Origin of the sequence: Pseudomonas sp. 21615526, assembly GCF_013386245.1 — a bacterium.
GTDB lineage: Bacteria > Pseudomonadota > Gammaproteobacteria > Pseudomonadales > Pseudomonadaceae > Aquipseudomonas.
Map to the genome: position 1 here is coordinate 1 of NZ_JACAOM010000011.1, position 57,386 is coordinate 57,386.

General features: G+C 61.7%; 52 protein-coding genes and 1 pseudogene (1 of these 53 running past the window's edge). 20 read left to right on the plus strand and 33 right to left on the minus strand.

Annotated elements, in window-relative coordinates:
- Positions 1-39: 39 nt before the first annotated feature.
- The gene (locus tag HX786_RS04600; protein ID WP_178911772.1) at positions 40-1,035 is read right to left on the minus strand and encodes a succinylglutamate desuccinylase/aspartoacylase family protein; all 996 of its coding nucleotides are present in this window, start codon (positions 1,033-1,035) and stop codon (positions 40-42) included.
- Between the two features lie 158 nt (positions 1,036-1,193).
- Between HX786_RS04600 and HX786_RS04605 the strand changes: the two are divergent.
- Positions 1,194-1,622 (plus strand): annotated as a pseudogene (locus HX786_RS04605) (TetR family transcriptional regulator C-terminal domain-containing protein); the annotation flags it as partial.
- On the opposite strand, the gene HX786_RS31820 reads toward HX786_RS04605, so the two are convergent.
- The 7 genes from HX786_RS31820 to HX786_RS04635 form a co-directional block, all read right to left on the minus strand.
- Positions 1,578-2,576 (minus strand): DMT family transporter, encoded by a 999-nt coding sequence (locus HX786_RS31820; protein WP_008433732.1) that lies wholly within the window; start codon positions 2,574-2,576, stop codon positions 1,578-1,580. The pseudogene HX786_RS04605 and the gene HX786_RS31820 overlap by 45 nt on opposite strands.
- Positions 2,573-3,271 (minus strand): ABC transporter permease, encoded by a 699-nt coding sequence (locus tag HX786_RS04610; protein WP_003217050.1) that lies wholly within the window; start codon positions 3,269-3,271, stop codon positions 2,573-2,575. Before HX786_RS04610 ends, HX786_RS31820 begins: the two co-directional genes overlap by 4 nt.
- Before the next feature lie 7 nt (positions 3,272-3,278).
- The gene (locus HX786_RS04615; RefSeq protein WP_134326647.1) at positions 3,279-3,983 is read right to left on the minus strand and encodes an ABC transporter permease; all 705 of its coding nucleotides are present in this window, start codon (positions 3,981-3,983) and stop codon (positions 3,279-3,281) included.
- Between the two features lie 165 nt (positions 3,984-4,148).
- Positions 4,149-4,985, minus strand: coding sequence for a transporter substrate-binding domain-containing protein (locus HX786_RS04620; RefSeq protein ID WP_087692319.1), 837 nt, complete (start codon positions 4,983-4,985; stop codon positions 4,149-4,151).
- Between the two features lie 25 nt (positions 4,986-5,010).
- On the minus strand, positions 5,011-7,005 hold the full coding sequence (locus HX786_RS32165; RefSeq protein ID WP_177047942.1) for an aminotransferase class I/II-fold pyridoxal phosphate-dependent enzyme: 1,995 nt from the start codon (positions 7,003-7,005) through the stop codon (positions 5,011-5,013).
- Positions 7,006-7,108: 103 nt separating this feature from the next.
- The gene (locus HX786_RS04630; protein WP_178911773.1) at positions 7,109-7,900 is read right to left on the minus strand and encodes a CDP-diacylglycerol diphosphatase; all 792 of its coding nucleotides are present in this window, start codon (positions 7,898-7,900) and stop codon (positions 7,109-7,111) included.
- 69 nt (positions 7,901-7,969) lie between these two features.
- Positions 7,970-8,953: an aldo/keto reductase gene (locus HX786_RS04635; RefSeq protein WP_003217060.1), complete on the minus strand. Its 984-nt coding sequence runs from the start codon at positions 8,951-8,953 to the stop codon at positions 7,970-7,972.
- A 111-nt stretch (positions 8,954-9,064) separates the two neighbouring features.
- Here HX786_RS04635 and HX786_RS04640 point away from each other — a divergent pair, with 111 nt between their 5' ends.
- The 3 genes from HX786_RS04640 (at position 9,065) to HX786_RS04650 (ending at position 15,315) form a co-directional block, all read left to right on the plus strand.
- Positions 9,065-9,976 (plus strand): LysR family transcriptional regulator, encoded by a 912-nt coding sequence (locus HX786_RS04640; RefSeq protein WP_102604648.1) that lies wholly within the window; start codon positions 9,065-9,067, stop codon positions 9,974-9,976.
- Between the two features lie 102 nt (positions 9,977-10,078).
- Entirely contained in the window at positions 10,079-13,870 is a 3,792-nt protein-coding gene (locus tag HX786_RS04645; protein WP_256734958.1) for a hypothetical protein, read from the plus strand.
- A 98-nt stretch (positions 13,871-13,968) separates the two neighbouring features.
- A complete protein-coding gene (locus HX786_RS04650; RefSeq protein WP_178911774.1) occupies positions 13,969-15,315 on the plus strand; it encodes a sodium:proton antiporter in 1,347 nt (448 codons plus the stop codon).
- A gap of 3 nt (positions 15,316-15,318) precedes the next feature.
- Here the strand turns inward: HX786_RS04650 and HX786_RS04655 are convergent, their stop codons facing one another.
- The 3 genes from HX786_RS04655 to HX786_RS04665 form a co-directional block, all read right to left on the minus strand.
- Positions 15,319-15,459: a hypothetical protein gene (locus HX786_RS04655; RefSeq protein WP_003217070.1), complete on the minus strand. Its 141-nt coding sequence runs from the start codon at positions 15,457-15,459 to the stop codon at positions 15,319-15,321.
- Positions 15,460-15,470: 11 nt separating this feature from the next.
- Positions 15,471-15,683 (minus strand): hypothetical protein, encoded by a 213-nt coding sequence (locus HX786_RS04660; RefSeq protein ID WP_003217072.1) that lies wholly within the window; start codon positions 15,681-15,683, stop codon positions 15,471-15,473.
- A 72-nt stretch (positions 15,684-15,755) separates the two neighbouring features.
- Positions 15,756-16,301, minus strand: coding sequence for a hypothetical protein (locus tag HX786_RS04665; protein ID WP_003217074.1), 546 nt, complete (start codon positions 16,299-16,301; stop codon positions 15,756-15,758).
- 413 nt (positions 16,302-16,714) lie between these two features.
- Here HX786_RS04665 and HX786_RS04670 point away from each other — a divergent pair, with 413 nt between their 5' ends.
- Complete coding sequence (locus HX786_RS04670; protein ID WP_178911775.1) at positions 16,715-18,124, plus strand: circularly permuted type 2 ATP-grasp protein; 1,410 nt, start codon at positions 16,715-16,717, stop codon at positions 18,122-18,124.
- A gap of 2 nt (positions 18,125-18,126) precedes the next feature.
- Positions 18,127-19,077: an alpha-E domain-containing protein gene (locus tag HX786_RS04675; protein ID WP_003217078.1), complete on the plus strand. Its 951-nt coding sequence runs from the start codon at positions 18,127-18,129 to the stop codon at positions 19,075-19,077.
- Positions 19,078-19,287: 210 nt separating this feature from the next.
- Here HX786_RS04675 and msrA read toward each other — a convergent pair whose 3' ends face one another.
- From msrA to HX786_RS04725, 10 genes are all read right to left on the minus strand, one after another.
- Entirely contained in the window at positions 19,288-19,983 is a 696-nt protein-coding gene (gene msrA, locus HX786_RS04680) for a peptide-methionine (S)-S-oxide reductase MsrA (RefSeq protein ID WP_008433754.1), read from the minus strand.
- A gap of 120 nt (positions 19,984-20,103) precedes the next feature.
- The gene (gene proX, locus HX786_RS04685) at positions 20,104-21,129 is read right to left on the minus strand and encodes a glycine betaine/L-proline ABC transporter substrate-binding protein ProX (protein ID WP_023842851.1); all 1,026 of its coding nucleotides are present in this window, start codon (positions 21,127-21,129) and stop codon (positions 20,104-20,106) included.
- A 71-nt stretch (positions 21,130-21,200) separates the two neighbouring features.
- Positions 21,201-22,097 (minus strand): proline/glycine betaine ABC transporter permease, encoded by an 897-nt coding sequence (locus HX786_RS04690; RefSeq protein ID WP_023658964.1) that lies wholly within the window; start codon positions 22,095-22,097, stop codon positions 21,201-21,203.
- A complete protein-coding gene (locus tag HX786_RS04695; RefSeq protein WP_218647709.1) occupies positions 22,090-23,223 on the minus strand; it encodes a glycine betaine/L-proline ABC transporter ATP-binding protein in 1,134 nt (377 codons plus the stop codon). The genes HX786_RS04690 and HX786_RS04695 overlap by 8 nt, the downstream gene beginning before the upstream one ends.
- Positions 23,224-23,465: 242 nt before the next feature.
- The gene (locus HX786_RS04700) at positions 23,466-23,861 is read right to left on the minus strand and encodes a carboxymuconolactone decarboxylase family protein (protein ID WP_003219479.1); all 396 of its coding nucleotides are present in this window, start codon (positions 23,859-23,861) and stop codon (positions 23,466-23,468) included.
- On the minus strand, positions 23,854-24,666 hold the full coding sequence (locus HX786_RS04705) for an alpha/beta fold hydrolase (RefSeq protein WP_178911777.1): 813 nt from the start codon (positions 24,664-24,666) through the stop codon (positions 23,854-23,856). Before HX786_RS04705 ends, HX786_RS04700 begins: the two co-directional genes overlap by 8 nt.
- Positions 24,666-25,742, minus strand: a complete 1,077-nt coding sequence (locus HX786_RS04710) for an LLM class flavin-dependent oxidoreductase (protein ID WP_003219483.1) — start codon at positions 25,740-25,742, stop codon at positions 24,666-24,668. Before HX786_RS04710 ends, HX786_RS04705 begins: the two co-directional genes overlap by 1 nt.
- A gap of 18 nt (positions 25,743-25,760) precedes the next feature.
- Positions 25,761-27,272 carry an aldehyde dehydrogenase gene (locus tag HX786_RS04715; RefSeq protein ID WP_087693080.1) on the minus strand — a complete coding sequence of 504 codons (1,512 nt, stop codon included), beginning with the start codon at positions 27,270-27,272 and terminating at the stop codon, positions 25,761-25,763.
- A 22-nt stretch (positions 27,273-27,294) separates the two neighbouring features.
- Positions 27,295-28,242, minus strand: coding sequence for a flavin reductase family protein (locus tag HX786_RS04720; protein WP_003219486.1), 948 nt, complete (start codon positions 28,240-28,242; stop codon positions 27,295-27,297).
- 298 nt (positions 28,243-28,540) lie between these two features.
- Positions 28,541-29,140: an amino acid synthesis family protein gene (locus HX786_RS04725; RefSeq protein ID WP_003219487.1), complete on the minus strand. Its 600-nt coding sequence runs from the start codon at positions 29,138-29,140 to the stop codon at positions 28,541-28,543.
- A 189-nt stretch (positions 29,141-29,329) separates the two neighbouring features.
- Here HX786_RS04725 and HX786_RS04730 point away from each other — a divergent pair, with 189 nt between their 5' ends.
- The 7 genes from HX786_RS04730 (at position 29,330) to HX786_RS04760 (ending at position 37,890) form a co-directional block, all read left to right on the plus strand.
- Positions 29,330-31,078, plus strand: a complete 1,749-nt coding sequence (locus HX786_RS04730) for a helix-turn-helix domain-containing protein (protein WP_003219488.1) — start codon at positions 29,330-29,332, stop codon at positions 31,076-31,078.
- 67 nt (positions 31,079-31,145) lie between these two features.
- Complete coding sequence (locus tag HX786_RS04735; RefSeq protein WP_087693078.1) at positions 31,146-31,646, plus strand: sigma-70 family RNA polymerase sigma factor; 501 nt, start codon at positions 31,146-31,148, stop codon at positions 31,644-31,646.
- Positions 31,647-31,678: 32 nt separating this feature from the next.
- Positions 31,679-32,653, plus strand: coding sequence for a FecR family protein (locus HX786_RS04740; protein WP_087693093.1), 975 nt, complete (start codon positions 31,679-31,681; stop codon positions 32,651-32,653).
- A gap of 96 nt (positions 32,654-32,749) precedes the next feature.
- Positions 32,750-35,155, plus strand: coding sequence for a TonB-dependent receptor (locus tag HX786_RS04745; RefSeq protein ID WP_178911778.1), 2,406 nt, complete (start codon positions 32,750-32,752; stop codon positions 35,153-35,155).
- Between the two features lie 222 nt (positions 35,156-35,377).
- Positions 35,378-36,349 carry a type III secretion protein gene (locus HX786_RS04750; protein ID WP_177036033.1) on the plus strand — a complete coding sequence of 324 codons (972 nt, stop codon included), beginning with the start codon at positions 35,378-35,380 and terminating at the stop codon, positions 36,347-36,349.
- A gap of 222 nt (positions 36,350-36,571) precedes the next feature.
- A complete protein-coding gene (locus tag HX786_RS04755; RefSeq protein ID WP_003219497.1) occupies positions 36,572-36,778 on the plus strand; it encodes a hypothetical protein in 207 nt (68 codons plus the stop codon).
- 497 nt (positions 36,779-37,275) lie between these two features.
- Entirely contained in the window at positions 37,276-37,890 is a 615-nt protein-coding gene (locus HX786_RS04760; protein WP_008432744.1) for a hypothetical protein, read from the plus strand.
- A 46-nt stretch (positions 37,891-37,936) separates the two neighbouring features.
- On the opposite strand, the gene HX786_RS04765 is transcribed toward HX786_RS04760, so the two are convergent.
- Both HX786_RS04765 and HX786_RS04770 read right to left on the minus strand, forming a co-directional pair.
- Positions 37,937-39,088, minus strand: coding sequence for an MFS transporter (locus HX786_RS04765; protein WP_087693074.1), 1,152 nt, complete (start codon positions 39,086-39,088; stop codon positions 37,937-37,939).
- A gap of 278 nt (positions 39,089-39,366) precedes the next feature.
- Complete coding sequence (locus HX786_RS04770; RefSeq protein ID WP_102369456.1) at positions 39,367-39,612, minus strand: hypothetical protein; 246 nt, start codon at positions 39,610-39,612, stop codon at positions 39,367-39,369.
- 92 nt (positions 39,613-39,704) lie between these two features.
- On the opposite strand from HX786_RS04770, the gene HX786_RS04775 reads away from it, so the two are divergent.
- Positions 39,705-40,526: a helix-turn-helix domain-containing protein gene (locus HX786_RS04775; RefSeq protein WP_177048443.1), complete on the plus strand. Its 822-nt coding sequence runs from the start codon at positions 39,705-39,707 to the stop codon at positions 40,524-40,526.
- Here HX786_RS04775 and HX786_RS04780 read toward each other — a convergent pair.
- Genes HX786_RS04780 through HX786_RS04810 form a run of 7 tightly spaced genes read right to left on the minus strand, consistent with a single transcriptional unit; the run spans position 40,468 to position 46,664 of the window.
- Positions 40,468-41,688: a sugar MFS transporter gene (locus tag HX786_RS04780; RefSeq protein ID WP_177067148.1), complete on the minus strand. Its 1,221-nt coding sequence runs from the start codon at positions 41,686-41,688 to the stop codon at positions 40,468-40,470. The genes HX786_RS04775 and HX786_RS04780 overlap by 59 nt on opposite strands.
- A 51-nt stretch (positions 41,689-41,739) precedes the next feature.
- The gene (locus HX786_RS04785; RefSeq protein WP_003219515.1) at positions 41,740-42,087 is read right to left on the minus strand and encodes an L-rhamnose mutarotase; all 348 of its coding nucleotides are present in this window, start codon (positions 42,085-42,087) and stop codon (positions 41,740-41,742) included.
- Positions 42,084-42,857, minus strand: coding sequence for an SDR family oxidoreductase (locus HX786_RS04790; protein WP_003219518.1), 774 nt, complete (start codon positions 42,855-42,857; stop codon positions 42,084-42,086). The genes HX786_RS04785 and HX786_RS04790 overlap by 4 nt, the downstream gene beginning before the upstream one ends.
- Positions 42,854-43,714, minus strand: coding sequence for an amidohydrolase (locus tag HX786_RS04795; RefSeq protein ID WP_023658957.1), 861 nt, complete (start codon positions 43,712-43,714; stop codon positions 42,854-42,856). The genes HX786_RS04790 and HX786_RS04795 overlap by 4 nt, the downstream gene beginning before the upstream one ends.
- Positions 43,715-43,751: 37 nt before the next feature.
- Entirely contained in the window at positions 43,752-45,029 is a 1,278-nt protein-coding gene (locus tag HX786_RS04800; RefSeq protein ID WP_008432761.1) for an L-fuconate dehydratase, read from the minus strand.
- Between the two features lie 20 nt (positions 45,030-45,049).
- Positions 45,050-45,895: an ureidoglycolate lyase gene (locus HX786_RS04805; protein WP_178911779.1), complete on the minus strand. Its 846-nt coding sequence runs from the start codon at positions 45,893-45,895 to the stop codon at positions 45,050-45,052.
- Between the two features lie 28 nt (positions 45,896-45,923).
- Complete coding sequence (locus tag HX786_RS04810) at positions 45,924-46,664, minus strand: SDR family oxidoreductase (protein ID WP_177055349.1); 741 nt, start codon at positions 46,662-46,664, stop codon at positions 45,924-45,926.
- Positions 46,665-46,898: 234 nt separating this feature from the next.
- On the opposite strand from HX786_RS04810, the gene HX786_RS04815 reads away from it, so the two are divergent.
- The 6 genes from HX786_RS04815 (at position 46,899) to HX786_RS04840 (ending at position 54,791) form a co-directional block, all read left to right on the plus strand.
- Positions 46,899-47,660 (plus strand): FadR/GntR family transcriptional regulator, encoded by a 762-nt coding sequence (locus HX786_RS04815; RefSeq protein ID WP_087693068.1) that lies wholly within the window; start codon positions 46,899-46,901, stop codon positions 47,658-47,660.
- The gene (locus HX786_RS04820) at positions 47,657-48,646 is read left to right on the plus strand and encodes a diaminopimelate epimerase (protein WP_003219528.1); all 990 of its coding nucleotides are present in this window, start codon (positions 47,657-47,659) and stop codon (positions 48,644-48,646) included. Before HX786_RS04815 ends, HX786_RS04820 begins: the two co-directional genes overlap by 4 nt.
- Before the next feature lie 311 nt (positions 48,647-48,957).
- Positions 48,958-51,000: a type VI secretion system tip protein TssI/VgrG gene (gene tssI / locus HX786_RS04825; RefSeq protein WP_178911780.1), complete on the plus strand. Its 2,043-nt coding sequence runs from the start codon at positions 48,958-48,960 to the stop codon at positions 50,998-51,000.
- A complete protein-coding gene (locus tag HX786_RS04830; RefSeq protein ID WP_178911781.1) occupies positions 51,000-51,842 on the plus strand; it encodes a DUF4123 domain-containing protein in 843 nt (280 codons plus the stop codon). Before tssI ends, HX786_RS04830 begins: the two co-directional genes overlap by 1 nt.
- Positions 51,835-52,629, plus strand: coding sequence for a hypothetical protein (locus tag HX786_RS04835; RefSeq protein WP_178911782.1), 795 nt, complete (start codon positions 51,835-51,837; stop codon positions 52,627-52,629). The genes HX786_RS04830 and HX786_RS04835 overlap by 8 nt, the downstream gene beginning before the upstream one ends.
- A gap of 11 nt (positions 52,630-52,640) precedes the next feature.
- Positions 52,641-54,791 carry a lipase family protein gene (locus HX786_RS04840; RefSeq protein ID WP_178911783.1) on the plus strand — a complete coding sequence of 717 codons (2,151 nt, stop codon included), beginning with the start codon at positions 52,641-52,643 and terminating at the stop codon, positions 54,789-54,791.
- 2 nt (positions 54,792-54,793) lie between these two features.
- Here HX786_RS04840 and codA read toward each other — a convergent pair whose 3' ends face one another.
- The 3 genes in view from codA to codB are tightly spaced (at most 27 nt apart) and all read right to left on the minus strand, a layout consistent with a single transcriptional unit that may run on beyond the window.
- On the minus strand, positions 54,794-56,029 hold the full coding sequence (codA, locus tag HX786_RS04845; protein WP_177023241.1) for a cytosine deaminase: 1,236 nt from the start codon (positions 56,027-56,029) through the stop codon (positions 54,794-54,796).
- Positions 56,030-56,056: 27 nt separating this feature from the next.
- Positions 56,057-57,274 carry a PucR family transcriptional regulator gene (locus tag HX786_RS04850; protein WP_177067154.1) on the minus strand — a complete coding sequence of 406 codons (1,218 nt, stop codon included), beginning with the start codon at positions 57,272-57,274 and terminating at the stop codon, positions 56,057-56,059.
- Positions 57,271-57,386: the 3' end of a cytosine permease gene (gene codB / locus HX786_RS04855; protein WP_177055333.1), read on the minus strand. It continues 1,153 nt past the right edge of the window; 116 of the gene's 1,269 nt are visible here — the last part of the coding sequence; the start codon falls outside the window, past its right edge; it ends in the stop codon at positions 57,271-57,273. The genes HX786_RS04850 and codB overlap by 4 nt, the downstream gene beginning before the upstream one ends.

A 57,386-nucleotide genomic window follows, 5' to 3' on the forward strand; every position in this document is an offset into this window, starting at 1 on the left:
ATACCAGCCATGACCGAAGAAACGGATATGTACTCCCGCCTAAGGATCCAACACCCCCCCGCTGTACCCCTCAGACAACCGCGTCCCGGTAAACTTGGCCACCACCGAACCCTGTGAAACCAGCCGCTCCCGATGCCCCGTCACCATCCGCCCGGTTTGCGCCGCATGCAGCACAACCTCAGAAGCCGGATCCCCAGGCCGCCGAATAATCCGCGCAAACCGCTCACCCTCTTCCACCTGTTCACCCAACCCTTTTTCAAACACCAACACCCCGGCACACGGCGCCAGGATGGTCTCCATGCAGCCCATATCCACCACCTGCCCGTGCCATTGCGCAATCACCGGCGCCTCATCAATCACCCCACTGGCACAAAGCCAACCCCAGATCCCATCACCATCCTGCCCGGCCAGGGCATCACTCACATCCGCCTGCCCACGCAATTCAATCGTCGCCGCCAACCGCGGCTGCCCATGATCAATGATGGTCTCCTCAAACGACCCATCACCGCCCTCGTCCCAGACAATCACCACATCCACCTGCAACGCCGCCGCCAATACCTGGCCCTCTGGCCAAAAGCTGCGGTGGATGTAGAGATATGGCAGGGCTTCATCATCGGTGTGCAGGTCCAGCACCAGGTCAGCATCGGCGGCCAGTTGCACCAGGCTTTTCTGCCATTGCGCCAGGTTGCTGGCCGGCCGCTCCATGGCCAATGAATGATCAAACGCCCGGTTGAAATTCTGCCCGGTGGCTTCGTGAAACCGCCCCAACAACCGCCCCTGGCGAAACTGGCCAATGCCAAACGGGTTGGCCTGGGGCACCACCGTCACCGTGCCCTTGAGCCGGCCCTGATCCTGGCAGGCCTGCAAACGCGGCAGCAGTTGATGCAACACCAGCATTCCGGCGATTTCATCGGCATGCACACCGGCCTGCAGGTGCACCCGAGGGCCGTCGCCGTCACCCTCGAAGCGCCAGGCGCCAATGTGCAGGGTGTTCCCGGAATCCCCGGGGACTTGCCACGAAAGGTCTTTTGCCATGCCGTTGCCCTCCTCTTGTTGGTTCTGCAGGTATATATTGAACACACGTTCAACCATGTATCTTCACCGAGGGTGTGCCTGTGGCCGAAGACCGTCGCGACCTGTTGATTGCCGCCACCCTCACCAGCCTCGCCCGTGACGGGCATGCCGGCATTTCCGTGCGGCGCATCGCCGCTGAAGCCGGGGTTTCGGTGGGGTTGCTCAATCACCATTTCGGCAGCATCGATGCACTGATCGCCGAGACCTACCACAAACTCGCCAGCGAACTGACCACCGCCCTGTGGCAGGAAGTCGACCAGGCCGTGGGCCCTGCCGCGCGGCTCGATGCATTCCTCGCCGGCTCGTTTTCCTCGCGGGTCATGGACCCGAAACTGTTGGGCGTCTGGGTGGTGTTCTGGAGCCTGATCCGCCACTCGAACCACGTGAATGACTCCCATGAAAAAAGCTACCGCGCCTACCTCGAACTGATCCGCCAGTTGCTCGACGACCTGGCCGAGAGCGAAGGCTTCGTGATCCACGACACGCGCCTGGCCGCCATCGGCTTATCGGCGATGCTCGACGGACTCTGGCTCGAGTGGTGCCTCAACCCCGGCACCTTCAGCCCCGCCAACGGGCTGCACATCTGCCGTTGCTGGATACAGGGGCTGCGTCACGGAGCATTCGGCGCCGACCACATCCTGTGACACCGGGTGCCGGGCGCTGAGCATGGCCAGGGTGCCGCTGATGGCGATCAGCACGGCGCCGAAAATCAGCGACACGTCCATCACCGTGCCCCAGACCAGGCTCGACAGCAGGAACGCCCAGATCAAACCGGTGTATTCAAACGGCGCCAGCAGCGTCGCCGTGGCCCGGCGGAAGCTCGCAAACAGCAGGAACTGGCCAATCCCGCCCACCAGCCCCGCGCCGAGCATGCCCAGCCATGCCGGGGTCGGCGATGGCGTGTGGGTCCAGGGCAGCGTCAGCGCCATGCAGATTACAAACACCACATTGGTGATCAGCATCTGCTCCAGCACCGAGGTGTTGTCGTCCACCTGGCGCAACTGGATATAGGTAAACGCCCAGCACAGTGCTGCCGCCAATGTCAGGGCGATTGGCAACGGATCGAGCATGTTGCTGGGGCGACAAGCGATCACCACGCCGACAAAGCCGATGATCAGCGAAATCCACTGGCCGCGACTGGCGCGCTCCTTGAGGATCAATGCCGCGAGCAACGTGACCATGATCGGTGCGGAAAAATACAGCGTGGTCATTTCCGCCAGGGTCAGGTCTCTGGCGGCGGTGTAGTACAGCAGCCAGGCCAGCAGCGACAGCAGGCCGCGGATGATCAACAGCTTGCGGCTGACCGAGTGCCAGGCACGCTTGAGCAAACCCATTCGCCCGGCGATCACGCACGCGGCGACCACCACCAGGCTGCGCCAGAACAGGATGGTGAACACTGAGTAGTCGGCCACCAGCCATTTGATCCCGGCGTCCTGCAGCGCCAGGAACGCATAGGCCAGCGAGCACAGGGCAATCCCTTGCAACGAGCGATCGGTTTTCATCCGGCAGACCTGCGCAACGGTGTGCCGCGTCGCTCGGCAATCGCGTACAGGGCTTCAATCAAAAAGGTCAGGCACAGGTAGACCCCGGCCACCAGCAGCAGCGGCTGGTAGATCTGCAAGGTCTGGGCGCGTACCACGTTGGCGGCGCCAAGCAGGTCGACTACCGCAATGGTCGAGGCCAGCGCCGTGGACTTGAGCAGCATCACCGTCTCCCCCGCCAGGGTCGGCAGCAGCAGGCGCATGGCCCGTGGCAGGCGCACCCGCAACAGTGCCTGGCGTGGCGTCATGCCGAACGCCGAGGCGGCTTCCATTTCACCCTTGGGCACGGCCAGCAGCCCGCCGCGAATCACTTCACCGACGTACGCGCCCACCGACAACACCAGGGCGAACACGATGTACCAGTAACCGTCCCGCAGGAACGGCCAGAGGAAACTCCCGCGAATCATTGGGAACTGGGCAAACAGGCTGCCCAGGCCGTAATAGAAGATGTAGATCTGGATCAGCAACGGCGTGCCCCGCAGCACACTGGTGTAGCCCAGTGCGCAACGGGCCAGCCACTTGCGCCGGGACAGCCGCGCCAGCGCTACCAGCACCGCCAGGGCGAAGCCGAGCACTGCCGAGATCACCAGCAGCGACAGCGTCGTCTGCAAGCCCTTGGCGATCAGTCCTGCGTAATAACTTATCCACTCAGGCATGTGCGGCTCACTCGACAACCGGCATCCAGCGACGAATACGTCGCTCCAGGCGCCCGGACAGGTAGTTGGAGGCCAATGTCACCAGGTAATACAAGGCGGCGGCCGTGAGGTAGAACAACAGGTAATGCCGGGTCGAGCCCGCCGCCTGTTTGGCGGTGTACAGCAGTTCGTTGGTGCCCACTACGCTGATCAGCGCGCTGTCCTTGATCAGATTGATCCACAGGTTGGACATCCCCGCCAGGGCGTATGGCGCCATGATCGGCAGGGTCACCCGACGGAACAGGCCAAAGCCGCTCAAGCCAAACGCCCGCGCCGCTTCGATCTGGCCATGGGGAATCGCGAGGATCGCCGCGCGGAAAATCTCCGAGGCGTACGCGCCTTGCACCAGCCCCAGTACCAGGACCGCTACCAGCGGGCCGCTGATGTTGAACTGCGCAAACCCCAGCCACAGCATCAATGCGTTGAGGCCCATCGAGCCTGCGTAATACAGCAGCAGGATCAGCAGCAACTCGGGCACCGCGCGAAACACCGTGGTGTAGCCGCGCATCAGCATGGCTATCGGGCGCGGTGCACTGAGCTTGGCGCAGGCCACCACCAGGCCGATCAGCAGCCCCACCGCAAACGAGCCGGCGGAGATCTGCAGGGTCATCCAAAGCCCTTTGAGCAGTGCATTGCCCCAGCCTTGTTCGCTGAAGTTGAGTAGATCGAACATCGCGGCTCCCTATTTCGATGACACGCGGTGACCCTGTGACGAGGGCGCTTGCTGTGGCGAGGGAGCTTGCTCCCGCTGGACTGCGTAGCAGGCCCATTGTTTGGGGGCGCTTCGCACCCCAGCGGGAGCAAGCTCCCTCGCCACAAGCACTCTCTTTCTACCGGATTAGTTTGTGTAGGGGCTGTCACATACCTTGCTGACGTACGCCGGGGTGTCGGCGCGTTTGCACGGGCTGACCGATACCCCAAACACGCTCTGCGAGAGGTCGGCGTAGTCCTTGCTCACCAGCAACTCACCGATGGCCTTGTCGAGCCGGGCCTTGAGTTCGGTGTCTTCCTTGCGCAGGCCGGCCCCCACGCCGCGGCCGATGATCGGGTCGTAAGGCACTTCGGCGATTTCGGCCAGGCCCTGGGCCTCAGGGGTCTTGACCATCATGGCGATGGCGACGCCGTCGGCCATCATCAGGTCGGTGCGCCCGGCAATCAGGTCGGCGTTGGCCGATTCCTGGGTGTCGTAGTACTTCAGGTCAGCAATGTTCTCGTAGTACTTCTTCAGGTAGTTGGCGCTGACCGTGGAGATCTGCACGCCGATGATCTTGCCCTTCAGCCCTGCCGGCGAGACTTCGACCGTGGTGCCCTTGGGGCCGGCAATGCCCAGCAGCGAATCGTAGTAGGCGCGGCTGAAAGCGATCTGTTTTTCGCGCTCTTCGGTGACCGACATCGAGGAGAAAATCACGTCGATTTTCTTCGCCAGCAGTGACGGAATAATCCCGTCCCAGGCCACTTCCTTGATCTGGCACTCAGCCTTCATCAAGCCGCAGAGCTTATGGATCAGGTCGACTTCAAAGCCCGTCCACTCACCATTGCCGCCCTTCACCGTGAACGGTGGGTAGGGTTCTGCCGCCACCGCGAACACAATGGGTTTCTCCGCCGCCAACGCAGTACCTGCCGCCAGCATCAACACAGCACTGCTCAACCACTTTGCCAATCGTTTGGATTTCATGATCTTGCCCCGTCTTTTTTTGGAGTTAGCGAGTTTGATGCGCGTTGACGAACTGCCGGCAACGTTCACTCCGTGGGTCGATAAACACCGAGTCCGGCGAGCCGGTTTCCTCGATCAGGCCTTGATGCAAAAACGCGACTTTGGATGACACATCCCGGGCGAACGCCATTTCATGGGTCACCAGGATCATGGTGCGGCCTTCTTCGGCCAGGGAGCGAATCACCCGCAGGACTTCGCCCACCAGCTCCGGGTCGAGGGCCGAGGTGGGTTCGTCGAACAGCATGACTTTGGGGCGCATGGCCAGGGCTCGGGCGATGGCCACCCGCTGCTGCTGGCCGCCGGAGAGGAACGCCGGGTATTCATTGCGCTTGGCGGCCAGGCCAACCCGGTCGAGCAAGGCTTCGGCGCGCTCGATGGCTTCGGCCCGGCTTTCGCGCAGCACCTGGATCGGCGCTTCGATCAGGTTCTCCAGCACAGTGCGATGGGGCCACAGGTTGAAGTTCTGGAACACCATGCCGAGTGTCGAGCGAATCCGCACCAGTTGCCTGGCGTCGGCCACCAGCGGTGCGCCGGGCCGGCCGTAGTTGAGCTTGATGCTTTCACCGTCGACGTGGATGCTGCCCTGGTCCGGCACTTCGAGCATGTTGATGCAGCGCAGCAAGGTACTTTTGCCCGAGCCGCTGGCGCCGATCAGCGAGATCACCTCGCCTTCGTGGGCGGTCAGGGAGATGCCCTTGAGCACCTCGATATTGCCAAAGCGTTTATGCAGGTCGAGCACCTCAATCATCTTCTTCGCAGCCACCGGCTGTACGCTGATGATTTTCGCCGCAGGCTCGATTCGCGGTTCTCCGGCGAGCTTGGCGACGAAGCGGCTGATACGTTCACAGGCTTCGGCCAGTCGCGCTTCACCCAGGGTAAACGACAGCCGCACAAAACCCTGGGCCGGTTCGCCGAAGGCCGCGGCATCCAGCACGGAAACCCCTGCTTCGCGGAACAGCCGCCAGGCGAAATCCAGGGAGCCGAGGCCGGTGTCCCGCACATCCACCAACACGAACATGCCTGCCTGCGGGGCCCGCACGTGAATGCCCGGGCAACCGCCGAGGCCTGCTACCACCAGGTCGCGGCGGCGGCGGTAGGTTTCGCGCATGCCCTGGGTGACTTCATCGTGGGCCAGCACGGCGGCGGTCGCGGCCTCCATCACGAACCCCGGCAAGCCGTAGAGCATGCTCAATACCAGGGTTTCCGCGTGGGCCACCATCGCAGGCGCGGCGACGATCCAGCCGATGCGCCAGCCGGTCATGGCATGGGACTTGGACAGGCTGCCGATCACGATGCAGCGATCGGCCATGCCCGGCAACGCGGCCAGGCTATGGTATTCGCCATCGAACACCAGGCTTTCGTAGACCTCGTCCACCACTACCCACAGTTCATGCTCGATCGCCAGGTCAGCGATCACCTGCAATTCCTGAGGGTTGAGGACAACGCCGGTGGGATTGTTGGGGTTGGAGAAGAAGATCGCCCGGGTGCGAGGCGTAATGGCGGCAGCCAGCAGTGCCGGGTCGAGGCGAAAGCCCGAGTCGGCGGAACACGGCACCCGCACCAGCGTTGCGCCGCTGGCCTTGAGGGTCGCTTCGTAGGTGACGTACATCGGGTCGAGCACGATCACTTCATCACCGGCCTGCAACAGGCACAGCGAGGTGACGAACAAAGCGTTCTGCGCACCGGCCACGGTGATGACGTTTTCAGCGTCGAGCGGGCGAGCCAGGGACTGGCTGTAGCGCGCGGCGATGGCATCGCGCAGTGCCGGGCGGCCGGGGATTTCGGTGTAGTGGGTGTCGCCCTGGCGCAGGGCCTCGACGGCGGCGTCCGTGATGAACGAGGGTGTGGCGAAATCCGGATCGCCCACACTCAGGATGATGATGTCTTCGCCTTTGCTGCTGGCCTGGAAGGCAGCGTGGTGGATGTCCCAGGCGGCTACGCCCTGCCCTGCAATTCGCTCGACAAAAGGTGAAAACCGCATGCCAGTGCCTCTCGTTCAATCAGAAAAAGCGCAAGCCCGCCTGTTACCAGGCAGGGGGTGCAGCCAACATAATTGAAACTGAACACTCGTTCAACGGCAAACTTCACCGGATGTCGTTAACAGCTAAAACAGGTCGTTGTGGTGGTTTGCCCATCAGGTTGCACTGGCGGTCCTGCAGTTCTTCGGCGGAGGCCAGGTTCCATTCCTTGAGCGTCAACCGCGTGGTCAACAGTACGAAGTTGCCGTTCGCCGCCGGTGCCAACAGCAAGCTGTAACTGGCCATGGCGTCGCCCTGGGCCTGCACGTAGTCATTCAGGATGGCCAATGGGTCGCGCAGGTCGAATTCCACCGCCGACAACGTACGGGCACTGTAGGTATGCCCCTGCAGTTTTACCGGCAGGGTTTGCCAGTGCTCGTCGAGGGTTGCCGCGCGTTCATTGAGGGTGTTGAAAATGTCGGGGCGCAGGCAGGCGATATGAATGTGCAACTGGTTTTGCGTGCGGCCATACCGCGAGTTGATCGCCAGGGATACATAACGGTCGGCAATCGGCGTTTGCAGGCCGGCCGAGAGTACATCGTGGTGTTTCCACGCCTGGGCAAAGTAATGCGGCAACAAGTCCCGGGCCAGCGCGACGTCTTCGATTCCGGTGACTTTATCGGTGGGGATCAGTAAGTCCTGGTACGGGCCGTTGAGGTCCTTGAGCAGCGCGAACCCCTTGTCCGGATCAACCTCGAGGCAGGGGCGCGGATTCTGGTGCTGGTGCTGGTCGGGCACGCATTGACGGCTGACGATCTGCCACAGCACATCGGGATTGCCGCGCCATTTCCAGGCGGCTGCCATCGCCACCACACACAGCAAATCACCCATGATCTTGAACAAGGGACCGCGCTTCATGCCAAAAACCTCAACGCCAAAGGAATGTCTTTTGTGTTTTGCAGCTGCAAGACATCCCTGTCGCAAAGGTTAACGCTGGGCCGGGGCCATGAACTCCGGCCCTACCGGGTCTTTTATCGTGCTGGCCAGAATACGGTCGATATGTTGCAGGTCGTCGGCCGTGAGCTGCCAGCCGAACGCATCTTCAACGCCTTTGAGCTGCTCCGGCCGGCGGGCGCCCCACAGTGCAACCGTGGGGCCCTGGTCCAGCACCCAGCGCAACGCCAGGGCCAGCACAGACTTGCCGTGGCATTCGCGAGCGTACACGTCCAATGCCGCGACCGCCGCCAGGTACTGCTCAAAGCGTGGCGCCTTGAATTTCGGGTCGAGCTTGCGCACGTCATCCCCGGTAAAACCCGTGGCCGCGTGCATGCTGCCGCTCAACAAACCCCGGCACAGCGAACCGTAAGCCAAAACCACCAGTGAATTTTGCTTGGCGTACGGCAGGATATCGCTGTCGATCGCCCGCTCAAACAGGTTGTAGGGCGGCTGCACGGTGTCCAGGTGCGTGTACTGGCGGAAATCGTCCATTTGCGCAGGCGAATAATTGCTCACCCCCACGGCAAGGATCTTGCCTTCACGGCGCAGTTTTTCCAGCTCGCCGGCGGTTTCCTCCTGGGCTACCAACGGGTCGGGCCAGTGAATCTGGTAGAGGTCGATGTAGTCGGTTTCGAGGCGCAGCAGTGAGTCTTCGATTTCCTTGCGGATACGTCGGGCCGTGGCATTGCGGCGCACCGTGCCGTCGTCCCATTGCAACCCGGCCTTGGTGGCGATCACCGCCGTGTGGCGTACGCCGCGCAGGGCCCGGCCGATCAGTTCTTCCGACAGCCCAAGGCCGTAGACCGGCGCACTGTCGATAAAGTTGATGCCGCTGGCCAGCGCATGGCGAATGGTCTTGACCGAGACCTCATTATCGGCGCCGCCCCACATCGAGCCACCCATGGACCAGGTGCCCAGGGCAATCCGCGAGACGGCCTTGTCGATGCCCGGGATCTTGATGGTTTCGATACTCATGAAAAAGCCTCCGCCAGAAACAATCAGTAAAAAAACGATTACTCTAGATCATCCGTGGTTGAATCGGGCTCAACGCCGCGTGCAACCCAAACCCCATAAAAGGTGCTTGATATGGCTGCGTTCAACCGCTCCGAGTTGGCCGACCTGAATGTTTTCATGGCGATCATCCGTCGCCGCAGTTTCCGGCATGCTGCCAATGAACTTGGCGTCACCACCTCGGCCCTGAGCCACACCATGCGCAACCTGGAAACGCGCCTGGGGGTCAAATTGCTGTATCGCACCAGCCGCGCCGTAGAGCCTACCGATGCCGGCGTGGTACTGGCGGAAAAACTCAGTGCCGGCTTTGCGACGATCCAGGACGGCCTCGACACCCTCGAACTGTACCGCGAGGCGCCGATTGGCCGCCTGCGCCTGAACGTACCCCGGGATGCCGCGGTGCTGCTGATTTCGCCGGTGCTCGGCGAGTTCACCCGCACCTACCCGCAACTGCGCCTGGACGTGATGATCGAGGACCGCATGCTCGACATCGTCGCAGAGGGCTACGACGCAGGAATCCGCTATGGCGCCACGGTGCCCCAGGACATGGTGGCCGTGCCGCTGACCGGCGAGCTGCGCTGGATCATGGTCGCCTCCCCGGCCTACCTCGCACAGGCAGGGACACCTGCAGTGCCCAGGGACTTGCTCACGCACTCCTGTGTACGCATGTACCTGGGCGACAAGACCACCTACAAATGGGAACTGGGCAATGGCGCACGCCAACAGCGGCTCGATGTGCCCGGCCACTTCAGCGCGGCCGACACCCAGACCATCGTTGATGCGGCCCTGCAAGGCGTGGGTATCGCCTACTGCCTGGAGAATCGCGTGCTGGCGGAACTGGCCGACGGGCGCCTGGTGGAAGTGCTGCCCGACTGGGCCTGCATCGGCGCGCCGCTGTGCATGTACTACCCCAGCCGGCGTCAGTCGCAGCCGGGATTGCGCCAGCTGATCGACATGATTCGGCTGAGGACCGCGGCGCACCCTTAGCATGGGCGCGTAAAACGCCGTATCAAACTGCATGCCAGTGGGATGGAATCGCTGAGGGGGCATCGGGTACGAAGAGTTACACCCGCTGGAGCGAAGCGCTGCTTGGGTGTACTCGATAAATTACCGGATCCCCCTCCTATGACAATTGCTCCTACTCAGGCTACGGCTTCTTTCATTCCTTTGAACGCACCTGACAAGCCGCTTCCCCCGGCGCGGCTCCAGGCCGCAGCGCCGGAAAATGCCGCGCCAGGCTCCCCCGGGACCAGGATCCCCAGCCCGCGTGCCGATGCCGACGGTGAACTGGCAGGCCAGGTAGCCAGCGCGCTGCGTCAGGTCAAGGGCGACGGCCATGACGACGCGATCATGGTCGAGAACATTCCGCCGAACTCAACGTTCGGGCAGTGGTGGTCGCAGTTGGGGCGTGCCATGGAGTCCCCGCAAGTCCGTGACTGGATGAGGGAAAACGGGATAAACCCCAATTCAGTGATGATTGACCCCAATACCGGGAAGATCACCTACCAGCGCAGGCCCTCCGCCGCCGCGCAACCCAACGGCCCCGATGACAAAGGCTGGGCGCAGGTGGGCGCACAGGTCAGGGACGCCGCACGCGTTATCGGCGACGGTAACCCGATCCCCTTCAAACCGCCGCTCTCCCAAAACAGCAACAGTGCCCCCCTGTGGTTGGTGAGCCAATTCTACAAAGAGCAAGAACATATCCTGCCGGATCATGCCCACGAGCGTGCAGATGAGTTGGCGCGCGACAAAGCTTTTACCGGCGTGAGCGGCCCGCGTTTTGCGGACCTGCACGAAACCCGTGGTGAGGATGAGGTTGAGCGCCAGAAAGCCCTGGTGGGCAATACCCAGACGCTGAACACCGTGGGGCGTGAACTCAATTACCTGCTTGAGCGGATTCGATCGGGCAGCATTGGGAGCGGTGACGTTCTCGACTACCTGCAAAAGAATAAAGTCGAGCTTCACCCCGACAGCGCTTACCGCCAGGTCGGGAGCACCGACTCAGGGAGCACCATTAGCCTCAAGGAATTCCTTGAGATCAATGGCTGGGACGTGCCAACCACGCCCGAGGAGGTGGAGAACCTGACGAATTATCTGCTCAGGCCTGAACTCCAGACGCCGCTCCATGGCAATTATGGCGGTGCGCTGGAATGGCAGCCCCCGCTTGCGCCCGAGGCGGCGAATCAGCTGCGGTCCGACCTGCGCCGCGGCAAGATCGGCGACGTTGATTTGAACGGCGCCAGGAACGTAGTGGAATACCTCATGCAGGGCAAGTCGTTCACGCCTTCCGAGCTGGCTGACCCGCAGCGGGTGCTCGACTCGCTGATCCGCTCCCCCAAGGGCAAGGCGTTGGGCGAGGCCCTCCAGGCAAAATTTGACGCGCAGTCCATCAAAGGCAGTGCCACTGATTGGCTGTTGGCAGCCATGAGTGTGGACAAAGACAACTCGTTCCGCGCGACAGACCCCAGGTCCAGGCATCACATCGCCGGTTTTGCCGTGACCGGGAACAGTACCTGGGGCAAACCCGCCTCCGGTATCGTCAGCCGGTTGGCCGAACATCTTGTCAGCACCGGCAAGGCATCGTCACCCGAGGCAGCGGCGCTACAAGCGCATCTGCTGCTCTCCACCCGCGCTCCGGAGTTCCTGGTTAAAGACATCCCGGACCAGGTCACCCCGGGTTCACATAGTTGGGTCAGTTTTGTCACCGCGGTAGAACGCATCGAAGCGCAGTCTCCGGGTTCAACCGCAGGGATGTCCTATGGGCAGGTCATGCTCCACGCTGAGGTGGCGCCGGTCTCCGCCCAGGAGCGTTATGTCGAATATGCCGCCCAGCAAGAGGCGCTCAAGGATTGGGGAAGCGCGAACGGTATGCCGTATCCGGTGACCGAAGGCCAAATGAATGATGTACGCGATGCATTCGATGCGCAGATCACCGAGCTGAGCGCGGCCAGTCAAACACAGAGCATGCCGATGCCATTACGCAAGGAAATGGCCCTGGAGCAGTTGCGCAAAGCCCTGCCAGGCATGGATACGGCAACCCTGGAAGACAAGAGCATCACGCTGGAACCCGCCCATAGCGATTTCCCGGGGCCTTATTCGATCCTCGACTTGTATATGAAGGACGCGCTTCACCATCGACCTGGCGTCGAAGAACCACCGGCCGTAGGGGTACTTGGAATTGGGCCCCCGCCCCCCGCTGACAATCATTGGGTGACCTCATCCAGTACGTTGAACCTCAGCGAGGTGCTGGAAAAAACCAAAGACCTGCCAAGTATGCCGAACGTGTTCCAGGACGCGTTCGGGGAATACGCCGACGGCATCGAAAAAAGCGTCGCGGCCCAGGTCAAGTGGATGGTTTCGCGGCTCCCTGAAGAAGACCGTAAAAACCTGGAATACGGCGAAATCACAGTGGTCAGGGAAGTCGACGTCGATAAGGACAACTTTGGCAAGGAAACCCGCAAGCGGGTGCCCGAAGACAATTGCCTGCTGGTGAAAACCAGGCGCAAAAACCAGGTGCACACCTACGAAATCAATCTCAGGACCGCGAAGATTACCGAGCGTACGGACCTGGGTGACTTCACGGCAGGCAAACAGCCTTCCAACCACACCCATTACCATAAAGACCTGGAAGAAGTCATACCTTCGGGCGAGTACGCACCCGGGTTGACGGATGAAAAAATCCAGGACGCCAACCCCAAGAGCTTTGGCAGTGCCCGAACGTCTTATATTGCCGATGCCATGGTGACGGATGTTGATATCCGGTCATTCAAAAAAGAGGCCGAGGGGGTCACCACGCTTGATACCGAGGTTCCCTTTTACAAGAAAGTCAATGAATTCCTCCTCAACCTGATCCCCTTGAGGTCGGCAATCGTCAACTTTCAAAACGGCAACATCGGCGAAGGTGTCGGCGACCTGGCCCTGGATATATTTGGGTTTGCCGTGGGCCTCGGTGCGGCAGCCAGGGGGGCCAAGGCCGTGGCCGCCGGCGCATCGGCTTTCAGCAAGTTCGCCCAGGGCGCGAAGATTGTCGGGCGCGCGGCGCTGGGGAGTTTCAATCCGTTGAGCGGGGCTGATGATCTGGCCCGGAGTGCATTGAAGCTGGGGCGCACCACGCTGACCGCTGGACGTAACGGCGTCAATCATCTGCGTGGCGCCTTGCGCAGTGTCGACCTGACGTCACTGGCGAAAAAGCCCGGCATTGCCGAAGGCACTTACAAGGCGGCCAATGCGACCGAAGAAGCCAAGGTGTTTGCGAAGTTTGATGACGCCACCGGTAATTGGCACGCCTTGAATGTGAAAACCAGACAGCCCTTTGGCGAGCCGCTGGAAAATTTCAAAGCTGACGCCGTGCCGGTAGAAGCGCTTCGCGACAAACTGGAGAAGCTCCATGCCAAAACGGGATACACCGGAACAATCTGCTACGAAAAAACCATGTTCGTCGGGATGGCAGACAATGCACTCCCGTTGAAAACTCGCGAGGCCGTGCTGGGCAGTGTGGTCAGGAGCGGGGATTCCAATTACACGCAACGCTACAAGGATCTGATGGGTATTACTGTCGAGAATACCAGCGCCGTATTCAGGCCCGCGGACATTACCGAATCAGGCGTTATCAACTTCATGAGCAATAAAGCAGACGGCAATATCGTACACACCGCCTATATTCAAAAGAGCAGTGATGGAAAGCTCTATATCTACAACACCAACCAAGCCGGCCTGGACAAAGCCATGTTCGATGCCACTGGCACTCTTGATCAATCGGTCGGTGCAACGGTATTCAGTCTTGATAATGACGGGCTGCAAAAGTTTCTCGACTCGGGGTTCACCTTTTCCTTCACCCCAAACAGCACCCTCAATGCCAACGTAACACGCCTGGCGACCTGACAAACCGCGCATTGCCCGAGCAGGCAATGCGCGTTTTTTGAACCTCTCTCTCCCGGCAAACCTCAAACGTTCACACAGACCATGCCCGGGACTATTCAATGACCTTCATCCTATGGATGGCCGTACTGGGCGCGGTGTTGCTCACCCTCGCCCTCACCTCCTCCTACCTGCGCTGGATGCCGGTCACCACCTCGGCGGTGTGCCTGTTGCTCGGCGTGGGTATCGGCCCGCTGGGCATGGACCTGCTGCATCTGGACATCAAGGCCTCGGCCAGTTGGATGGAACACCTGACGGAAGTCGCGGTGCTGTTTTCGCTGTTCGTCAGCGGGCTGAAACTGCGCCTGCCCCTCAAGCACCGAACCTGGCGCATTGCGTTTGGCATGGCCGGGCCGGTGATGCTCTTGACCATCCTCGGGACGTGCCTGGTGCTGCATTGGCTGCTGGGGTTGTCGTGGGGGGTTTCACTGCTGGTGGGGGCGATCCTTGCGCCCACCGACCCGGTGCTCGCGGGCCTGGTGCAGGTCAATAACGCGCAGGATTATGACGCGCTGCGCTTCGGTCTTTCCGGTGAGGCAGGCTTGAACGACGGCACGGCCTTCCCGTTCGTGATCTTTGCGCTGATTTTCATGCAGCACGGCGGGTTCGACGGTGACTGGCTGGGCGGCTGGGTGCTGAAAAACCTGCTCTGGGCCGTACCTGCCGGGCTGCTCGTGGGCTACTGGATGGGGCGTGGCATCGGTCGCGTCACCCTGAAGATGCGTATCACCAATGCCGACAGCACCCTGTCACCGAATGACTACCTGACGCTGGCGCTGATCGCCCTCGCCTATGTGGTGGCCGAAGCCATCGGCGGCTACGGCTTCCTGTCGGTATTTGCTGCCGGCCTGGGGCTGCGCCAGGCCGAGTTCAAGTCCACCGGCAACTCACAAACCCCGGCGGAACATCTGGCACAGCCGGTGGTTGGCCACATGGAAGTTGAGCCGGAGCATGCGTTGCATGGCGATGTCGGGCAACTGCAGGACACGCAAATCGCCGCCGGGGTGATGATGGGCGACATGCTCGCCTTTGGTGCGCTGGTAGAGCGTTCGATGGAAGTGTTCCTGGTGACCTTGCTGGGCGTGGTGCTGATCAGCCATTGGGACTGGCGGGCGCTGGCGGTGGGGGCGGCGCTGTTTTGCGTGATTCGCCCCCTCAGCGTGCTGTCGATACCCTGGGGCGGCTTGCTGAATCGCCATCAGCGCGGGCTGGTGGGCTGGTTCGGGATTCGCGGGATCGGCAGCATCTACTACCTGTTCTATGCCATCAACCACGGGCTGGTGGGCACCAGCAGCGCGGTCGCGGTGAACCTGACGCTGTCAGTCATTGCCCTGAGCATCGTCGTTCATGGTCTCAGCACGCAGCCGATGCTGGCGTGGTATGAACGACGTGCCCAGGCACAACAATGACGTCTACTCCTGGTTTTCAGTGTTGCCGACGTCAGCGGCATCATCCAGGTCGTTAAGCGGTACTTCGGCATCATCCATCAATGAACCCGGGTCTTCATTGCCCGGGTCATTGAGTTCATCGTCTTCGTCTATTTCAACTGACATCACCGTCTCCTCTAACCGCCTTGGGTATCGATATCGGCATCGGTTTCAGGCTTGGGCTCGCGCTCGGGCTTGAAGTCTGGACTGTAGTCGTTTTCCTTGGCCTTGGGGTCGCTGGCAGGCTTGGGGTCCTTCGGCGCGTCGGCCGCGGTGCCGGGGGCCGGTTCGCCGCGGTCGATGGCGGGATCGTTACGGTTGCTGGTTTGCGGGTCGTTGTCTGTGCTCATGGCTCACCTCTGTTGGAAAACGCAGACTGCGTAAAGGTAAGGTCCCGTGCGGGTCGGTGAAGTTCCAATTGCTTATGAGCCGGGGTTGTCCACCTGGATGTAAAACGCGTAGGCCCCCAGCATCACCCAGAACACCATGAACAGCCAGGGCGCGCGCATCGAGAACAACAGCGACTTGCGATAGCCCTTGTGGGACGACTCCATCTCACTGAACAGTGGCGACTCATCGTAGGCCAGGCCCATCACCGGCTCGCTGCGCAGCAGTTCGCTCTGCTTGTAATGCCAGTGGTCGATGATTTCGTAGGCCGCCCGAATCCCCGGCCAGGCGTTGAGGGAACTGAGAATGCCCAGGGTCGCCAGGAACACGGGCACCACCAGGGTGAACAGCTTGCCCCATTCGGGGTTCAGGTTGCCCATGCCGGACACGAAGGCGATCACCAGGAATGACTGGGCCGTGAGGTAGGCGTCGGTGCGGTTGGCCAAAATGCTGGTTTCGTACTGGATTTCACGCCGGTAAAAGTCGAGACGGTCCTTGGGCGAACCGAAAATCTTAGCGTTGTGTTCGCTGTGGTCGGTCAGGCTCGATTCCGGGGTGTCGGGTGAGATGATTCTGGGCACATCCGTGCTCCGTGCTGGCATTTGAAGCAGTTTAGAAGAACCGGGCTGGTGCAAAGTTCAAGTAATCAGTGCACCGTTTTGAGGCGATAGGGCCGCATCGGTGGCGCGGGAGCTTGGGCCCGCTGGACCGGGACAGCGCTCCAGTGCGCAGCGGTCTGATTCCTTTTTGGGGCCGCTGCGCAGCCCAGCGGGAGCAAGCTCCCTCGCCACCAGGTGGATGGCACAGGCATTGCTTTAGTCCTTTATCTGCCCGGATACAGGAGCAATCGTTACCCCCCGACCCAGAGCCCACCCCAAAAGAAAGTAAGGACCAGGCCTGCTGGCACCATCAGCCACGGGCTCATAAAAAAATGCGTTTTCTAAAGCGGCAGTGCCAAAGCGCAGTTAGTCCCGGCACTGACAAGGTAATTGGAATGGCTCGATCTTTCTTTGATGAAATGAATGACGCACAAGGCGTTTGCCGTGCGCATTATCAGGAATTCTCCCGCTGGCTGGCCAACACGCCGCCAGAACTGCTGGCCCAGCGCCGCCGTGAAGCCGACCTGCTGTTTCACCGCGCGGGGATCACCTTCACCCTGTATGGCGACGAGCAAGACACCGAGCGCCTGATCCCCTTCGATATCATCCCCCGCAGCATCCCCGCCAGTGAGTGGAGTGTCATCGAGCGCGGCTGTATCCAGCGGGTGAATGCGCTGAACATGTTTCTTGCCGACATCTACCACGACCAACGCATCATCAAGGCCGGGATCATTCCCGCCGATCAGGTGCTGGGCAACGAGGGTTACCAGAAGGCCATGGTCGGCCTGGACCTGCACCGCGATATCTATTCGCACATCTCCGGGGTCGACCTGGTGCGCGATGGCGACGGCACCTACTACGTGCTCGAAGACAACCTGCGTACCCCCAGCGGCGTGAGCTACATGCTCGAAGACCGCAAGATGATGATGCGCCTGTTCCCCGAGGTGTTCGCCAAGCAACGCATCGCCCCGGTGGACCACTATCCCAACCTGCTGCTCAAGACCCTGAAAAGCTCCAGCCGCCTGGACAACCCGAATGTGGTGGTGCTGACGCCGGGCCGGTTTAACAGCGCGTTCTTCGAGCATGCATTCCTGGCCCGGGAAATGGGCGTGGAGCTGGTGGAAGGCGCCGACCTGTTCGTGCACGACCTCAAGGTGTTCATGCGTACCACCGACGGCCCCAAGGCCGTGGATGTGATCTACCGCCGCATCGACGATGCCTTCCTCGATCCGCAGGCTTTCAACCCCGATTCGATGCTCGGCGTGCCCGGCCTGGTCGCGGCGTACTGCGCGGGCAACGTAGTGCTGGCGAATGCGATCGGCACCGGCGTGGCGGACGACAAGTCGATCTACCCGTACGTGCCGGAAATGATCCGGTTCTACCTGGATGAAGAGCCGGTCCTGCAAAACGTGCCGACGTTCCAGTGCCGCAAGCCGGATGAGCTGTCCCACGTACTGGCGCACCTGCCGGAACTGGTGGTCAAGGAAACCCAGGGTTCCGGCGGCTACGGCATGCTGGTGGGCCCGGCGTCCAGCGTGGCCGAGATCGAGGACTTCCGCCAGCGTATCAAGGCCCGCCCTCACGCCTACATCGCCCAACCGACCTTGAGCCTGTCCACTTGCCCGACATTTGTCGAAAACGGCATCGCGCCGCGGCATATCGACCTGCGACCGTTCGTGCTCTCGGGCAAGGAAACCCGCCTGGTGCCCGGTGGCTTGACCCGCGTGGCGCTGCGCGAAGGCTCATTGATCGTCAACTCGTCGCAAGGCGGCGGAACCAAGGACACCTGGGTGGTGGAGGGCTGAGTATGCTGAGTAGAACCGCCGCAGATCTGTATTGGATGTCCCGTTACCTGGAGCGTGCCGAGAACCTGGCGCGCATGCTGGAAGTCAGTTATTCGCTGTCGTTGATGCCCCAGGCCGGGCGCAGTGACGGGCTGGACGAGTTGGCCATGTCGCTGCTCAGCAGCGGCACCCTGGACAGTTACCTTGAGCGCCATCAGCAACTGGACGCCGAGCGCATGCTGCACTTCTTCGCCCTCGACGAGGAAAACCCCGCCAGTATCTACAACTGCCTGCGGGCTGCACGGGGTAATGCCCATGCGGTGCGGGGACGGATCACGGCTGATATGTGGGAAAACCTCAACGCCACCTGGCTGGAGATGCGCAGTATTGCGGCCGGCGGGTTGGCGCGGCATGGCATCAGCCACTTTTGTGACTGGGTGAAGCAGCGCTCGCACCTGTTTCGTGGGGCGACGTCCGGGACGATCATGCGTAACGATGCGTATCGGTTTATTCGGCTGGGGACGTTTGTCGAGCGGGCGGATAACACGTTGCGGTTGCTGGACGCGCGGTATGAAATGTTTGGGGAAGAGTCCGAGGAAGTCAGCGACCTTTCGGCACGCGGGTATTACCAGTGGAGCGCGTTGTTGCGGGCGCTGTCGTCGTTTGAGGCGTATACCGAGCTGTACCCGAATGCGCTGAATGCGCGGTCGGTGTCGGAGTTGTTGCTGTTGCGCAGTGATGTGCCGCGCTCGTTGCATGCGTGTATCGAGGAGTTGAGCCATATCCTGGCGGACCTGCCGGGGAGTTATGGGCGTACGGCCCAGCGTTTGGCGGCGGAGTTTGAGGCGCGGCTGAGGTATACGGGGATTGATGAGATTCTGGAGGATGGGCTGCATAGCCGGTTGACGGATTTTATCGACACCGTGCGGGAGTTGGCGCGGGCGATTCATAGCTCCTACCTTGAAGTCGTCTGATAATCGTTCCCACGCTGATCGTTCCCACGCTCCGCGTGGGAATGAATCCGGTGACGCTCCGCGTCACGACTTCAAGAGCGGACGCAGAGCGCCCTGGCGGCGTTCCCACGCAGAGCGTGGGAACGATCGTCCTGCGTGGGAACGATCGTCCTGCGTGGGAACGATCGTCGAAAGTGGGAACGATCGTCGAAAGTGGGAACGATCATAGGTCTACTGGTTTTTCACCAGTACCGGTTCTGCGCGGTACTGCTCAGGGAACAATTTTTTCAGCTGGGCCACCTTTGGCAGGTCGTTGATCACGATGTAGGGGTACGACGGGTTTTCGGTCAGGAAGTCCTGGTGATAGGACTCCGCCGGGTAGAAGGCTTTGCCCATCTCGATCTTGGTCACGATCGGCTTGTCGAAGGCTTTCGCGGCGTCGAGCTGGGCGATGTAGGCCTGGGCGACTTTTTGCTGTTCGGCGTTCTGGGCAAAGATCGCCGAGCGGTACTGGGTGCCACTGTCCGGGCCCTGGCGGTTGAGTTCCGTGGGGTTGTGGGCGACCGAGAAGTAGATCTGCAGCAGCTTGCCGTAGCTGACCTTGCTCGGGTCGTAGGTCACGGCGACGGACTCGGCGTGGCCGGTGTCGCCGCCGCTGACGCTTTCGTACTGCGCGGTGCTCGCCGCGCCGCCGTCATAGCCGGAGACGGCGTTTTTCACCCCTTGCACATGCTGGAACACACCCTGCACGCCCCAGAAGCAGCCGCCGGCGAAGACCGCGGTTTGCAGGTTGTTCGCGTCTGCCGGCAGGTCCATGGCCGGCGGCGCGATGGCCACGGCGTCGTCGGACGGGCCGAAGGAGAACGCCGAGCTGTGGCCGACAAAGGCGGCGAACGCCAGGGCCGGTAAGTACTTAAGCAGTTTCATCTCAGTCACTCCGAAACATCAGGATAAATGCGGTCAACTGTGGGAGCTGGCTTGCCTGCGATTGAGGTGGTGAATTCAACATCGCTATCGCAGGCAAGCCCGCTCCTACATTGATCGGTGCTACTTGGCGGTTTTTGCGGTGGCCACCCAGCCGTCAAACGTCGCTTTGTTTTCCTTCATCCAGTCCTCCGCCAGCTTGCGAATGTTGCGTTCGCTGGAGCCGTCGGCGCTGATGGTTTTTTCCCAATAACTCCAGGTTGCCTGGGAAAACGTCATCTGCTCCACCAACTTCTTGATCGCCGGATTCGCCGCGATGAATTGCTTGTTGCCAATCGCATACCAGTTCCACGCCGCCATCGCCATGCGGCATGGATCAGCCCCGCCGGCGCACCCGGCAACCCCGGGCGTCAGTGCCGAAGTGGTGCTCGGCACATTGCCCGGCAACGCATCAAACGGCGTCGGCAGCCACACCACGTCCTTGCCCGGCACCATGGTGTTGGTCATCCACGACGGTGCCCACGCATAGAAAAACACCGGCTCGCCACGTTTCAGCCGGGCGACGTTTTCGAACATCAGTGCTTCGTATTTGCCGCGTACCGGGTTAACCGTGTCCTTGAGACCGAACTTGTCGAGCTGGTAATCCACCACATCGCCACAGCCCCAGCCCGGATCACAACTGATCAGGTTGGCCTTGCCGTCCTTGCCGAACAGCCCGGCGATTTTCGGGTCCTTCATTTGTTCCAGGCTGGTGATGCCGTACGCGTCGGCGGTTTTCTTGTCGATCATGTAGCCGTTATAGCCCGCGCCCGTAATGAAGCCCGAGCCCACCACTTCGGTACGGTCCTTCACCTTGTCAAAGCTCGGTTGCAGCATCGGCAAGGTCACGTCCATCGACAGGTCCAGGTCGCCCTGGGCCGCGGCGGGGAAGAACAGGGTGGTGTTGACGGTGCTCAACTTGCTCGCGTAGCCCAGGCGCTTGGTGGCCTCGATCGCGATTTTGGTCAGTACGTAGTTGCCGCCGGTGCTTTCCGATTGCACGAAGCGGATGGTCTTGCCGGTGCCCGGCAAATCCTCGGCCCACACCTGCGTACTTGCCAGGTACAACACTGCTGCAAATCCAAGCAAGGCTTTGAATGGATGCATCATGATTTCCTCTTTTTTTTCTCGTTATGGTTAGGGTTGGCAGTCAACAACGGGCATTCATGAGGTTCTTTTTGTTATGCGTTTACCGGGTTCGGATTGAGCAGTCGCTTGAACAGCGACTTGCGCTTGCGCATGGTCGGTTGCGCCAGGTTCTGGGTGATCCGGTCGAGCATCATCGCCAGCAGCACAATGGCAATCCCGCCCACCGCCGCGCGGCCCACGTCCATCCGGCCCAGGCCTTGCAGCACCACCAGGCCGAGGCCTTCGGCGCCGATCATCGCCACCACCACCGACATCACCATGGCCGTGAGCACGGTCTGGTTGAGGCCGCCGAGGATCGTCGGGATCGCCAGGGGCAGCTGGATTTCCCAGAGCAATTGGCGCTTGTCCGCACCAAAGGCGTGGCCGGCTTCCACCAGTTCGGTGTCGACCATGCGGATGCCCAGGTAGGTAAAGCGAATCAGCGGCGGGCAGGCGGAGATCACCACCGCCACTTCACCCGACACCGTGCCGACGCCAAACAGCATCACCACCGGCACCAGGTACACGAAGGTCGGGGTGGTTTGCATGATGTCGAGGATCGGCCGCATCACGCCCCACACCCGCTCGCTGCGGGCGCACCAGATGCCCACCGGAATGCCCACCACCATGCAGATCACAATCGCCGTGGTGATCAGCGACAAGGTGGTCATGGCCTCGTCCCACACCCCCAACGCGGCGATCACCACCAGGGCTACGGCGCTGAACACCGCCACCCCCAGGCTCGCCGCACGGTAGGCGATCAGGAACATCAGCAACACCATGACCGGGAAAGGGATCGCGTGGATCACCGTGTCACTCAGCCCCAGCAAATGCTCCACCGGCCAGCGAATCGCCTGGAACATTGGCCGCAGGTGAATCCCCAGCCACTCCACACCCTGGCTGATCCACTGGTCTACGGGTAAAACCGCGAGGTCTTCTGAACTAAGCATGCTGTGCAACCTCCGCAGCGGCAGGGCGCGGGGCCGGGACGCTGGCTATGCAATCAAGAATGTGCGCGCTGTTGAGGGTGCCGACGAACTGCCCGTCGCCATCCACCACCGCCACCGGCAAACCCGGTTTGAGCAGGCGCGCGGCTTCCACCAGCTTGGCGCTGGCCGGCACGCAAACGAACTGGCTCGACAGTCGTTGCAGTGCGTCGGCGCTGCCGCCCACGGCCAGCAGCGCTGCCGAGTCCAGCACGCCGACCGCCTTGCCGCTGGTGTTCAGTACGAATGCAGCCGTGCCGTCATTGCCCACCACCCGGGTGTCACCCTGCACCAGCAGCGTGTGGGCTTTTTCCATGATCGAGCGCGCATCGAACAGCCGCGAACGGTCCACCTCCCGGGTGAACGCCGCGACGTAATCGCTGCCCGGGTCCATCACGATTTCCTGGGGCGTGCCCTCGCGCACCACTTGGCCGTCGGCCATGATCGCGATGCGTGTGCCCAGCTTCAGGGCTTCCTGGAAGTCGTGGGTGATGAACAGGATGGTTTTTTTCAGGGTGCGTTGCAGGCGCAGCAACTCGTCCTGCATCTCGGTGCGGATCAATGGGTCGAGGGCACTGAAGGCCTCGTCCATGATCAGCACGTCGGCGTCGGTGGCCAGTGCGCGGGCCAGGCCGACGCGCTGGCGCATGCCGCCGGACAGCTCGTGGGGATGGTGGTCGGCCCACTTGGCCAGGCCGACAATCGCCAGTACTTCCAGGGCCCGCTTGCGCCGCTCGGCCGCCGACACACCGCGCAGCTTGAGGCCGAACTCGGTGTTCTCGATCACGGTTTTATTCGGCAGCAGCGCGAAGTGCTGGAACACCATGGAGATACGCGTGCGGCGCACTTCCCGCAGTTGGTTTTCGTCGAGGCTCACCAGGTCTTCGCCGTCCAGCAGGATCTTGCCCGCGGTCGGTTCATTCAGGCGGTTGATACAGCGCGCCAGGGTGGATTTGCCCGAGCCCGAGAGGCCCATGATCATGTAGATCGCCCCGCTGGGGATCGACAGCGATACGTTGTTGAGGCCGACCACGGTGGCGGTCTCGGCCAGGATCCGGTCTTTGCTGGCCCCGGCGGTCAAGAGCTGCATGGCCCTGTCCGGGGTTGAGGAAAAGACCTTGTAGAGGTTCTCAATCTTTAGTCGTTCGCTCACCAATTGCCTCCAATTGTTGTTTTGCAATCTGCGGAAAACTTCATCAATAGAAATTTTTGGGCTACTGGCAGTTAAAAATCTTCGAGCTAAGGCGACGCAAGGCGCAGTCGCAAAAATTTCTTGTTGTGGTGCCAAGGCACTTACAGCATGAGCGGTGTGGCGAGTGCAAGGGTTGGGCGTCAACCGGTCGTTGAATCCGATGGAGCCATGCTTTCCCGGGCTTTGCGGGCCACACGAAACGCCTCGACACCCGCCGGCACGCCGCAGTACACCGCGATCTGCACGAGGGCGGCGCGCAGTTCGTCGTCGCTCAGTCCGTTGCGCAGGGCGCCGCAGAAATGTGTACCGAATTCGTCCATGCGCCCCAGCGCCGCGAGCATTCCCAGGTTGAGCAGACTGCGTTGCTTGAGGTCCAGGCTGTCGTCGGTCCAGACCATGCCCCAGCAGTACTCGTTGAGCACCGCCTGGAAGGGCCGGGAAAAGTCGTCGGCGCGGCCCAGGGCCTGGTCGACGTAGCTATCCCCGAGGACTTGGCGGCGAACGCTTTCGCCTTGGGCCTGCAATGATTTATCCATGGTGAGTCTCCGAAGGGGTTAGAAAATCGCGTATCAGGGCGGCCACCTGTTGCGGCGCCTCGATCAGGATGCAATGGCGCAGCCCAGGCAGAATCCGCAGTTGCGAACCCTCGATGCGATCGTGCATGAACGCCGCCATCCGTGGGTTGGAGCCGGCGTCTTCGGCACCGGTGACAATCAGCGTGGGGCAGCGGATCCGTGACAGCTGTTCGCCGAAATCCGACTCGGCCAGGATGCGATACGCCGCGGCATAACAGCCCGGGTCGTTGTCGGCATTCAGTTGGCGCAGACGGGTAACAGCCTCGGGATTGCGCGCCTGAAAGTCCTCGGTCAGCCAACGCGACAGCGATGCCTCGTAGTGAGCTACCGGCTCCCCGGCCTGCAAGGCGGCGAGGCGCGCGCGTACCCGCTCGCGCTCCTCGGCGTTACGCCCGGCGACGGTCGACAGCAGCACCAACCGGTGAACCCGCGACGGATGAGTCAGGGCCATGCGTTGGGCGATCAGCCCGCCCAACGAGAACCCGGCCAGGTCGAACTGCTTGAAGCCCACGTGATCCGCCAGGGCCAGCGCCTCACCCACCAAATGATCAATCTCATAACGCCCGGGCGTGCGGGACGACTGGCCGTGGCCGCGCAGGTCGAAGGTCAGCACGGTGAATTGCTCCTGCAGACCCGCCACCGTTTCAGCCCACGCCTCAAGGCTGGAACCCACGCCATGGATGCACACCAGCGGGCGCGGTCCATGCCCGTCCAGGCGATAATTGAGCGTGACGTTGGCCACGCTGAAACGTTGTGCCTGGCCCATCACGCGCTGACCTGGTTGCGTTGTCTGGCGCGTTCGCGCTCGGCGAAGAATGGCATCACTTCATCGATGAACAGGCGCAGGGTCTGCTTCTGCAGTTCGAACGGCAAGTTGAAGGTCAGGCCCAGGCAATACTGGTCGACACCGGCGGCTTCGTAGTCGAGCAGCTTTTCGATGATTTCTTCCGGGGTGCCGAACATCAAGTTGCGCCGCAGGTTTTCCGGGTTGTAGTTGTCTTTGCCGCGCACGCTTTCAAACGGCACCGGCTCGGGGAAGCCGTTGTGCACGGTGCCGATGTTCTGCATCAGGTTCTCGAAGGCGCGGCCAAAATCCATGCTGTGCTTGACCGGCAGTTCCCAGTCGTTGGCGTTGGCGTACACGCAGGTGCGGCGCTGCATCATGAAGCGCGGGCGCGGCACGTGGGGGTTGTCGGCCACGGCCTTGTTGAATTTTTCGCCGAGCACCGCGATTTCGGCCGCCGGCAGCGAGAGCGGGGTGGACAGGATGTTGGCGCCAATGCTCACTGCCCAGTCGAAGGTGCCCGGGTCCCGTGCGGCGACCCAGATCGGCGGGTGGCCTTTTTGCAGCGGCTTCGGTACGGCGGCGGTCTGCGGGAATTTCCAGTAGTGGCCGTCGTGGGCGTAGTCGCCGGTCCAGAGCTTTTGCACCGCCGGCACCAGTTCCTTCATGTAGCCCACACCTTCCTGCTGTTGCAGGCCGGGGGTCATGCGGTCGAACTCGTACTGGTAGGAACCGCGGGCGATGCCGAATTCCAGGCGGCCGTGGGTCAGGTGATCACACAGCGCGGCTTCACCGGCAAGGCGGATCGGATGCCAATAGGCGGCAGCGAGGGTTGCGGTGCCCAGGCGGATACGCTCGGTGTGCTGGCCGAGCCAGGTCAGGGTCTGGAACGGGTTGGGCGCGATGGTGCATTCCAGGGTGTGGTGTTCGGAGGTCCACAGGGTTTCAAAGCCGCCGGCATCGGCGATCTTTGCCAGCTCCAGCAGGTTGGCCATGACGGTCTGCATCGGCACGTCTGGCGAGAAGCGTTCCATGCTCAGGGATACGGCGAATTTCATAAGATGCTCCTTGAATAATCAGCGCAGGCGAATGACGAAGGGGTCCTGCATTTCGCCGGAGTAATCGATGACCACGTTCTTGGCCCGGGAAAATTCGCGCATCACGTCAAAGCCGCCGCGACGGCCATATCCGCTGTGCTTGAAGCCGCCGTTGGCGGACATGTAGGCCGAGCTGCGGTAGGTGTTGATCCACACCGTGCCGGCGTCGATGCGGTTGGCAAAGCGCATCGCGCGGTCGATGTTCTGGGTCCAGATTCCGGACGCCAGGCCGTAGTGGGTATCGTTGGCCAGGCTGAGCATTTGCTCTTCGGTGGTGAAGGGCATCACACCCACTACCGGACCGAACAATTCGTCGCGCATGAACGGCATGTCGTTGGTGGCGTTGGCCATCACCGTGGGCTCGAAGTACCAGCCTTCGGACAGGTGCGCGGCGCTGGGGCGTTTGCCGCCGACGGCGATCTGCGCGCCTTGTTGGGCGCCGCTGGCGATGTAGCCTTCGAGCTTTTGCAGTTGGGCTTGCAGGGCCAGCGGGCCGATGTCGGTGTGTTCTTCCATCGGGTGGCCGACGCTGATCTGTTGGGTGCGGGCCACCAGGGCCTCGACGAACTTGTCGTAGATCGGCGCTTCGACAAAGCAGCGCGAACCGGCCACGCAACTTTGCCCGGCGGCGGCGAAGATCCCGGAGACCACGCCGTTCACGGCCTTCTCGATATCCACATCGGCAAACACCACGTGGGGCGATTTGCCGCCCAGTTCCATCTGGCACGGCACCAGGTTATTGGCGGCGTTGCCAGCGATACGCCGACCGGTTTCGGTGCTGCCGGTGAACACGTATTTGGCGATGTCGGGATGGCGGGTCAGGGCCTCGCCGGTGACGGCGCCGTTGCCGGTGACTACGTTGACCACACCCGCCGGGAAGCCGGCTTCGATGATCAGTTCGGCCAGCGCCAGTGTGGAGGCGCTGGCGTGTTCCGAGGGCTTGATCACCACCGTGTTGCCGATGGCCAGGCACGGTGCGAGGGTGCCGGTGAGCAGCATCAGCGGCGAGTTCCACGGGGTGATCATGCCGACCACGCCCAACGGCTCGCGGCTGCTGTAGTTGAGCTGGTTGAGCTTGTTGACCGGGATCACCTCGCCTTGCAGCTTGTCGGCCATGCCGGCGAAGTAGACGTAGGCATCGGGCAGGGCGCTCATTTGCGCGCGCATTTCCCGCAGCAGCTTGCCGTTGTCGCGGGTTTCCAGCAGCGCCAGTTCTTCGGCGTGCTCGGCCACCAGCTGGGCCAGGCGATACAACAATTTGCCGCGTGCGGTGGGTGTCATGTTGCGCCACTGCGGGTCGTTGAAGGTCTTGTGGGCGGAAGCGACGGCGCGGGCCACGTCGCCGGCATCGGCCTGGGCGAACTGGTACCAGGACTGGCCGGTGGTGGGGTCGAAACTGTCGACATAGCTGCCGCTGTCGGGAGCGACAAAGCGACCGTCGATAAACAGGTTGAGGCGGTTGCCCTCAAGGGCGCTGACCGTGGTTTTCATGCAAGAGTCCTGTAGGTGCGTGTCAAAGGGGCGCGTTTTCGAGCATCGCGATGCGGCCGCTGGCGGCAGAGCCGGTGTAGATGCCGAACTGCTGGTTCTGGCGCTCGCGGGCATAGCGGCGCACCACCGAGCGCAGTTCGTTGACCGGCATCTGCTCGATGGGCAACGCGTCCAGCGGGAAGAAGCGCAGGGTGTCGGGCAGCTCGGCGTCGAACGGGCCGAGCTGGGCGCGGTAGATCAGGTAGCCGGGGTCGGTGTCGTCGACATCGAACGCCGAGTACAGGAAGGTCGATTCCAGCTCCACCGGCAGCGAGCTGTCGCCGGCGTCGATAAAACCCTTGCGCTTGCCGGCCACCGGCAGCGTCCAGCCGCCCTGGCCATCGGCGCGAAACAGGATCGCGTCGCCGGCTTCGATCAGGTAGCCGATGATCATCTTGTGGGAGTCCAGCCAACTGGCCGGCAGCGGGTCCTGGATGTTCGCGTAGCGGCCCCGGCAGAAGCACAGCGGCAGCTTGGGGCTGGTGCCGAAGGCGCGGACCTGGCCGATCAGCACCAGGTGGTCGCCGGCTTCGATGCGCTGGTGCACGCTGCAGTCGAACCAGGTCAGGCTGTCGGTGAGGATCGGTGCGCCGGTGTGCACGGTGTCGTGGTTGACGGTGTGGAATTTGTCTGGCGACTTGGAGGCGAAGGTCCCGGAGACGTCCACCTGGCCTTCGTGCAACAGGTTCACGGCAAACTGTTCGGTGCTGGCAAACGCGGTGTAGCTGGCGGCCGACTTGCCCACGCACACCAGCAGCAGCGGCGGGTCGAGGGACACCGAGGTAAACGAATTGGCGGTCATGCCGCGCGGGTTGCCATCGGTGTCATGGGTGGTGATGACGGTGACGCCGGTGACGAAGGTGCCGAAGGCCTGGCGCAAGGCGCCCGGATCGACGGCTGCAACGTTGGCGCTGATCGCGGTGCTCGGCATCGGGGTACTCCTTTGTTCTTGTGGTGTGAAGCAAGCCTACGAGCAAGGGAAACCGTGGGCTTGCGTCGAAAAATGGTAGCGAAGACGAAAGTTTTGCTTCGTTTCGCAGTGCTCCGGCATTTCTGTGGCAAACATCAACCCTGTGGCGAGGGAGCTTGCTCCCGCAGGGCTGCGAAGCAGCCCCACAACGGCAACCGGGTTCTTTCAGGCGGACTATGGCGGGGCTCATGGGGCCGCTCCGCGACCCAGCGGGAGCAAGCTGCCTCGCCACAACTGAGCGTCGTTCTTCAGCCAGACGTCAGTCCTTGGGTTGTTCCGCTTCCATCTCGGCCATGTCCTGGTAGCGGTCGGCAATCCGTGGGTGGGCACGGGAGCCGTCGCTGGCGCCGATGGCGATCAGCACTTCGTCGGGGCCCGGGGCATCGGCGACCTGGAAGTTGGCGGTGAGAAAGTGCGAGCGCTTGCCGGTTTCGCTTTTGTGCACCATCGGCAGCGAAAGCAGGGCGCCCGGTGCATTGCGGGTGTTGGTGAAGCTCAAGTAGGCGGTGCCTTCCACGGCTTCGCGGAACAGGTTGCCGAAGCGCAGGGTGTGGATCAGGCCCGAGGCGTGTTCGATTTCGCCGTTGACCCCGACAGCCGCCGCCTTGCCGAAGGCTTCGACCTTGCCCCCGGGCATCAGGGCGATCAGGCGACGGGTCATCTCATGGCCCAGGCCGGGGGCCAGGCGCAGGATTTCCGGACGCAGGTTTTCGACGAAGCCCTGGCCGGCCCAAGGGTTTTTCAACACGGCTGCCACCACGATCAGGGTGATCGGTTTGCCGGCGTCCTTGCCGCCTTCGATAAAGGTTTCTTCGATAAAGGTGCAGTACTTCCTGACGCCCAGATTTTCCAGATTCATGATCACTCGTCGCCCTTGTGGCTGTTGGTTGTGGCCTTAGGCTAGGAGCGTTGGGCAGCAGCGTCTTCCGTGGTTACGCAGTGCAAATCCACTGGACATTGCTCTGAACCGGAGCAAATATCAGGCGGGCCTGGCAGGCAACGTGGCTGCCGTGACCTCCATGTTCGGGTGAGCGCCTTGAATCGAGAAATGCAGATACTGTCGTTGCGCGATGTGGCCAGTCAGATCAACTCCGGCGGTGACCTGCAGTCGATGCTGCACCAGTTGGTGTACGCCAGTTGCCGCCACACCCACTGGACCATGAGTTCGATCATGGCCATCGACATGGACGCCGGCTTCGGCCACGTGATCGCCCGCCATGACCCGACCCTGGTGCAGCGCCCGCTGGTGGATTGCTGGGAGCTGTCTTCCAGCCCGGTGATGACCGCCCTGCAACGCAACGAGGCGGTGTTCATCCGCGACGTGCGCGAATGCGAGTACCCCGGTTACCGCCGCGAATCCCTGGAGCGCGATTACCGCACGGTGATGGTGATGCCGATGAACTGCACCGACTTCGACGGCCGGCCCATGGTGCTCAGTGTGATTTCCCGCACGCTGATGGACGTTTCGGAAGAAGACCGGGTGTTCCTCGGCATGATCATCCACCTGGGCGCCATTGCCGTGGAGCGCCAGCGCCAGCTGGAAGCCGAACGCCGCGCCGCCGAGCGCCTGCAGCAGGCGTTGCATGTGCATACCACGATGCTTGAACACGTATTGGGCGGCGGTTCGGTGACATCGTTGTCGCTGATGGTCGGCGACCAGTTGCCCAACCCGGTGATCGCCGTGGACTTCACCGCCAACCAAGTGGTGGCGGGGCGTTCGCCGGATCCCGCATTGTTTGACGACAATGCCTGGCAGGCCGCAGTCGCCGGGGTGCTCAGCGTGCAGATCACCAAGGCCGCCCAGGAAAGTTTGCGCAGCGCCCTGCGCAGTACGGTCAACCTGTTCCTCGACGATGGCCAGCGCCAGTTCACCCTGCGGGCGCAGATCGAACCGTTGATGGTCGACCACGAACTGGTGGGCGCGCTGGTGCTGTTCCCGGTGGCGGCGCCGGTCAACGAGCTGGACCTGCTGATGCTGGAAAGCGCCAAGTTCGCCTTGAGCGTGCAGATGATGCGCAGTTTTATCCGCTTTCGTTTTGAAACCCGGACCCAGACCGAGCTGCTGCTCGAAGTGCTCGAGGGCCGCTGGCGCGATGCCGATGACATCCAGCAGCGCGCCCAGCGGCTGGGCATCAGCTTCAGCACCGCGCAGCAGATGATCATCGTCGACTACGGCGCCAAGGCCCGGGAGGCGAAGAACCTGCACCACAACGTCGCGCGCATCCTGCAGCGTGCAGGGATGCAGGCCACGGTGATCATTGTCGACAACGGTTTGGTGTGCCTGGTGCCGGCGGAAGGCGAGCGCTTGAGCAAAATCAAACGGCAGATTACCGATGACCTGGCGCACTACCTGGGTGCCGAGCCGATCCTGCTGGCCAGCGGGGTGTGCCGGGCGCTGGCGGATTATCCTGCCGCGTGGGAGCGCTGCCGGCGGCTGATCGAGATTGCCCGCTCGTTCGGCCGCAGCGGGCCGATCTCCGATCAGGATTTCGGGCCGATCCCGATCTTCGTCGCGGCCGTGGGTGGCGAGGATATTCGCACCTTCGTCAACGACAGCGTTGGCGCCATGCTCGCCCATGACCGCAAGCACCAGACGCCGTACCTGGAAACCCTGACGGCGTATCTGCGGGAGAGCTGCCGCAGCCAGGCATGCGCGGACGCGATGGGGGTGCATGTGACGACGCTGCGCTACCGGCTGGCGCGGATCCAGGAGTTGTTCGGGATTGATGTGGAAACGCCGGAACGGCGGTTTGCCACGGAGTTGGCGATTCATTTGCAGCGGGTGATTGATAGCTGACGGGTAGCATTGCTCCACTTAATAGGAAGCATTACTATTCACACCCCGCCTCCCCAGTGCTTCCTTGATGACTCCTCAGCCGCCCCGCAGAACAGGCTTTTTCGAGCACTACGAAGAGTTGATCGGGACCTGGACGCGCCGCCTGAGAAACCGTCAGCAGGCCGAAGACCTGGCCCACGACACTTTTGTGCGGGTGCTTGAGTCCAACGCCACCAAGGTTGAGCAACCTCGCGCCTATCTGCATCAAACGGCGCGCAATATCGCCGTTGACGCCTATCGCCGCGAGGACCGGCGGGAGGCGATGGCCCTGGAAGCCTTTGATCAGAGTTCGCCCCACAGTGGCGACCCGGAGCATTTCATGCACGCGATCCAGCTGGCGGATTCCATCGAGCGAGCCCTGGCCGAGCTGCCGCTCAATTGCCGCAAGATTTTCATCTGGCAGAAAATCGAGGGCCTGACCCAGCAGGAAATCGCCGAACGCCTGGGCCTGTCTAAAAACATGGTGGAAAAGTATATGATCCGCACCCTGCGGCATCTACGTGACCGCCTGGATGCGATGGCACCATGACCAATGCCCGCTTTGAAACAGGATCTTCCATGATGGATACCCGTGAGTGTGCCTGCGGCAGTGCGACGGCCCGCGACGAGGCGGCGCAATGGTTTGTGCGTGTGCAGGACAGCCCATTGAGCGCAGAAGAACGCGAGCGTTTTGATGCCTGGCGTGCAGAGCATGCCGAGCACCAGTACGAATTTGATGTGCTGCAAGGTTTGTGGAGTGCCACCGACCTGGTGCCCAAGGCGCGCTTGCAGGCGTTGTGCGATGCCCCGCAGCCGCGTGCGAAGCGCCGGCCCGTGCTGCGTTATGCAGTGGCTGCAAGTGTGCTGGCGGTGGCCCTGGGCCTGGGGTTGTTCAGTGGCCTGGATCATCCGGCGACGTATAACGCCGAGTTCCGCACTGCATTAGGGGAGCACCGGCAGGTGGCGTTGCCCGACGGCTCGCTGATGGACTTGAACAGCCGCAGCGTGGTGGCCGTGCACTATGTAAAAGGCCAGCGCGGCATCGAGCTCAAGCAGGGCGAGGCCATGTTCAGCGTCGAGCACGACACCAGCCGGCCCTTCGTGGTGGACGCCGGGGCAGGGCAGGTGACGGTCACCGGTACGCGTTTCGACGTGCGCCGCGATGACGACCAGACCCGCGTGGTGGTCGAGGCCGGTACGGTCAAAGTGCAAGGGCGCTCATCCGATGACATCGTGATGCTCACGGCCGGTCGGGGCACCCATGTGGATACCCGGGGCCAGGTGGCGGCTGCCTACGCCGTCAACCCTGAAGAGCTCACGGCCTGGCGCACCGGCAAACTGGTGTTCAACAACGCCACTCTCGGCGAAGTGGCTCGGGAGGTCTCACGTTACCGCGAGCAACCTTTGCGGGTCAGCGCGCCCGCGGTGAGCAACCTGCGCTTGACCAGCGTGTTCAAATCCACCGACACCGACGCCTTGCTCAAGGCCTTGCCGCACATTCTTCCGGTGGCCTTGCGCACCTTGCCGGACGGTAGCCAGGAAATAATTTCGCGATAGATTCAGGTTTTTTTCGAGTTCTTCGTCTTCTTGTGCAACTGCAACTGGTTTGCATTAACAGCCGCACTCTCTTGCGATCACAGGACTACGTTCGACGTGAAAAAACTCGCCATGAAAAACAATAAATCATCGCGCTGGGCACCCCTCGCCCTGGCGCTGGCCGTCAGCGCCGCACTGCCGGCGGCCTATGCTGACGATGGCATTCATATCCAGGCCCAGTCCCTGGGTTCGGCCTTGAGCCAATTGGGTCAGCAGACGTCGCTGCAAGTGTTCTTCAGCCCCGACATGGTGGCCGGCAAACAAGCCCCGGCCGTCGACGGCAACCTGTCGCCCGAACAAGCGCTGCGCCAGTTGCTGCAGGGCAGCGGCCTGGATTACCAGATCGATGCGGGCTCCGTGACCCTGCGCCCGCTGGGCAAGGGCACCGGCGAAGCCGGTTCGCCGCTGGAGTTGGGTGCCACCGACATCAAGGTGGTCGGCGACTGGCTCGGCGACGCGAATGCCCAAGTGGTGCAGAACCACCCGGGGGCGCGCACCGTGGTGCGCCGTGAAGCCATGGTGGAGCAGGGCGCGATGAACGTCGGTGACGTGCTGCGGCGCATTCCCGGGGTGCAGGTACAGGAGGCCAACGGCACCGGTGGCAGTGATATTTCCCTCAACGTTGGGGTACGCGGCCTGACCTCGCGTCTGTCGCCACGCTCCACGGTATTGATCGACGGCGTACCGGCAGCGTTTGCACCCTACGGCCAGCCGCAGTTGTCGATGGCGCCGATTTCCTCCGGCAACCTCGACAGCATCGACGTGGTGCGTGGCGCAGGCTCCGTACGTTATGGACCACAGAACGTCGGCGGCGTGATCAACTTCGTCACCCGGGCCATCCCGGAAAAATTCTCCGGCGAAGTCGGCACCACCCTGGAAACCGCGGCCCACGGCGGCTGGAAACACATTGAAAACGCCTTCATCGGCGGCACCGCCGACAACGGTATCGGTGCTGCGTTGCTGTATTCCGGGACCAAGGGCGATGGTTACCGCGACCGCAACAACTCCAACGACATCGACGACGTGATCTTCAAGACGCACTGGGCGCCGACCGATCAAGACGATTTCTCGCTGAATTTCCACTACTACGACGCCAGCGCCGACATGCCCGGCGGCCTGACCCAGAAGCAGTACGACGCCAACCCGTATCAATCGGTACGTGACTGGGACAACTTCAATGGCCGGCGCAAGGATATGTCCTTCAAGTACATCCGGCAGATCGACGACCGCACCCAGGCTGAAGTGCTGACCTACTACTCCGACAGTTTCCGCGGCAGCAACATCGCCAACCGCGACCTGAAGACCCTGGGTTCCTACCCGCGCACCTACTACACCTTCGGCATCGAGCCGCGTGTGTCCCATGTATTTGACCTGGGGCCGAGCACCCAGGAAGTCAGCGTCGGTTATCGCTACCTCAAGGAAGGCATGCACGAGCAGGCCACCAGCCTGACGCTGGTCAACAACGTGCCGACGCCCGTGGGCCAGAGTGACGGCCACGTGTACCAGGACCGTACCGGTGGCACCGAGGCCAACTCGTTCTATATCGACAACAAGATTGATATCGGCAAATGGACCGTCACCCCGGGCATTCGCTTTGAGCAGATCCGCACCGAATGGCACGACCGTCCGGTGGTAGGCCTCAATGGCGCCACGGTTCAGGAGAAGCGCCGCGAGATCCACAACAACGAACCGCTGCCGGCCCTGAGCGTGATGTACCACGTCTCCGATGCCTGGAAGCTGTTTGCCAACTACGAAACCTCCTTCGGCAGCCTGCAATACTTCCAGCTGGGCCAGGGCGGTAACGGCGACCAGACCGCGAACGGCCTGAACCCGGAAAAAGCCAAGACCTACGAAATCGGTACCCGCTACAACGACAGCGTCTGGGGCGGCGAAGTGACGTTGTTCTACATCGACTTCTCGGACGAGTTGCAATACGTCAGCAACGATGTGGGCTGGACCAACCTCGGCGCTACCAAGCACGAGGGCATCGAAGCGTCGGCCCATTACGACCTGTCGAACCTCGACCCGCGCCTGGACGGCCTGACCGCCAACGCCGGCTTCACCTACACCAGGGCCACCTCCGAAGGCGACGTTGCCTTCAAGGGCCGCGACTTGCCGCTGTACTCCCGTGAAGTGGCCACTCTGGGGCTGCGTTACGACATCAACCACTGGACCCACAACCTGGACGTCTATGCCCAGTCCGGCCAGCGTGCGCCGGGCACCGGTACCACCTACATCACCCAGCCGACTGCTGATGGCCAGTACGGGGATATTCCCGGCTACGTCTCGGTCAACGTGCGCAGCGGTTATGACTTCGGTGCGCAACTGTCGAACCTGAAGCTGGGCGTCGGGGTAAAAAACGTGTTCAACCAGGAACACTACACCCGCTCCAGCGACAACAACTCCGGGATCTACCTGGGTGAACCGCGCACGTTCTTCGTGCAGGCCAGCGTGGGCTTCTGATGCGTGCCTGATCCCAGGTATCGACAGTGACGAGGGGGCGCAAGCCCCCTCGCCATAGCCCTTCTTCCTACTCTTTTTCTAACGATTTTCTGCGTCCGCAGGAACTGAATCCGACAGCTCTACCACACAAGGAGGTGCCCACTTTCCATGGGATACCTTGTATCGCCGAGGTGTCTTTGAGCCGGGAGTGAATCGTGTCAATACGCCGAACTGGAGATGCCTATGTCGGTAACCTTATCCAACTCAACTGTTGCCAACCCCTTTGATAACGCCGCGCAGCCGCATACTGATGCCGCCACATCGACGCAGTCACGCTCACGCTCCGGGCAGGGGTCGATCCACATCAGCTTCAACTTGCCACAGAATGGGATCGGCCCGGGATATTCGAATTGGACGACGACGCAGAGCACGATGGATCGCCATGGTGCCGCCAACAACTCATTCCGGGCGTCCTATGCAAACTCGTTCCTGGGCGGGCTGATCGGACAGCTTCAGGACTTTCTGCACAAGCTGTTCAATCCGTTCCGGCCTCACCCCGGTTATGGTCGTCCTGACCCTTCCATTCCACTCAGGCCTCTTCCCGGACACTGCCGTCCGACCCCCTGCAAGCCTGACCCGGGATACGGTCGCCCGGACCCACACTTTTCGAGGCAAACCCCCGATCAACTGGGGAACCTCCTCAAGAACAAATTTGATGCGTTCACGGTGCCGGGCCAGCCCTTCATCACAAAACAAAGCCTGGAGGAGATGGCGGGCAGACGGTTGACCAACGACCAGGACCGTAATGAGAACATTCTGTTGGCCCGGGAACTGCTGCGACGCCCAGACGTAATACAAGCCTTTGACCGAGCCGGCAGGACCGGTGATCTGGATGGTCGAATCTCCCGGCGGGACCTCAACGCCGTGCTCGACTCCGGCAACGCCTTGAAGTACAAGACCGACAAACAGCTCGCCGAACAGATGTTGAAGGACTTCGACGCCCTGAAGGGTATCTGGAGCCGCTCCATCAGTATCAAAGATTTGAAAAAATTGGCCGCATCGTCGTCGAGCGACCCAAAGCAACAGCGGCTCATCGAGTTGGCCAAGGAAGTCACTCAGCGCTCAAGCCTGTTAACGCTGATGGACTCTCTTGACCGGTATGACGGCAAGATCGGCAGAGCCGCCCTGCGCCACCTCTCTCTGAACCTGTTTTAGCTCGATCACGCCGCGACCCTCTCGCGGCGTGATGACCTGCCTTGATCAATCCGCTGCTTTCAAACTCTCAGCCAGGGCTCAGACATGGCTACACCTTCGTGTGGATCGCACAATCCTGGCTATCAGCCAGCCTGTCTTGCGCCGACGGGCAGCGATACCCTGCAACCGCCCCCCGTTGCCGCACCGGGCAAACGGTGCGAAGAGGGCGCCGAAGCCCGGCGAGTGAAGAACTTCACCGGGCAGCACACGTTCCAGGCGCCGGCGGCTGACGACTTCATCAAAGGCATGTTGCCGCACGGGCAGTTGCCTGCCTCCCACGCGCCTGGGTTACGCCCGTTGCGCGCGGTGATGGGCGCTATGGTCGCAGCGATCAAAGACCTTTGGCAGGAGACAAAACCGACCTCGCCAGGGTCTCGAAAAGCCGACTGATTCTTCGGTTTTTACATGTTGTCATTGGAACGCTGCTCTATCTCGGAACCATTGCCACCGGCACACCACACACCTTTGGCCTGTTTTCACCTGAGCGATACGGCGATTGCCGGGATGATGACCAGGTCAATGTGGAACCGGAAAATGGTGGAGATGAATCATGACAATCAACGGCGGGTCGGTCTGCCAGCACCTCGGTGCTACACCCTGTATTGCCCCGGCACTGGACGGCGGTACACGGGCAATTCACGCCGCTTCAAGTGAACCCGGTGAGGCTGCGCGAAAGCACAGCCATCAATCCGGCGGGGCGCCTGTCCGCTCATCAGGCTATCGGCCTCCTTTGCGGGGGGAGAGTCACTGCAGGAGTCTGCTGCAACACCTGGGGCTTCAGAACGAAGTGGCCAGCCGCCTCCGCGGGCCCAATCCCTACATTCGTTTGCCGGACAGCGATTTGGTGAGCGCGGCGAACGCCCAATTTGCCATGCTGAAAAAACTCCATGAGAACTGACGGACTGAAGCTGTCTTCACTGCAACGAATCGCCAGTAAAAAGCTCGGTGCCAGCCGAGAGGCCGACAGCGCTATCCTGCTTGCCAAGGCGATCATCCAGCGCCCGCGCCTGATCGATGCGATCCTCGACCAGGACGGCTACATCACCCGCGAAAGCCTGGCACAGGCCGAGAACGTCGTGTTCGGCAACAGCGATCCCAGTGCCTTCAGCCCGGACCCTTTCCACACAAAAAACAATGCCGATCTCGTCCGCCTGTTCAAGGAAATGTTCACCGAGTTACGGGACCGGTCGCGGGACCGCATGGGGTTTTTCGAGCAGATCTGCTACGTCAATATCGAGGTGCTGGCGATGATGAGCAAAGACCCGGATGAGCTCGACAGCCATGGCCAAGTTGTACTGGACCCGGCCACGGGGCTACCGAAGAAGAAATACGACGAACAGCAGGTGTATATGGCGAAAAACCTTGTGGACCGGCCGGGCTTGTTGCGGTCGCTGGAAAACACCGCCGACAGCGGTCGGCGAATTTTCGGCAGCCATCACCAGGCGGGCTGGCTCAGCAACAAAACCCTTGATCGCTGGCTGGAACTCCAGAAAGCCAAATGACCCCGGGTTGACGCCTCAATGTACGAGGCGTGATGGGGCTGGGTGGTCAGACCCGCAGTATTTTCCCGCTGATCGCCACACCGATCAGCAGTACGGCAATCAGCACAAAGGCAGTGCTCAAGCTGCTGCCATGGGCGATGAAGCCGATCACCGCAGGGCCGGCGAGAATGCCGGTGTAGCCCAGGGTGGTGATGGCGGGCACGGCAATGTGTTCCGGCATGACGGTCTGCTTGCCGACGGCGGTGTACAGCACCGGTACGATGTTCGAACACCCGGCACCGACCAATGCATACCCCAGCAGGGCGGTTTCCCACGCAGGGAATAGCGTCGCCAACAGCATGCCGCCGGCGGCGAGCGCGCCGCCGAATACAATCACCCGGGTTGCGCCCAGACGGCGAACTATCCTGTCGCCGGTAAGGCGCCCGACGGTCATGGTCAAGGCAAAGGCTGCGTAGCCAAGGCCCGCATAGGCCTCGTCAAGGCCGCGCTCGGCGCTCAGGAACACCGCGCTCCAGTCCAGCACGGCGCCTTCGGCAAGAAACACGATGCAGCACAGGCAGCCGATAAACAGCACCACGCCGTGGGGCACGGCAAAGGCCGGCCCGGAGCTTTCACTGCCGTAAGGCAGCAGGTGTGGCCCGGCCTTGAGCAAGGCCACTACGATGACGACGATCACGGCGAGGGTGGCCTGCAACGGCGACCAGCCCAACCCCAGCAGCCCGCTGACACCTGCCGCTCCGACGATCCCGCCCAGGCTGAACAGCCCGTGGAAGCCCGACATCATGGTCTTGCCGCTGGCTCGTTCGACCATCACCGCTTGCAGGTTGACCGTGGAGTCCACCGTGCCCAGGCCGGCACCAAACACAAACAGTGCGGCCATCAGCAAGGGAATCGAGGTGACGGTGGCCAGCATCGGCAGGCCCAGGCAGATCAGGAGGGTGCCGCCGGTGGCCACTCGCCGGATACCGTAGCGCGACGCCAGGGCCCCGGCGACCGGCATTGCGATCATCGAGCCCACCCCCAGGCACAACAGCAAAAGGCCGAGGGTGCCCTCATTGAGTTGGGCGCGGGCCTTGGCATAAGGCACCAGTGGTGCCCAGGCGGCGATGCCGAAGCCGGCGATGAAAAACGCGATGCGGGTCGACATTTGTTCCAGCCGCCCGGGTACCACGGGCGCTGGGGTGCTGATGGCGGTCATGAAAAATCCTTGGTTTTGCGTTCAACGAACGATGTGCAGCGCAACATCCTTGCACATCAGGCCGTATCGAGCGAGCCGGGTTCCCTTGGCATGCCTGAACACAGGGCCAAACATTTTTTCCAGGATCATGGAACGCGACGGGCCTTTCCAACCACTATCAGTTCGTAGGACAAGTAACCACTTGAGGTGCGAGGTGGCCTGGAAGGTGCGTAATCCCCGCGAGAACTGGTGAACCCCGGGCTTCCAGCGACGGATTACCACCTTCCAGGCCGATCCTCTCACTTCAGCAGCCGCGCCAGTTTCGCATCCCGCACCTGCAACACTTCAAACAAGCCCAGGGCCTGCAGGGCGGGGAGGGCTTGCAGGATGTCCTGTTCGGCCAGCAAGCGCTGCTCGTCCGGGGTGGCCGGATCGCACCAGGTTCTGGCGTTGGCGAGGAATGCGCCCACCGTGCCTTTGCGCACGGTCACGCCATTGAATTGGCCTTGGTCGAGATGGTCGGGAAGCACGTCTTCTGCACGCATGGCGGAGCCCTCAATGAATGAATCCGCAGTCTGGGCGTGCGCAAATGGCTACACTGCCTTATCCAGGTCATTCAATACGGTAAAGCTGCCATATGCCGTCAACACTCGTTTCAGCCCAGCTCGCCAATGCGACCGGCGGTCCGTTGCTGGTGGCGACGTTGCGCAGCAGTCCGGTAGCACGCACCACGGCCCTTCATCAGCATGCCCGCGGGCAATTGCTCGGAGCCCAGCGCGGGTTGTTGTCGGTGCAGGCGGCGCACCAGCATTGGGTAGTACCGGCCACCCACGCGGTGTGGATTGCCCCCGATTGTTCCCACGCCTTGCGTTCCCACGGGCCGTTTGATGGCTGGAGTGTGTATGTCGAACCCCAGGCGTGTGCAGGGCTGCCCCGACAGACGTGCGTTATCGCCACGTCGGCCTTGTTGCTGGAAGCCGTCAGGCGCGCGGCAACCTGGAGCCAGGCGCTGCTTGAGCCGCCTCAGTCACGGATCGCCCAGGTGATTCTTGATGAAATCGCCGGGTTGCCCCAGGAGCCATTCGGCTTGCCGCTGCCCCGGGACCCGCGCCTGTTGCGCATCGCCCAGGCGCTGGCCGACAGTCCCGACGACAACCGCCTGCTGGAACACTGGGCGCAGTGGGCCGGTGTCTCGCCGCGTACCCTGGCCCGGCGGTTTGTTGCCGAGACCGGGTTCACCTTCAGCCAGTGGCGCCAGCGCGCACGGTTGTTGCGCGCCCTGGAGTTGCTGGCGGCGCATGCACCCGTGACCCGGGTTGCGCTGGACCTGGGTTATGAAAACGTCAGTGCCTTTATTGCGATGTTCCGGCGTACGTTCGGGACGACGCCGGGGCGGTACTTCACGGATGGCGCAAGCGACTACGGGCATACACCGCCACAATCACGAAACACCCCATAGGCAACAGGTAAGCCAGCGCCACCGTGCTGTTGTCCGCCACCTTGCCCATCAAGTAGGGCATCAGGGCGCCGCCGACGATCGCCATGATCATGAACGAACTGCCGCGCTTGGTGTGCGGCCCGAGGTTCTTCACGCCCATGGCGAACAGCGTCGGGAACATGATCGACATGAAGAAGAACACCGCGATCAGCGCGATCACCGAGATACCTTCCAGGCCGATCACCACCAGGCCGCACAACGCGATATTGATCAGCGCATAAATCAGCAGCAGCTTCCGCGCGCTGACCCGGCCCATCAGCCAGGTACTGAAAAAGCGCCCGAACATGAAGGCCAGCATTGCGATCGACAGCAGGTAGGCGGCTTGCTGATTGCCCATCTGTGCCCAATGCTCGGTGACGTAGTTGATGAAAAATGCGCCGACTCCGACCTGGGCCGCCACATAGAAAAACTGCGTGATCACCCCACCGACAAACTCCCGGTGCTGCCACAGACCTTTGCCGGCCGTCGGTTGCAGTGCCTGTTCCTGGGCGCGCAAATCCGGCAGCGGCGTGCGGGCGATCAGCAGCGCCACCAGCAGTACCAGAACCGCGATCACCACGTAGGTGGTCTGCAACGAACTCATGTCCGAGGCCGGTGTGCTGCCGGCGCTGAAGAACATCGCGCCGCCAATCAGCGGGCCGAAGAACTGGCCAAGGCCATTGAATGATTGCGCCAGGTTCAACCGCCGCTCGGCGCCCTGGGGTTCGCCCAGCACGGTGGCATAGGGGTTGGCAGCGGTCTCCAGGCAGCCCAGGCCGCAGGCGATGACAAACAGCGCGAACAGGAAAAACGGAAAGCTCGCCGCCGCAGCCGCCGGCATGAACAGCAGCGCGCCCGTCGCATACAGGCACAGGCCCAGCAGGATCCCGGCCTTGTAGCCGTGGCGGTCCATCAACAACCCGGCCGGCAGGGCAATCAGGAAGTACGCGCCGAAATAGGCGCTTTGCAACAGCCCGGACTGGGCCTTGCTGACGTGCAGGACTTCCTGGAAGTGCTTGTTCAGTACGTCGAGCAAACCGTAGGACAAGCCCCAGAGGAAAAACAGACTGGTCACCAGCATCAGCGCCCAGCGATAGGTCGGCACGGCACGGGTGCCTGGCAGGTGTGTATCTTTGCTTAACATGACGCTTCTCCTGTTGTTTTTATGGGATCAAGGCGTGCGATGCAGCGGGTATCAGGGTTGGTCGGTAAGGCAGAAAATCTGCTCCAGGGGCTGCCATTTGCCGCCGGGGTCAGTCCACGGCGTGGGGGCCTGGAAGCGCCACATCAGGGTTTCCCAGGCTTGCACGTCGGGGTTGGCGCGTGCAGCGTGGTCCAGCCCTTCGAAGCTGAACCCGGCCGCGGTGTCCATGACCATGAACAGCCGCGTGCCCAGGCGCCAGATCTGCATTTCCAGGATTTGCTGGCTGCGCAGATGCTCTGCCACGGCAGGCCAGATGCGTCGATGCAGCTGCTGGTACTCGGCGATCAATGCCGCATCGTCGATCAGGTCCAGCGCCAGGCAGTAACGTTGGCCGCTCATGTCAGCGCCCGGTCGAGGTGGGTGTAGCCTCCATCCACCACCAGCCACTGTCCGGTGGTGTGGGAGGCGCGGGGTGAGAGCAGGAACAGCACGCTGTCGGCAATTTCCTCGGGAGTGGTCATCCGTTTGCCCAAGGGGATTTTTTCGACGATGGCGGCGAGCTTGGCCTCGGGGTTGTCGAAGCCGTCGATCCAGCGTTGATACAGCGGCGTCAGCACCTCGGCGGGCACCACGGCATTGACCCGGATGCCGAACTCCAGCAAGGAGGCGGCCCATTCCCGGGTCAGTGACAGCTGCGCACCTTTTGCGGCGGTATAACCGCTGGTACCGCCCTGGCCGGTGAGGGCCGTCTTGGAGCTGATATTCACGATTGCCCCGCGGCTGGCCTTGAGGGCATCGAGGCACAAGTGGGTCATCAAGTAGTAATGAATCAGGTTCTTTTCCAGGGATTCGACGAACGCTGCACGGCCCGCATCCAGGCCCACGCCGTCGTTGACCCCGGCGTTGTTCACCAGGCCGTCGATGCGTCCGAAACGTCGCAACACTTCGTTGACGGCTGCGCGGCAGGCGTCCTCATCGCGCAACTCGACACGGATGAAGTGGCTTTGACCGTGCTGCTCAAGCTCGGCCGCGAAGGCCGGCGACAACGGTTGATGGCCGAAAATTACCGGGATTGCGCCTTCGGCAATCAATCCCAGGGAAATGGCGGCGCCAATCCCCGAGCCGCCGCCGGTGACGATGATCACGCGGTCCTGCAAATGCAGATTCATGGGCAGTTTCCTTCAAGGTGATAGACCCGCTGGGCCGTGCCGCCCCAGATGGCTTGCTGTTCATCGGGCGACAGTGGGCCGAGGGTCTGTTGCAGCAATTGGCAGGTGCCCTGGTATTCCCCGGCCAGCAGGCACACCGGCCAGTCCGAACCGAACATCAGGCGCTCGGCGCCGAACAATTCCAGCGCCAGTTCGATGTAGGGGCGCAGGGCTCGGGCGTTGCGTTGCTCGGGCCCGGCTTCGGTGAGCAGGCCCGACAGCTTGCAACTGACGTGGGGCAGGGCGGCCAGTGGCGCCAGGTGTTCGGCCCAACCGACGGGGCCGTTGGCGATGTCCGGCTTGCCCAGGTGGTCCAGCACCAGATGATGCCGGTCGTGGCGCTGGCACAGGGCTGTCGCGGCGTCGAGGTCGGCGCAGCGGATCAGCACCTCGTAGACGTAGCCTTGTTGCTGCAGGTGCTGCAGGCCACGGGAGAACCTGGCGTCGGCCATAAAGCTGGCAGGCGTAGGCTCATCCTGAATCTGATGCCGAAAGCCCTTGAGTCCCGGTGCGTCGCGCCACTGTTCCAGGTGCTGTTCCAGGCGTGGGTCGCACAGGTCGACCCAGCCGACGACGCCGAGTATCCATGGGTGCTGCCGCGCCATTTCCAGCAGCGCGTCGGTTTCCTGCTCACCGGCGCGGGCTTGCACGGCAATGCAGCCATCCAGGTCGGCAGCGTCGAGCAACGGCCGCAAGTCCTGTGGGAGAAAGTCCCGCCGCAGGTCAGCCTCAGCCGTACCGATCCACGGATAATCAGCGGCCCGGTAGCGCCAGAAATGCTGGTGCGCATCGAGCCTCAAAGGTGATGGGGACGACATTGTTATTGTGCTCCGTCCATTCAAATTGCGGTTCAGCTCACGGCCGGTGGCGGTATTGCTCCCGGGACGCGGCTTTCATCTGGATCGAAAAGCCCGGCGCCTTCGGCGGCAGATAGGCCGCACCGCGCACCACGCAAGGTTCCTCGAAATGCTCGTGCAAGTGGTCGACATACTCGATCACCCGGCCTTCGTGGGTGCCGGCAATACACAGGTAGTCGATCATCGACAGGTGCTGCACGTACTCGCAAAGCCCGACACCGCCGGCATGCGGGCACACGGGCAGGCCATATTTGGCCGCCATCAGCATCACTGCCAGCACCTCGTTGACCCCACCCAGGCGGCAGGCGTCAATCTGCACCACGTCGATGGCTTCGCGCATGATCAATTGCTTGAAGATGATCCGGTTCTGGCACATTTCGCCGGTGGCGACCTTGACCGGCGCCACGCCCAGGCGAATCTTGCGATGGCCCTCGATATCGTCGGGGCTGGTGGGTTCCTCGATGAACCACGGCTTGGCAAACGCCAATTCGCGCACCCAATCGATGGCGGTGTCGACTTCCCACACCTGGTTGGCGTCAATCATCAATTGGCGGTCCGGGCCCAATACCTCGCGGGCGATGCGTACGCGCCGCAGGTCATCCTGCAAGTCGTGGCCGACCTTGAGCTTGACGTGGTTGAAGCCGGCATCCACCGCTTCCTGGCACAGCCTGCGCAGCTTTTCGTCGCCGTAACCGAGCCAGCCGGCGGAGGTGGTGTAGCAGGGGTAGCCATTGGCTTGCAGGTCGGCCAGGCGTTCAGCCTTGCCTTCGGCGCGTTGGCGCAGCAAGGCCAGGGCTTCGCTGGAGGTGATGCAGTCGGTGATGTAGCGGAAATCGATGCAGCGCACCAGCTGTTCCGGGCTCATGTCGGCGACCAGGCGCCACAGGGGTTTGCCTTCGGCCTTGGCCCACAAGTCCCACGCGGCATTGACGATCGCGCCGGTGGCCAGGTGGATTGCGCCCTTGTCCGGGCCGATCCAGCGCAACTGGCTGTCACTGGTGACATGCCGCCAGAAGCGGCCCATGTCTTCGGCGATCCATTCCAGGGTCAAGCCCACCAGCAGCGGCTGCATGGCCTGGATCGCCGCGCAGCAAATCTCGTTGCCACGGCCGATGGTGAAGGTCAGGCCATGGCCCTCAAGGGCCGGGTTGTCGGTCTGCAAAATCACATAGGCGGCCGAGTAGTCCGGGTCCGGGTTCATGGCGTCGGAACCGTCCAGGGACTGGGACGTAGGAAAGCGGATATCTTCGACGCGAATCGCGGTAATGGTAGTCATGAACGGCTCCTTGGTTCTTGTCAGGCGTCGACCGTGGTCTGGTTCTGTTCGCCGAGGCCTTCGATACCCAGGCGGATTTTTTGCCCGGGCTTGAGGTAGACCGGCGTGGGCTTGATCCCCAGGCCGACACCGGGCGGGGTGCCGGTGGAAATCACATCCCCCGGTTGCAGGCTCATGAACTGGCTGAGGTAGCTGATCAGTTTGGGGATCTGGAAAATCATCGTGCGGGTGTTGCCGTTCTGGTAGCGGTGGCCGTCGACTTCCAGCCAGATCGACAGTTGGTGCGGGTCGGCGATCTCATCGCGGCTGACCAGCCAGGGGCCGAGCGGGCCGAAGGTGTCGCAGCCCTTGCCCTTGTCCCAGGTGCCGCCGCGTTCCAGCTGGAACTCGCGCTCGGAGACATCGTTGATCACGCAGTAGCCGGCCACGTGCTGCATGGCCTGGCTTTCCTCGATGTAGCGGCCACCCTGGCCGATCACCACGCCCAACTCCACTTCCCAGTCGGTCTTGGTGGAGTGGCGGGGGATTTCGATGTTGTCGTTGGGGCCGACGATGGCGCTGGTCCACTTGTTGAAGATGATCGGTTCGTCAGGGATGGGGGCGCCGGTTTCGGCAGCGTGATCGGCGTAGTTCAGGCCGATGCAGATGAATTTTCCTACCTGGCCGACACAGGCGCCCAAACGCGGATTGCCCGGTACCAGGGGCAGGCTCGCGGGGTCGAGTTCTTGCAGGCGAGCGAGGTTGTGCGGGAGCAGGGCATCACCGGCGATATCACTGATGTGAGCGGACAAGTCACGCAGACGTCCATCAGCGTCCAGCAGGGCCGGGCGTTCCTGACCTTTTTCACCATAGCGCAGCAATTTCATGAGCAATCCTCTTATTGGAAGTGGGCGGTCAGTTGCTCCAGCCGCCGTCAATGATCTGGGTGGTGCCGGTGGTAAACGCGCTGGCATCGGAGCCAAGGTACAGCGCCAGCTGGGCAATTTCCTGGGGCGTGCCCAGGCGTCCCATCGGCTGGCGGGCGGTGAATGCGGCGTATACCTCATCCTGCTGGCGGCCTTCACGACTGGCTTGTTCGACGATGCGTTGCTGCAGCGAAGGCGACTCCACGGTGCCCGGGCAGATAGCGTTGCAGCGGATGCGCTGGGTGACAAAGTCGGCCGCGACGGATTTGGTCAGGCCGATGACGGCCGCCTTGCTGGCGCAATAGGCAAAGCGGTTGGGCACGCCCTTGAGGCTGGAGGCCACCGACGACATGTTGATGATCGAGCCGCCGCCCGCCGCCAGCATCCCCGGCAGAAACGCGCGGATCATGCGGTACATGGCGGTGACGTTCAGGTCCAGGGCAAACGTCCAGTCGCTTTCCGGGCATTCGAGGATATTGCCGGCATGCACCACGCCTGCGCAGTTGAACAGCACGTCCAGAGGGCCGATCTCGGCGGCAAGGCGTTGGATGGCGCTGGCGTCGGTGACATCCAGCACCACCGTTTGCGCACCCGGCAAGCCGGCGAGCGCCTGTTGATTGATGTCGGCTGCAATCACTTCGGCCCCTGCCGCCAGATAGGCTTCGACGCTGGCGCGGCCAATGCCCTGGGCGGCGGCGGTGATCAGCACGCGTTTACCGGTGAGGTCCATGACAGACTCCCTTGATTATTGTTATTGGCTCAATGGTCAGGCCATTGAGGGCGTGAAACACCTGCATCTGCGGCATAGCGAACCCTGGTGGGTTTGCTATGATCAGCACACTGGAAACGATCCAATGGTCAGGCCATTGATCCAATTTTTAGCATGGGTCATCCCGGTCAACAAGCGGCTTTTTTGCGGGTTGATCGCTTTGACCGTGCTGTGCATGAATCGAGCTGAGCCTAGATGCCATTTCAAGTAATTGATAACCAACGTCTTTATCGACAGATTGCCGACCAGTTGCGAGCGTTGATCGACAGCGGAGAATTTCCGCCGGGCAGTCGACTTCCCGCTGAGCGTGAACTCGCCAAACTGCTGGGCGTGAGTCGCGCTTCCGTGCGTGAGGCGATGATTGCCCTGGAGGTGATCGGCCTGGTAGACGTGCGGGTGGGCAACGGCGTGCTGGTATGTGAACCCGTGCAACCGACAGTCAGCCAGGAACCGGTGATGGCCCAGGCCACCCGGGATCAATGGAAAGAGTTCGATCCGGAACTCAACCTGCACGTCGACTTCAATGCCGAGATTCCACCGTTTTCCCTGCTCCAGGCCCGTCGCCTGATTGAGCCGGAAGCCGCCGCCCTGGCCGCCAAACATGCTACCGACGAAGAGCTGGCGGGGATCCGCGAGGCCTTCGAGCGTAATGTGCAGGACAACCGCGACGGCTCCCATACCCATCCGGGCGATCGCCTGTTTCACATTCGCATCGCCCAGGCCTCGGGCAATCCGGCGTATGCGTTGATGATTGCGCATTTGCTGGGGCATCGTTACGGCAGCATGTTCCAGCGGTTGCAGGCGCATTACACCTCGGACGACATGCCCCATCGCTCGGAAGACGAGCACCGCAAGATCCTCGATGCACTGGAACAGCGAGACGTGGAGGGTGCGCGACAGGCGATGCGCAAGCACCTGGAAGAGGTGGTACGAATCTTTATGCGGACTGCGCAATGACCCTGTTCTACGACGCCCGCGGGAATATCTACGGGGTGGTAAGCCCGGCGCAGTTACGCAGCAAGGGTATCGACGTGCCGGACCGTGCCGACTTGGCCGCTGGCACCCGAGGTGTTTGGGCATTGGCGGCGATTGCCGCCGAGTGCGGTTGGGATGAGTTGCCGCGCCCGGCCGAGGCCAAGGCGCATCGTTGTGACGGTTTGTTGGTGGGGCCGTTCCAGGCCGCGCCGCCTTTTGACCTGTTGATCGTCAACACCGACGGTTCCCTGGCCGAACGCAGTGGCAATGGCCTGACGATCTTTGCCCAGTCGTTGACCGACCAGGGATTGATGGCGCAAGGCTGTGAGTTGCGGGTGCATCACGACAAGACAGACGCACTGTCGCCGGTGGTTACGCGGGTTGAGCCGGCGGAGTACGAACAGGTCCAGGGGTTTTGGCTGGCGCTCGGGCGTCCCGAGTTCGGGCCTTTGGCGGTAGGGGCTGTTGGTGTGGGCGCGGTCTCGCTTGAGGGAACTGAGGTGAGCCATGTTTCGCCACTGGCTGCGCTCAACCCCGAGTGGAATCACAGCCAGTTTGTGCGTGTGGGCAACCCGCATTGTGTGACGCTGGTACAGGACGCGTCAGCGTTGCCGGACAACGCCCAGCTGCATCGATCAGCCTGGTTCGATCCGCTGAGGGCGATTGCTTTCGCACCACCTGCCGGGGCCGGCCAACCTTGTATTTCCGGGGTCAACCTGCAATGGGTCGCCCGGGATTCAGGCAATCGCGTGATCGCGCGGGTGTTTGAGCGTGGTGAGGGGCCCACGGCGTCCTCCGGGACCAGCGCCAGTGCGGTGGCATGCGCCGCCTGGTCTGTAGGATGGGTGACGGCGGGTCAGGTGGCGGTGGTGATGCCGGGCGGTACCGCACCCGTACGGTTGCAAGCAGAGCCGGGTGAGTTGCTGAGCGTTAGCCTGTTCGGGACTGCGCGGCTGCAGGAAGTTTGAAAAAGGCAGTGGCAGGCTTAATCATCTTTGTCAGCTGTTTCTCTATAAACAAGCAGCTCTGGTGAATGGTGGTGTAAGAGTATTCCCGTTAGTCAGTACTGGCTGTTTAACTGCATTTCTGTATTTATAAAAGACCCTTCCAATATCGGTGTGCGAATCTTCTTTTTTATTTTGAAGCGGCCGAATTTCGCCTGAAATCGCTAGTATTCCTGGGGTTCAGGCACTTTTTATCGGCTTCGAATTGAGTGGCTTTATCTGCGTTTTACGGGAGAAGTTATTTCAGCTCGACAATGAATGGCGGGTAACAACGGATGTTCAATACGCTTGTTTCGTCACGTTTCAAACTGGTCGTTGCAGGAATGAACCAGGCATTTCAGGTGCTGGCTTTTAACGGCAGCGAAACGATTGACCAGCCTTTTTTCATTGAAGTGCAGTGGGTCAGTGAAAACCCCAGCCTGGATCTGGAGAAGTTACTTCACCAACCGGCCTATCTGGATTTTGGCGAGCCCGGTGAAGGCCTGCACGGGCAAATCTACAGCATTGGCCGGGAAGGCCCGGGGCAGCGGCTGACCCGCTACCACCTCACCCTTGCGCCGCGCGTGGCGTACCTGGCCCATCGTTGCGACCAGCGGATTTTCCAGCAGCGCAGCGTACCGCAAATTATCGCGGCAGTGCTTGAGCAGCACGGCATCCTTGCTGATGCCTATACCTTCGAACTGGGGCCGGTGGTTTACCCACCGCGTACGTTCTGTGTGCAATACGCGGAAACCGACCTGCACTTTATCCAGCGGCTGTGCGAGGAAGAGGGCATTCACTACCACTTTCGCCACAGTGCAGACGCCCATGTACTGGTGTTGGGTGATGACCAGACGGTGTTTCATCGTTTGCCGGCGCAACGCTACTGCCCGGCCGGAGGCCCGGCTGCCGAAACGCTGGTGATCCAGCGTTTCGATGTGCGCCTGGCCACGCGCAGTGCTCAGGTTGTTCGGCGTGACTACGACTTCGAACATCCGTCGCTGCGCTTGCAGGAGCAGGCCGGATCTTTCCCGGCACTTGAAGACTATCAATACCCTGCGGGATTCACGGGGCATCTGCGAGGTTCGCAGTTGGCCCGGCGTGGCCTGGAACGTCATCAACGCGACCGTCATCGGGCCCTGGGCCGCAGTGACCAGCCGGCTTTGCGCAGCGGGCATTTCCTGGAACTGCGCGGCCATCCGGACCGCACCTGTAATGACTTGTGGCTGATCACCGGCGTACGTCACGAAGGCTATCAACCGCAGGTGCTGGAGGAGGCGGTGGTGGATGTCGAGGCATTCCACGGCTACCGCAATCGATTTACCGCAACGCCCTGGCGCGCCGCTTACCGCCCGCCGCTCAAGCACGTCAAACCGCGTATCAGCGGCAGCCAGACCGCAACCGTCACCGGGCCCGAGGGTGAAGACGTGCATTGCGACGCTCACGGCCGGGTGAAAATTCGCTCTCATTGGGACCGCCTGGACCAGCACGACGACAAGAGCAGCTGCTGGGTGCGTGTGGCGTCCGGATGGGCGGGTGACAGCTATGGCGCGGTGATGATCCCGCGTGTGGGCATGGAGGTACTGGTGACGTTCCTGGAAGGTGATCCAGACCGGCCAGTGATCAATGGTTGCCTGCCCAATACCTTGCAGCCTGTTGCCTATCCGTTGCCCCAACACAAGACCCGCAGTGTGCTACGCAGCCGCAGTTCGCCGGGCGGGGCGGGGGCCAACGAGCTGCACCTTGAGGACCGCAGCGGCCAGGAACTCATCTACCTGCGCGCCCAACGCGATCTGGAGCAGCAGGTCGGCCACGACAGTCGGCTGGAGGTGGTGGGCGAACGTCGGGAAACCATCCACGGCTTGAGTGCCACCACCCTGGGAGGCGAGGAACACCGCAGCATCGCCGGCGACCGCAAGGTTCGGCTTGGGGCTGATGATCACTTGCACGTGCAGGGCAACAGCCAGACCCTTGTCGGCCAGACCCTGGTGATCGAAGCGGGGCAACAGGTCCATCTGAAGGCGGGGGCCAATCTGGTTATCGATGCCGGTGCGCAGTTGAGCTTCAAGGCCGGTGGTGAGCATTTGCTGATTCAGGCCGGCGGGATTTTCAGCAGTCGGCCGATCACGTTGGGCGGTGCGCCTGCCGTGATTCGCACAGCCAACCCAGTTGGACCGGGTGACGTGGCTGCTTCGTCCGCATTTGCAGCGGATGGGCCGAAGGTTTCGGTTATCCAAGGCGCAGTCATGGAGCTGGCCAGAAGACTGGATGCAGACTTCTGTCCAGTGTGCGAGCGCTGCCGTGAAGGCCTGTGCGAATCCACGGGGAGGGCGGCTTGATGGAGATCGCGCCTGGCCAGTGGATGGCTGAACAGCAGCAGGCAGGGCGCCGGCTGTGCCTGGTTCTACAGGGTGAAAGCGATGCGCGTGGGGTACTGCTGGCGACACGCACGGTCGCTGAGTATCGCTGCCTCTTTGGTGAAACCGTCGCATCGGAAATGGCAGCGGATGGGCCGATGCTCCTGTTGCTCGACCATGTCAGCGAGCCCGCATTGGTGGGTTTGCTGCAAAACCCCCAGCGTAATTGGGGCTGGTTGGGCAGCCTGCCTGGTGATGATTTGTCGGGTGTTACCCGGCACTGGCGCGACAGGTTAGTGGTGGGAACGGCGGGCAGTCAGGCGCTGTACCGCTTCCACGATAACCGCACCTTGGCGCGGGCCTTGGTTCACCTGCCTGCTCGGGACTGGCCTGTTTTTCTCGGGCCGCTGATCGGCGTGTGTTACTGGCAGGGTGAGCGTTGGAGTTGTGTCGATAACCCGGCTCCGGGGGCGTATCCGGTACCCGATCCTGCGCCGTGGCTGGAGGTGCCCAATCCCCAGGCGGGAGTGATTCTGCAAGCCAATATCCTGCGTTACCTGCTGGCCGAGTACAGCGAGGCGTTGAGCGCACTGGTTGAGTTTCAAGACCCGAGAGTCTGGTTGGCGCAGGTGCTGGAGCAAGCGCGGGCCTGGCAATGGGACAGGCCGGAACAGCTGGAGTTTTTGGTCGTGCGGCGGCTGTTGGAAGCCACTGGGGACGTGCTTGTTCGATGGCAACCGATGCAGGGAGAAGTGGCGGAGGATCATTTTCAGCGGGTGGTTGGGGAGTGGCGTCGGGTGGAGCGGGAGCAGCAGGATGCGTAGGGGAATTATGTCGGGCGTGTGGCGAGGGCTGCTCGTTTGTGGCGGGCTGGGTGTTTCTGGCTGTGCGATGAAGCCGGCGGACAGTTTCATCCTGGAAGTCGATTTGCCGGCGAATTTTCGCTTCAAGAGTGATGCGGCTTACCGGCCCGCAACGGGTGAGACCTGCACCCTGCCCAAACGACGGGGCAAGCGGCCGGAGGACAAGGTTTTTGAAACCTTCGGCAAGCCGGTGGCTCATCGGGTGAGCTTTGAAGTACCACTGACGGAAGTGGTGGATGGGTGCCCGTTGGTGTTACGCAGTATTACGTTTGATATGTACGCGAAGTGGGGGGAGCGGTCGGCGGATGTCGGGGGGGATTTCGCAATTATTAATGTGCGGGATCGGTTGGAAGAGGGTATGGCCGGAATGCCTGAGCCGGGTGTTCAGGAGTTATCGGGGCGGTGTCAGTGGTTTTTCAGGACGATCGGACCGCTGCATGCGATCAGGAAAATCCTTATGTGTAATTCGTTGGACGCCATTGGACAGCCGAGTAAGTCACGAGCAGGAGGCTTTGTACAACGGGATCAGTTAGAGGGGAAAACACTGAGGATGGTGCTGGCAGTAGCAAGCGAGGAGCTACCCGCTGTAGACGACAACTGGGTTGCCGTTCCGGGAGGCTGGAGACGCTGTATGGGGGAAAGCTTGGACGATGTGTTTGCGTATTGCCGTGGGAATACTACTGATTTCAAAGCTATCAAAATGCCGGATGGACGCGTATGCGACGTCTATCCAACGTGTACAGAATAGGAAGCTTATTCATGAAACAGGATGCATGGAAGCAACCGTTTTTTTGCGACAAGGCACCTGCTTGTTCGTTAAAAGGACATTGGGCAAGTTTCTGCCTAGTAGATGAGTTTGGGGACGGAAAGGCCTACGGCGGTCTGCCTTACACATTTTATGACAGTGCGGGGTGTGAGTACTTCGGTCGTTTGGATGGTGAGGGCTTTGCCAGGCGAGATGATTTTTACTGTGGTCCGCTCGTCATTAAGTTGGATGAACACTACTCCGGTTCAGAAAAGCCTTATACCGATTTGATGACGCGTCTGGCTTACAAGCTACCCATCACCGAGCTCCAGGTTCGTGCGGAACAAACCCGCTTTCTCCGGGCCGATGGCCAGCGTGTCGAACGAAGCCTTTCGAAGAATCAGACGGACCTGTTCTATCAGGTCGAAGTACGTGATCTGGTCCGATACGCCGCTCACTTGCCACGCATCGTATCCCGTACTCATCGGCCCCCGCGACATGCACTAAAAATGATGGCCGACCTTGGATTCGGGCCACCCCAGCCGAAGTTGGTTGGTGTCGTTTTATTTCCCAACCGGCACACAGTACTTGAGGTTCGCCCATTGCGAGCACTGCGCCCTATGCTGTCCATCGAGGATCAATTCTGTGCCTTGAACCTCTATCAGTTGGCGCTTATGTCCACGTTGAGCTATTGCGATTTTGGACAGGAGCCCCCAGCAAAACCCATAGACCAAGTCAGCTTTCAACGGGACCCTAGCGTCGGTCATTTCTTTGCCGACAGACTATCGGGCTATCAGGAACCCTGGAAGGTCGATGCTAAGCAAGTACAACACTTTTATCCGTTATTGGAAGAGGTACCGTATTCCCTGCGTTTCGAAATTTTGCCCTTCGATCCTGAGTTGTATCAGCAAAATCGCTCCGAGTTGGGTGAAGAGCAGGAACATCCAGCACGTCTGCACTTTTTCGACGACGAAAAGGATGGCACTGATACTCAGGCATTTATCAGTCATCACGATGAAGTGATTATTATTGCCGTAAGGGGCACGGCCAGCGGAGTCGACATACTGAGGGATGTAAATGCCCATCAAGTGAATTTCATTGATGGTGTCGGCAAGGCTCATGAAGGCTTTTACCAGGCTTATCAAGCCATGCATGATTTTGTACGGCGCTACCTTGACCAATTTTATACAGGGCAGCGCATCGTGATTTGCGGGCACAGCCTCGGCGGTGCGATTGCCTTGTTACTGGCTGAGGGATTACGTCGAACCGAAGATACCCACTACAACATCCTCCTATACACCTACGGAGCCCCCCGAGCTGCCGACTCCGAATTCACCGACGGTGCCTCCGCTCTGGTGCACCACCGCATCGTCAATCACAGTGACCCTGTCCCGAGTGTGCCTGCGCCCTGGATGAACACCACCGCCAAAATCTGGATTCCTGGCGCCGTGGTGCTATTCAGTAACCCAGCGCCCGGGGGCCTGCTGTTTGCCTTGGGCCTGGTACGGCTGACCGGCAACCCTTACCAGCATCACGGCGCGCAGCAGCACTTCATGCCGATACTCCTACCGGACGGTACACGGTCCTCCGTTTTGTGGACCCCTGGCTGTGAATCCATTGAGGACGCAGCCTGCAAACGCGCATTGAGGCTCAATGGCGATATGCCGGATCGCGCCAACCTCATCAAACAGCTTGTTCAGAGTGCCCATCACTCCATGGTCGGCAGCTACATCCCCGCCGCCTGGGCCACGTTGCGCCGCTGGCAACAAACACTCGACACCCATGGCACCCTCGTAACTGCCCGTGAGTTTGAACTGATCGACGAAGCCCTGTTCACCATGCAGCACCAGCTACGGGAGCAACGAAAGAAACTGGATCTGCATCGCCCTGCCAACCAGCGTGGCTACGAACACCACGACCCCTTGAGCCAGGAAGTCGACCGGCTGAAAGACAGTCGCGACCGCCTGACAACCCTCCGCTGGCGCCGCCTCCAGGCCCGCGACGTCTACGGCAGCCACGCTTCATCCCCAACCCTGCAATCCAGCCTGAAACGCTGGTTCGCTCACCCGCAAAATCGCGTACTCACCCAAGTGGCGAGCATCCCGCCACAATCGGATGATGGCTGGGGAAAGCCACAAACCCTCGATATAGATTCAATCGTATGAGCCTACAAAAACTCCACCTGCGCCGGCCGGCGTTTCATCAACACTTTGCCCGCTCGAATCGAATACAACGGCAAGCCCTGGCTGCGAATCACTTCATAGTCGCTGTCTGCAGACAGGATCAACAGGTTCGCCGGGCGTCCCGGTTCCAGGCCATAACGATCCCCCAGGGCCATCGCCCGGGCGCTGTTGTCGGTGACCAGGTCGAGGGCACTTTGCAGGTTGCGGTAGCCAAGCATGTGGCAGATATGCAACCCGGCTTCCAGCACCCGCAAAATGTTGCCGTTACCCAAGGGGTACCAAGGGTCGACGATGGAGTCCTGGCCGAAGCAGACGTTCATGCCAGCCTCCAGCAGTTCGTTGACCCGGGTCACGCCGCGGCGTTTGGGGAAGGTGTCGAAGCGGCCCTGCAAGTGGATGCTTTCGGTAGGGCAGGAGACAAAGCTGATGCCCGAATGTCCCAGCAGGCGGAAGAGTTTGGCGCAGTAAGCATTGTCGTAGGAGCCCATGGCCGTGGTGTGGCTGGCGGTCACGCGGGCGCCCATGTCACGGCTGCGGGCTTCTTCGGCCAGCACTTCAAGAAAGCGCGAGTGTGGGTCGTCGGTTTCGTCGCAGTGCACATCGACCAGGCAACCGGTGCGTTCGGCCAGGTCCATCAGGAACTTCACCGAACTCACCCCTTGGTCACGGGTGTATTCAAAGTGCGGGATGCCGCCGATCACGTCGGCGCCCAGGCGAATGGCCTCTTCCATCAGCTCGCGGCCATTGCGGTAGGACTCGATGCCTTCCTGGGGGAACGCGACGATTTGCAGGTCGATCAGGTGGCCGCTTTCCTCGCGTACTTCAAGCATGGCCTTGAGCGCGGTGAGGTCCGGGTCCGTGACGTCGACATGGGTGCGCACATGCTGGATACCATGGGCGGCCAGGGTCTGGATGGTTTTTTTGGAGCGGGTCTTGGTGTCTTCCAGGGTGATGGTGGCCTTGCGCTCGCCCCAGCACTCGATGCCTTCAAACAGGGTGCCGCTCATGTTCCAGCGCGGCTCGCCGGCGGTCAGGGTGGCATCGAGGTGAATGTGCGGCTCGACGAAAGGCGGGACCACCAGGTTGCCGGCGGCGTCCAGGTCGTCGGGGCCTACCAAAGGGGCAGCGCCTTGTTGGGTGATGCTGGCGATCCGGCCGTGTTCCAGGTGCAGATCATGCAGGCCTTCACGGTTGCGCAGGCGGGCGTTGATGATGTGCATGGGCAAGTTCCTCTTGGCAAAAAACAGTCAGGCAGACAGCCGCCAGATCATCAGCGCGATGCCGATGTCCAGGCGGTCATAAGCATTGTCCAGCGTCAGCCCGCACAGGGCTTCGATACGCTGGACGCGGTGCGTCAGGGTGTTGCGGTGAACCGCCAGCCGTTGGGCTGCGGCCACAAGGTTACCATTCTCGTGGAACCAGGCCTCCAGGGTCGGCATCAGGCTTGGGCCATGGTGCAGGTCGTGGCGCAGCAGCGGCCCCAGGCGTTCGTTGAGGAACTGATCGAGCAGGGCGCGATCACGTACGCCACTGAGCAGCTTGAGCACGCCCAACTCATCGTAGACACACAGCCCGGCGCGTTCACTGAACCGTCGCGCAGCGGCCAATGCCTGGCGCGCCTCATCCAGGGCCTGGGCCAGGCGCGCGGGTGGGTGCGGGGCAGCACTCAGGCCGATAAACAGTTTCAACGGTGCCAGGCGCAGATTCAGTGCCTTCAACCAACCCGCCAACAACTGACGGTTGGCCAATGCCGCACCCGCGTCTATCGCAGGCAGCAGCAACGTCCATTGTCCGGCACGCCCCAGCACGGGCGGGCGCGACGGATGCTGCGCAGAAAACTGGCGCAGACGGCGGGTAATCGCATCGTGTTGTCGGGCAAGCTGCGCCTCGACCACTGGCGCCTCACCTTGGGCAAACAGCGCGTCGCTGCCGTCCAGTTGCAACTGGACGAGTTGCCAATGGCCGGCCAGCGGCATGTCCAACTGCGCAGCGCGGTGCAGCAGCAAATCCAGGGATTGATAATCACCGGCCAGCAGGCGCTCCAGCACATCGTGTCGCGAGCGCCCCAACTGCTGCGACTGGATCAACGCCGAACCGATGGCCTGGGTCACCAGTACCATCTTCAACGAGTAAGGCTGTTCGATCAGCGGCATGCCCGCCGCTTGCGCCGCTTCCAGCAAACGCTGGGGAATCGCCTGGATATAGTCCGGCCCCGTGAGGATCACCAGGCCGGCGACCTGGCGCTGACAGGCTTCGTCCAGCAGCACCAACAGATTGGCCTCGTCCCGTGGGTGATTGATACCGGTGACGAACACCAGTTCGCCCCCCAGCACCCATTCGGCAATGCCGCTGTTTTCTGCGACATAGGGCCAGCGCACCGTGTTCTCCAGGCCGGCTTCCCCGGCCCGCAGGCACATCGATTCAAGGCCGGGCAAGGCCAGCACATCGGCGACTGTCAGGCTCATGCCTGGACGTCAGCCAAAGGTGCCCGCACCCGCAATACGCTGGTCAGCACGATGTAGGTCAGGGACGCCGCCACGATCCCCACCAATGGCGCCACCCAGGGTGAATGAAAGG

Coding starts and splice junctions, on each gene's coding strand:
- HX786_RS04600 (WP_178911772.1), bottom strand. CDS start 1,035: ATGGCAAAAGACCTTTCGTGGCAAGTCCCCGGGGATTCCGGGAACACC.
- HX786_RS31820 (WP_008433732.1), bottom strand. CDS start 2,576: ATGAAAACCGATCGCTCGTTGCAAGGGATTGCCCTGTGCTCGCTGGCC.
- HX786_RS04610 (WP_003217050.1), bottom strand. CDS start 3,271: ATGCCTGAGTGGATAAGTTATTACGCAGGACTGATCGCCAAGGGCTTG.
- HX786_RS04615 (WP_134326647.1), bottom strand. CDS start 3,983: ATGTTCGATCTACTCAACTTCAGCGAACAAGGCTGGGGCAATGCACTG.
- HX786_RS04620 (WP_087692319.1), bottom strand. CDS start 4,985: ATGAAATCCAAACGATTGGCAAAGTGGTTGAGCAGTGCTGTGTTGATG.
- HX786_RS32165 (WP_177047942.1), bottom strand. CDS start 7,005: ATGCGGTTTTCACCTTTTGTCGAGCGAATTGCAGGGCAGGGCGTAGCC.
- HX786_RS04630 (WP_178911773.1), bottom strand. CDS start 7,900: ATGAAGCGCGGTCCCTTGTTCAAGATCATGGGTGATTTGCTGTGTGTG.
- HX786_RS04635 (WP_003217060.1), bottom strand. CDS start 8,953: ATGAGTATCGAAACCATCAAGATCCCGGGCATCGACAAGGCCGTCTCG.
- HX786_RS04640 (WP_102604648.1), top strand. CDS start 9,065: ATGGCTGCGTTCAACCGCTCCGAGTTGGCCGACCTGAATGTTTTCATG.
- HX786_RS04650 (WP_178911774.1), top strand. CDS start 13,969: ATGACCTTCATCCTATGGATGGCCGTACTGGGCGCGGTGTTGCTCACC.
- HX786_RS04655 (WP_003217070.1), bottom strand. CDS start 15,459: ATGTCAGTTGAAATAGACGAAGACGATGAACTCAATGACCCGGGCAAT.
- HX786_RS04660 (WP_003217072.1), bottom strand. CDS start 15,683: ATGAGCACAGACAACGACCCGCAAACCAGCAACCGTAACGATCCCGCC.
- HX786_RS04670 (WP_178911775.1), top strand. CDS start 16,715: ATGGCTCGATCTTTCTTTGATGAAATGAATGACGCACAAGGCGTTTGC.
- HX786_RS04675 (WP_003217078.1), top strand. CDS start 18,127: ATGCTGAGTAGAACCGCCGCAGATCTGTATTGGATGTCCCGTTACCTG.
- msrA (WP_008433754.1), bottom strand. CDS start 19,983: ATGAAACTGCTTAAGTACTTACCGGCCCTGGCGTTCGCCGCCTTTGTC.
- proX (WP_023842851.1), bottom strand. CDS start 21,129: ATGATGCATCCATTCAAAGCCTTGCTTGGATTTGCAGCAGTGTTGTAC.
- HX786_RS04690 (WP_023658964.1), bottom strand. CDS start 22,097: ATGCTTAGTTCAGAAGACCTCGCGGTTTTACCCGTAGACCAGTGGATC.
- HX786_RS04695 (WP_218647709.1), bottom strand. CDS start 23,223: ATGCAGCTCTTGACCGCCGGGGCCAGCAAAGACCGGATCCTGGCCGAG.
- HX786_RS04700 (WP_003219479.1), bottom strand. CDS start 23,861: ATGGATAAATCATTGCAGGCCCAAGGCGAAAGCGTTCGCCGCCAAGTC.
- HX786_RS04705 (WP_178911777.1), bottom strand. CDS start 24,666: ATGGGCCAGGCACAACGTTTCAGCGTGGCCAACGTCACGCTCAATTAT.
- HX786_RS04710 (WP_003219483.1), bottom strand. CDS start 25,742: ATGAAATTCGCCGTATCCCTGAGCATGGAACGCTTCTCGCCAGACGTG.
- HX786_RS04715 (WP_087693080.1), bottom strand. CDS start 27,272: ATGAAAACCACGGTCAGCGCCCTTGAGGGCAACCGCCTCAACCTGTTT.
- HX786_RS04720 (WP_003219486.1), bottom strand. CDS start 28,242: ATGCCGAGCACCGCGATCAGCGCCAACGTTGCAGCCGTCGATCCGGGC.
- HX786_RS04725 (WP_003219487.1), bottom strand. CDS start 29,140: ATGAATCTGGAAAATCTGGGCGTCAGGAAGTACTGCACCTTTATCGAA.
- HX786_RS04730 (WP_003219488.1), top strand. CDS start 29,330: ATGCAGATACTGTCGTTGCGCGATGTGGCCAGTCAGATCAACTCCGGC.
- HX786_RS04735 (WP_087693078.1), top strand. CDS start 31,146: ATGACTCCTCAGCCGCCCCGCAGAACAGGCTTTTTCGAGCACTACGAA.
- HX786_RS04740 (WP_087693093.1), top strand. CDS start 31,679: ATGGATACCCGTGAGTGTGCCTGCGGCAGTGCGACGGCCCGCGACGAG.
- HX786_RS04750 (WP_177036033.1), top strand. CDS start 35,378: ATGTCGGTAACCTTATCCAACTCAACTGTTGCCAACCCCTTTGATAAC.
- HX786_RS04760 (WP_008432744.1), top strand. CDS start 37,276: ATGAGAACTGACGGACTGAAGCTGTCTTCACTGCAACGAATCGCCAGT.
- HX786_RS04765 (WP_087693074.1), bottom strand. CDS start 39,088: ATGACCGCCATCAGCACCCCAGCGCCCGTGGTACCCGGGCGGCTGGAA.
- HX786_RS04770 (WP_102369456.1), bottom strand. CDS start 39,612: ATGCGTGCAGAAGACGTGCTTCCCGACCATCTCGACCAAGGCCAATTC.
- HX786_RS04775 (WP_177048443.1), top strand. CDS start 39,705: ATGCCGTCAACACTCGTTTCAGCCCAGCTCGCCAATGCGACCGGCGGT.
- HX786_RS04780 (WP_177067148.1), bottom strand. CDS start 41,688: ATGTTAAGCAAAGATACACACCTGCCAGGCACCCGTGCCGTGCCGACC.
- HX786_RS04785 (WP_003219515.1), bottom strand. CDS start 42,087: ATGAGCGGCCAACGTTACTGCCTGGCGCTGGACCTGATCGACGATGCG.
- HX786_RS04790 (WP_003219518.1), bottom strand. CDS start 42,857: ATGAATCTGCATTTGCAGGACCGCGTGATCATCGTCACCGGCGGCGGC.
- HX786_RS04795 (WP_023658957.1), bottom strand. CDS start 43,714: ATGTCGTCCCCATCACCTTTGAGGCTCGATGCGCACCAGCATTTCTGG.
- HX786_RS04800 (WP_008432761.1), bottom strand. CDS start 45,029: ATGACTACCATTACCGCGATTCGCGTCGAAGATATCCGCTTTCCTACG.
- HX786_RS04805 (WP_178911779.1), bottom strand. CDS start 45,895: ATGAAATTGCTGCGCTATGGTGAAAAAGGTCAGGAACGCCCGGCCCTG.
- HX786_RS04810 (WP_177055349.1), bottom strand. CDS start 46,664: ATGGACCTCACCGGTAAACGCGTGCTGATCACCGCCGCCGCCCAGGGC.
- HX786_RS04815 (WP_087693068.1), top strand. CDS start 46,899: ATGCCATTTCAAGTAATTGATAACCAACGTCTTTATCGACAGATTGCC.
- HX786_RS04820 (WP_003219528.1), top strand. CDS start 47,657: ATGACCCTGTTCTACGACGCCCGCGGGAATATCTACGGGGTGGTAAGC.
- tssI (WP_178911780.1), top strand. CDS start 48,958: ATGTTCAATACGCTTGTTTCGTCACGTTTCAAACTGGTCGTTGCAGGA.
- HX786_RS04830 (WP_178911781.1), top strand. CDS start 51,000: ATGGAGATCGCGCCTGGCCAGTGGATGGCTGAACAGCAGCAGGCAGGG.
- HX786_RS04835 (WP_178911782.1), top strand. CDS start 51,835: ATGCGTAGGGGAATTATGTCGGGCGTGTGGCGAGGGCTGCTCGTTTGT.
- HX786_RS04840 (WP_178911783.1), top strand. CDS start 52,641: ATGAAACAGGATGCATGGAAGCAACCGTTTTTTTGCGACAAGGCACCT.
- codA (WP_177023241.1), bottom strand. CDS start 56,029: ATGCACATCATCAACGCCCGCCTGCGCAACCGTGAAGGCCTGCATGAT.
- HX786_RS04850 (WP_177067154.1), bottom strand. CDS start 57,274: ATGAGCCTGACAGTCGCCGATGTGCTGGCCTTGCCCGGCCTTGAATCG.